This window comes from uncultured Leifsonia sp., assembly GCF_945957465.1.
GTDB lineage: Bacteria > Actinomycetota > Actinomycetes > Actinomycetales > Microbacteriaceae > Leifsonia.
In genome coordinates this window covers 1-55,732 of the sequence record NZ_CAMFLC010000009.1, presented here as the reverse complement: position 1 = coordinate 55,732, position 55,732 = coordinate 1, and the positions used below count along the sequence as shown (strand labels likewise).

General features: G+C 66.9%; 55 protein-coding genes, 1 tRNA gene and 2 pseudogenes (1 of these 58 cut by a window edge). 36 read left to right on the top strand and 22 right to left on the bottom strand.

Annotated features, from left to right (window positions below; translation table 11 throughout):
* On the bottom strand, window positions 1-243 hold the beginning of the coding sequence (locus Q0Q23_RS06755) for an ImmA/IrrE family metallo-endopeptidase (RefSeq protein ID WP_286264142.1). It extends 309 nt beyond the left edge of the window; only the first 243 of its 552 coding nucleotides appear in the window; the start codon lies at window positions 241-243; the stop codon falls past the left edge of the window.
* The gene (locus tag Q0Q23_RS06750) at window positions 240-740 is read right to left on the bottom strand and encodes a helix-turn-helix domain-containing protein (RefSeq protein WP_295121260.1); all 501 of its coding nucleotides are present in this window, start codon (window positions 738-740) and stop codon (window positions 240-242) included. The genes Q0Q23_RS06755 and Q0Q23_RS06750 overlap by 4 nt, the downstream gene beginning before the upstream one ends.
* 396 nt (window positions 741-1,136) lie before the next feature.
* Here Q0Q23_RS06750 and Q0Q23_RS06745 point away from each other — a divergent pair, with 396 nt between their 5' ends.
* Genes Q0Q23_RS06745 through Q0Q23_RS06725 form a run of 5 tightly spaced genes read left to right on the top strand, consistent with a single transcriptional unit; the run spans window position 1,137 to window position 5,853 of the window.
* Window positions 1,137-2,102 carry a nucleotidyltransferase domain-containing protein gene (locus Q0Q23_RS06745; RefSeq protein ID WP_295121256.1) on the top strand — a complete coding sequence of 322 codons (966 nt, stop codon included), beginning with the start codon at window positions 1,137-1,139 and terminating at the stop codon, window positions 2,100-2,102.
* Window positions 2,099-2,713 carry a hypothetical protein gene (locus tag Q0Q23_RS06740; RefSeq protein ID WP_295121253.1) on the top strand — a complete coding sequence of 205 codons (615 nt, stop codon included), beginning with the start codon at window positions 2,099-2,101 and terminating at the stop codon, window positions 2,711-2,713. Before Q0Q23_RS06745 ends, Q0Q23_RS06740 begins: the two co-directional genes overlap by 4 nt.
* Window positions 2,700-3,998: a ThiF family adenylyltransferase gene (locus Q0Q23_RS06735; RefSeq protein ID WP_295121250.1), complete on the top strand. Its 1,299-nt coding sequence runs from the start codon at window positions 2,700-2,702 to the stop codon at window positions 3,996-3,998. Before Q0Q23_RS06740 ends, Q0Q23_RS06735 begins: the two co-directional genes overlap by 14 nt.
* A 23-nt stretch (window positions 3,999-4,021) precedes the next feature.
* The gene (locus Q0Q23_RS06730) at window positions 4,022-4,552 is read left to right on the top strand and encodes a Mov34/MPN/PAD-1 family protein (RefSeq protein ID WP_295121247.1); all 531 of its coding nucleotides are present in this window, start codon (window positions 4,022-4,024) and stop codon (window positions 4,550-4,552) included.
* A complete protein-coding gene (locus tag Q0Q23_RS06725; protein WP_295121244.1) occupies window positions 4,549-5,853 on the top strand; it encodes an SAVED domain-containing protein in 1,305 nt (434 codons plus the stop codon). Before Q0Q23_RS06730 ends, Q0Q23_RS06725 begins: the two co-directional genes overlap by 4 nt.
* 19 nt (window positions 5,854-5,872) lie before the next feature.
* Here Q0Q23_RS06725 and Q0Q23_RS06720 read toward each other — a convergent pair.
* Window positions 5,873-6,880 (bottom strand): annotated as a pseudogene (locus Q0Q23_RS06720) (helicase C-terminal domain-containing protein); the annotation flags it as partial.
* Window positions 6,881-7,128: 248 nt separating this feature from the next.
* On the opposite strand from Q0Q23_RS06720, the gene Q0Q23_RS06715 reads away from it, so the two are divergent.
* The gene (locus Q0Q23_RS06715) at window positions 7,129-7,254 is read left to right on the top strand and encodes a hypothetical protein (protein WP_295121241.1); all 126 of its coding nucleotides are present in this window, start codon (window positions 7,129-7,131) and stop codon (window positions 7,252-7,254) included.
* Between the two features lie 81 nt (window positions 7,255-7,335).
* Here Q0Q23_RS06715 and Q0Q23_RS06710 read toward each other — a convergent pair whose 3' ends face one another.
* The 3 genes from Q0Q23_RS06710 to mobF all read right to left on the bottom strand — a co-directional run bounded on the left by Q0Q23_RS06710 (window position 7,336) and on the right by mobF (window position 11,249).
* Entirely contained in the window at window positions 7,336-8,121 is a 786-nt protein-coding gene (locus tag Q0Q23_RS06710) for an APH(3')-II family aminoglycoside O-phosphotransferase (protein ID WP_257057461.1), read from the bottom strand.
* 85 nt (window positions 8,122-8,206) lie between these two features.
* On the bottom strand, window positions 8,207-8,581 hold the full coding sequence (locus Q0Q23_RS06705; RefSeq protein WP_295121235.1) for a recombinase family protein: 375 nt from the start codon (window positions 8,579-8,581) through the stop codon (window positions 8,207-8,209).
* A 55-nt stretch (window positions 8,582-8,636) separates the two neighbouring features.
* Complete coding sequence (mobF, locus tag Q0Q23_RS06700) at window positions 8,637-11,249, bottom strand: MobF family relaxase (RefSeq protein ID WP_295121232.1); 2,613 nt, start codon at window positions 11,247-11,249, stop codon at window positions 8,637-8,639.
* Between the two features lie 234 nt (window positions 11,250-11,483).
* On the opposite strand from mobF, the gene Q0Q23_RS06695 reads away from it, so the two are divergent.
* Entirely contained in the window at window positions 11,484-12,608 is a 1,125-nt protein-coding gene (locus tag Q0Q23_RS06695; protein WP_229745258.1) for a DNA cytosine methyltransferase, read from the top strand.
* 7 nt (window positions 12,609-12,615) lie between these two features.
* Here Q0Q23_RS06695 and Q0Q23_RS06690 read toward each other — a convergent pair whose 3' ends face one another.
* Window positions 12,616-12,951, bottom strand: coding sequence for a hypothetical protein (locus Q0Q23_RS06690; RefSeq protein WP_146048015.1), 336 nt, complete (start codon window positions 12,949-12,951; stop codon window positions 12,616-12,618).
* Between the two features lie 111 nt (window positions 12,952-13,062).
* On the opposite strand from Q0Q23_RS06690, the gene Q0Q23_RS06685 reads away from it, so the two are divergent.
* The 4 genes from Q0Q23_RS06685 (at window position 13,063) to Q0Q23_RS06670 (ending at window position 16,574) form a co-directional block, all read left to right on the top strand.
* Window positions 13,063-13,422, top strand: coding sequence for a helix-turn-helix transcriptional regulator (locus Q0Q23_RS06685; RefSeq protein ID WP_026926287.1), 360 nt, complete (start codon window positions 13,063-13,065; stop codon window positions 13,420-13,422).
* Window positions 13,419-15,323, top strand: a complete 1,905-nt coding sequence (locus tag Q0Q23_RS06680) for a cation-translocating P-type ATPase (protein ID WP_100810823.1) — start codon at window positions 13,419-13,421, stop codon at window positions 15,321-15,323. The genes Q0Q23_RS06685 and Q0Q23_RS06680 overlap by 4 nt, the downstream gene beginning before the upstream one ends.
* Before the next feature lie 47 nt (window positions 15,324-15,370).
* On the top strand, window positions 15,371-15,895 hold the full coding sequence (locus Q0Q23_RS06675) for a signal peptidase II (protein WP_236021811.1): 525 nt from the start codon (window positions 15,371-15,373) through the stop codon (window positions 15,893-15,895).
* Between the two features lie 76 nt (window positions 15,896-15,971).
* Window positions 15,972-16,574, top strand: coding sequence for a cadmium resistance transporter (locus Q0Q23_RS06670; protein ID WP_100810821.1), 603 nt, complete (start codon window positions 15,972-15,974; stop codon window positions 16,572-16,574).
* A gap of 222 nt (window positions 16,575-16,796) precedes the next feature.
* On the opposite strand, the gene merA is transcribed toward Q0Q23_RS06670, so the two are convergent.
* Window positions 16,797-18,176, bottom strand: a complete 1,380-nt coding sequence (merA, locus tag Q0Q23_RS06665) for a mercury(II) reductase (RefSeq protein WP_198519550.1) — start codon at window positions 18,174-18,176, stop codon at window positions 16,797-16,799.
* A 95-nt stretch (window positions 18,177-18,271) separates the two neighbouring features.
* On the opposite strand from merA, the gene Q0Q23_RS06660 reads away from it, so the two are divergent.
* Complete coding sequence (locus Q0Q23_RS06660; RefSeq protein WP_188551966.1) at window positions 18,272-18,661, top strand: heavy metal-responsive transcriptional regulator; 390 nt, start codon at window positions 18,272-18,274, stop codon at window positions 18,659-18,661.
* Window positions 18,662-18,950: 289 nt separating this feature from the next.
* On the opposite strand, the gene Q0Q23_RS06655 is transcribed toward Q0Q23_RS06660, so the two are convergent.
* From Q0Q23_RS06655 to Q0Q23_RS06620, 8 genes are all read right to left on the bottom strand, one after another.
* Window positions 18,951-21,533, bottom strand: coding sequence for a DEAD/DEAH box helicase family protein (locus tag Q0Q23_RS06655; protein WP_295121215.1), 2,583 nt, complete (start codon window positions 21,531-21,533; stop codon window positions 18,951-18,953).
* Entirely contained in the window at window positions 21,514-23,190 is a 1,677-nt protein-coding gene (locus Q0Q23_RS06650; protein WP_295121212.1) for an Eco57I restriction-modification methylase domain-containing protein, read from the bottom strand. Before Q0Q23_RS06650 ends, Q0Q23_RS06655 begins: the two co-directional genes overlap by 20 nt.
* Complete coding sequence (locus Q0Q23_RS06645) at window positions 23,187-23,831, bottom strand: N-6 DNA methylase (protein WP_013601291.1); 645 nt, start codon at window positions 23,829-23,831, stop codon at window positions 23,187-23,189. The genes Q0Q23_RS06650 and Q0Q23_RS06645 overlap by 4 nt, the downstream gene beginning before the upstream one ends.
* Entirely contained in the window at window positions 23,828-24,088 is a 261-nt protein-coding gene (locus tag Q0Q23_RS06640) for a helix-turn-helix domain-containing protein (RefSeq protein WP_013601292.1), read from the bottom strand. Before Q0Q23_RS06640 ends, Q0Q23_RS06645 begins: the two co-directional genes overlap by 4 nt.
* Window positions 24,089-24,223: 135 nt before the next feature.
* Window positions 24,224-25,360, bottom strand: a complete 1,137-nt coding sequence (locus Q0Q23_RS06635; protein ID WP_013601293.1) for an alpha/beta hydrolase — start codon at window positions 25,358-25,360, stop codon at window positions 24,224-24,226.
* Window positions 25,357-26,367, bottom strand: coding sequence for an MAB_1171c family putative transporter (locus Q0Q23_RS06630; RefSeq protein WP_026926277.1), 1,011 nt, complete (start codon window positions 26,365-26,367; stop codon window positions 25,357-25,359). The genes Q0Q23_RS06635 and Q0Q23_RS06630 overlap by 4 nt, the downstream gene beginning before the upstream one ends.
* Window positions 26,364-26,828: a hypothetical protein gene (locus Q0Q23_RS06625; protein WP_013601295.1), complete on the bottom strand. Its 465-nt coding sequence runs from the start codon at window positions 26,826-26,828 to the stop codon at window positions 26,364-26,366. The genes Q0Q23_RS06630 and Q0Q23_RS06625 overlap by 4 nt, the downstream gene beginning before the upstream one ends.
* Before the next feature lie 59 nt (window positions 26,829-26,887).
* Window positions 26,888-27,319, bottom strand: a complete 432-nt coding sequence (locus tag Q0Q23_RS06620; protein WP_013601296.1) for a hypothetical protein — start codon at window positions 27,317-27,319, stop codon at window positions 26,888-26,890.
* Between the two features lie 310 nt (window positions 27,320-27,629).
* Here Q0Q23_RS06620 and Q0Q23_RS06615 point away from each other — a divergent pair, with 310 nt between their 5' ends.
* The 11 genes from Q0Q23_RS06615 (at window position 27,630) to Q0Q23_RS06565 (ending at window position 38,369) form a co-directional block, all read left to right on the top strand.
* Complete coding sequence (locus Q0Q23_RS06615; RefSeq protein WP_251201716.1) at window positions 27,630-28,709, top strand: ImmA/IrrE family metallo-endopeptidase; 1,080 nt, start codon at window positions 27,630-27,632, stop codon at window positions 28,707-28,709.
* Window positions 28,709-29,641, top strand: a complete 933-nt coding sequence (locus Q0Q23_RS06610; protein ID WP_251201715.1) for a bifunctional DNA primase/polymerase — start codon at window positions 28,709-28,711, stop codon at window positions 29,639-29,641. The genes Q0Q23_RS06615 and Q0Q23_RS06610 overlap by 1 nt, the downstream gene beginning before the upstream one ends.
* Window positions 29,642-29,673: 32 nt before the next feature.
* Window positions 29,674-30,321, top strand: a complete 648-nt coding sequence (locus tag Q0Q23_RS06605) for a DUF2637 domain-containing protein (protein ID WP_013601299.1) — start codon at window positions 29,674-29,676, stop codon at window positions 30,319-30,321.
* On the top strand, window positions 30,318-30,722 hold the full coding sequence (locus tag Q0Q23_RS06600) for a hypothetical protein (RefSeq protein ID WP_295121193.1): 405 nt from the start codon (window positions 30,318-30,320) through the stop codon (window positions 30,720-30,722). The genes Q0Q23_RS06605 and Q0Q23_RS06600 overlap by 4 nt, the downstream gene beginning before the upstream one ends.
* Window positions 30,723-30,815: 93 nt before the next feature.
* A complete protein-coding gene (locus tag Q0Q23_RS06595; protein WP_013601301.1) occupies window positions 30,816-31,703 on the top strand; it encodes a hypothetical protein in 888 nt (295 codons plus the stop codon).
* Window positions 31,700-32,701, top strand: a complete 1,002-nt coding sequence (locus Q0Q23_RS06590; protein ID WP_295121189.1) for a ParB N-terminal domain-containing protein — start codon at window positions 31,700-31,702, stop codon at window positions 32,699-32,701. The genes Q0Q23_RS06595 and Q0Q23_RS06590 overlap by 4 nt, the downstream gene beginning before the upstream one ends.
* Window positions 32,702-32,737: 36 nt before the next feature.
* The gene (locus Q0Q23_RS06585; RefSeq protein WP_034717461.1) at window positions 32,738-33,430 is read left to right on the top strand and encodes a hypothetical protein; all 693 of its coding nucleotides are present in this window, start codon (window positions 32,738-32,740) and stop codon (window positions 33,428-33,430) included.
* A 13-nt stretch (window positions 33,431-33,443) separates the two neighbouring features.
* Window positions 33,444-35,054, top strand: coding sequence for a M23 family metallopeptidase (locus Q0Q23_RS06580; protein WP_275703895.1), 1,611 nt, complete (start codon window positions 33,444-33,446; stop codon window positions 35,052-35,054).
* A 172-nt stretch (window positions 35,055-35,226) separates the two neighbouring features.
* Window positions 35,227-36,354, top strand: a complete 1,128-nt coding sequence (locus Q0Q23_RS06575) for a site-specific integrase (RefSeq protein ID WP_272027568.1) — start codon at window positions 35,227-35,229, stop codon at window positions 36,352-36,354.
* Window positions 36,354-36,695, top strand: coding sequence for a helix-turn-helix transcriptional regulator (locus tag Q0Q23_RS06570; protein ID WP_026529664.1), 342 nt, complete (start codon window positions 36,354-36,356; stop codon window positions 36,693-36,695). The genes Q0Q23_RS06575 and Q0Q23_RS06570 overlap by 1 nt, the downstream gene beginning before the upstream one ends.
* 375 nt (window positions 36,696-37,070) lie before the next feature.
* Complete coding sequence (locus Q0Q23_RS06565; protein WP_272027569.1) at window positions 37,071-38,369, top strand: hypothetical protein; 1,299 nt, start codon at window positions 37,071-37,073, stop codon at window positions 38,367-38,369.
* Between the two features lie 9 nt (window positions 38,370-38,378).
* Here the strand turns inward: Q0Q23_RS06565 and Q0Q23_RS06560 are convergent, their stop codons facing one another.
* Window positions 38,379-38,825: a protein-tyrosine phosphatase family protein gene (locus Q0Q23_RS06560; RefSeq protein WP_026529666.1), complete on the bottom strand. Its 447-nt coding sequence runs from the start codon at window positions 38,823-38,825 to the stop codon at window positions 38,379-38,381.
* A gap of 599 nt (window positions 38,826-39,424) precedes the next feature.
* On the opposite strand from Q0Q23_RS06560, the gene Q0Q23_RS06555 reads away from it, so the two are divergent.
* Window positions 39,425-40,072, top strand: coding sequence for an NAD(P)-dependent oxidoreductase (locus tag Q0Q23_RS06555; protein WP_275702509.1), 648 nt, complete (start codon window positions 39,425-39,427; stop codon window positions 40,070-40,072).
* A gap of 113 nt (window positions 40,073-40,185) precedes the next feature.
* On the opposite strand, the gene Q0Q23_RS06550 is transcribed toward Q0Q23_RS06555, so the two are convergent.
* The 3 genes from Q0Q23_RS06550 to Q0Q23_RS06540 are packed head-to-tail and all read right to left on the bottom strand — an operon-like array spanning window position 40,186 to window position 42,969.
* Window positions 40,186-40,851 (bottom strand): GAP family protein, encoded by a 666-nt coding sequence (locus Q0Q23_RS06550; protein WP_272027573.1) that lies wholly within the window; start codon window positions 40,849-40,851, stop codon window positions 40,186-40,188.
* Window positions 40,848-41,441 carry a TetR/AcrR family transcriptional regulator gene (locus Q0Q23_RS06545; RefSeq protein WP_295121168.1) on the bottom strand — a complete coding sequence of 198 codons (594 nt, stop codon included), beginning with the start codon at window positions 41,439-41,441 and terminating at the stop codon, window positions 40,848-40,850. Before Q0Q23_RS06545 ends, Q0Q23_RS06550 begins: the two co-directional genes overlap by 4 nt.
* 25 nt (window positions 41,442-41,466) lie before the next feature.
* On the bottom strand, window positions 41,467-42,969 hold the full coding sequence (locus Q0Q23_RS06540; RefSeq protein WP_295121165.1) for an MFS transporter: 1,503 nt from the start codon (window positions 42,967-42,969) through the stop codon (window positions 41,467-41,469).
* A 318-nt stretch (window positions 42,970-43,287) separates the two neighbouring features.
* Between Q0Q23_RS06540 and Q0Q23_RS06535 the strand changes: the two genes are divergently transcribed.
* From Q0Q23_RS06535 to Q0Q23_RS06520, 4 genes are all read left to right on the top strand, one after another.
* Complete coding sequence (locus Q0Q23_RS06535; protein WP_295121161.1) at window positions 43,288-43,554, top strand: DUF6112 family protein; 267 nt, start codon at window positions 43,288-43,290, stop codon at window positions 43,552-43,554.
* 147 nt (window positions 43,555-43,701) lie between these two features.
* Window positions 43,702-44,022, top strand: coding sequence for a DUF6112 family protein (locus tag Q0Q23_RS06530; RefSeq protein WP_013601306.1), 321 nt, complete (start codon window positions 43,702-43,704; stop codon window positions 44,020-44,022).
* A gap of 31 nt (window positions 44,023-44,053) precedes the next feature.
* Window positions 44,054-45,433 carry a hypothetical protein gene (locus Q0Q23_RS06525; RefSeq protein WP_013601307.1) on the top strand — a complete coding sequence of 460 codons (1,380 nt, stop codon included), beginning with the start codon at window positions 44,054-44,056 and terminating at the stop codon, window positions 45,431-45,433.
* Between the two features lie 3 nt (window positions 45,434-45,436).
* Window positions 45,437-46,906 carry a PrgI family protein gene (locus Q0Q23_RS06520; RefSeq protein WP_013601308.1) on the top strand — a complete coding sequence of 490 codons (1,470 nt, stop codon included), beginning with the start codon at window positions 45,437-45,439 and terminating at the stop codon, window positions 46,904-46,906.
* A gap of 42 nt (window positions 46,907-46,948) precedes the next feature.
* Here the strand turns inward: Q0Q23_RS06520 and Q0Q23_RS06515 are convergent, their stop codons facing one another.
* A complete protein-coding gene (locus tag Q0Q23_RS06515) occupies window positions 46,949-47,710 on the bottom strand; it encodes a hypothetical protein (RefSeq protein ID WP_013601309.1) in 762 nt (253 codons plus the stop codon).
* A gap of 149 nt (window positions 47,711-47,859) precedes the next feature.
* On the opposite strand from Q0Q23_RS06515, the gene Q0Q23_RS06510 reads away from it, so the two are divergent.
* The 8 genes and pseudogenes from Q0Q23_RS06510 to Q0Q23_RS06475 all read left to right on the top strand — a co-directional run.
* Window positions 47,860-48,690, top strand: a complete 831-nt coding sequence (locus tag Q0Q23_RS06510; protein WP_041652872.1) for a hypothetical protein — start codon at window positions 47,860-47,862, stop codon at window positions 48,688-48,690.
* Window positions 48,687-50,171: an ATP-binding protein gene (locus Q0Q23_RS06505; protein ID WP_188550603.1), complete on the top strand. Its 1,485-nt coding sequence runs from the start codon at window positions 48,687-48,689 to the stop codon at window positions 50,169-50,171. Before Q0Q23_RS06510 ends, Q0Q23_RS06505 begins: the two co-directional genes overlap by 4 nt.
* Window positions 50,168-50,719, top strand: coding sequence for a hypothetical protein (locus Q0Q23_RS06500; RefSeq protein WP_251201713.1), 552 nt, complete (start codon window positions 50,168-50,170; stop codon window positions 50,717-50,719). Before Q0Q23_RS06505 ends, Q0Q23_RS06500 begins: the two co-directional genes overlap by 4 nt.
* Window positions 50,716-52,494: a type IV secretory system conjugative DNA transfer family protein gene (locus tag Q0Q23_RS06495; protein WP_295121140.1), complete on the top strand. Its 1,779-nt coding sequence runs from the start codon at window positions 50,716-50,718 to the stop codon at window positions 52,492-52,494. Before Q0Q23_RS06500 ends, Q0Q23_RS06495 begins: the two co-directional genes overlap by 4 nt.
* A gap of 80 nt (window positions 52,495-52,574) precedes the next feature.
* Entirely contained in the window at window positions 52,575-53,015 is a 441-nt protein-coding gene (locus tag Q0Q23_RS06490) for a single-stranded DNA-binding protein (protein ID WP_295121137.1), read from the top strand.
* 37 nt (window positions 53,016-53,052) lie between these two features.
* Window positions 53,053-53,592: a hypothetical protein gene (locus tag Q0Q23_RS06485; RefSeq protein WP_295121389.1), complete on the top strand. Its 540-nt coding sequence runs from the start codon at window positions 53,053-53,055 to the stop codon at window positions 53,590-53,592.
* Window positions 53,593-53,596: 4 nt separating this feature from the next.
* Window positions 53,597-53,824 (top strand): hypothetical protein, encoded by a 228-nt coding sequence (locus Q0Q23_RS06480; RefSeq protein WP_295121134.1) that lies wholly within the window; start codon window positions 53,597-53,599, stop codon window positions 53,822-53,824.
* A 181-nt stretch (window positions 53,825-54,005) separates the two neighbouring features.
* Window positions 54,006-55,046 (top strand): annotated as a pseudogene (locus Q0Q23_RS06475) (recombinase family protein); the annotation flags it as partial.
* Between the two features lie 613 nt (window positions 55,047-55,659).
* On the opposite strand, the gene Q0Q23_RS06470 reads toward Q0Q23_RS06475, so the two are convergent.
* Window positions 55,660-55,732: transfer RNA gene (locus Q0Q23_RS06470), tRNA-Ala, on the bottom strand.

The following is a 55,732-nucleotide window of genomic DNA, read 5'->3' as shown; positions in this document are numbered from 1 at the left end:
AACGACAACGATCCGGCGATCCTCGATCTCGAAGGTCGCGGCGGAGAAGGCGAACGCTTGCAGTCGCTCCAGCTCTTCAAGCTCGCTGATGTCCACCAAGTCTGCGGCATCAACGATCGACACATTCAGGTGTTTGGCGAGATCGCGCGGATCAAGGCGATCGTGCGAGGCGAGTCCAAGTTCCTTCCGAACCCGCGCGGCCTCGCGTTCGGCCTCTGCCTTGAACCCGCGACGTAGCGTCACAGCTCCCCAGCCGAAACGCGCGCGGCCAACTTGCTGTGCATCTCACCCAAGAGTGAGTTGAGCCGTTCGGGCACCCCGGGCCGGAGCATCGAAGCGGCGCGGAGGTGGCAAGCAACCACCTGGCGCTGCACCGGCGCCTTGGCCAGGACGTCGTACATGCTGCGCAGCATTTCCGCGATCTTGGATGCAGCATCCGGTTCAAGGCGCGGATCGGAAGCAAGATGCGCGATCGCCTCATCGATTGGCGCCACCTCGCGCAACGCCGTCGACATGAAGAACTGCCCGGGCGACACGCCGAGCCACGCGCACAGAAGGGTGAACGAGGTCAGGTCCGGCTGAGCGCCTGCCTCGATGCGAGTGAAGGTGCTAAAGCTGACGCCAGCCTCGGCAGCCGCTTGACGAAGCGACAGCTTCCCGCGACGTTCGCGAAGCATCGCACCTAATTGTGTGAGGTCGAGCCGCTCCATGCCCGGGGCGGTGTCGGAGGTCCCTGTCATGCTGGACTCGCCGTGCTAGCCGCCACTGTCCGTCTCCGTTCCATGAGGGCAAGCCTAGCGCGTCATTGACTCGTTGCTGATACGACACGGCGTGTCTCAACACGCCTGATGCCGCTTTGCTGATACAGTCGTGACGTGCTCCAACCTGGAGACACGCCATCGAGCGCGAACTACAGAGGAGGTGAGGAACATGGCAGGCAAGCGAGGACGCAGCGCGGTCACGGGCCGGTTCGTGAAGCAGTCCACGGTGAAGCGTCACCCGAAGACCACGACTAACGAGAGCACCGGCAGGGGCAGTACGAAGAAGTAGGCACCGTGCCGCGCTCCGCACCGCACAGCAATGTCGGTGGCAGTGGCTACGGTGATCGACCAGACGAACCAATCAGGAGAACGACTATGAGCGTGACTGACGCCTTCAAGACCTTTCAGGACGTCGTGAACGCCGACATCACGCAAGTCCGCGAAGCCCGCACTCGACGCGATCTCTTCAAGGGTGCCTTCAGGGCCGAGGTCGACGTGAAGGAAGTCATCGCGTCCGGATCGCTCGCGCGAGGGACACACAAGGACCCGATCCATGACGTCGATGTGATCGTCGTCTTCGATCAGGAGGAGCATCCTGAGTGGGGAACTCCGGGAAGTTCCGCCGCGGATGCTCTCGATTACACGCGCGGGCGTGTCAACGCGCTGCTCGGGGCGACGAACGGCACCTACGACCACGCCGTCCGGCTGGCCCGGTGGCGCAACCATGCCGTCAAGTGCTTCCTGGATGACCCCGACGATCCTGACGCGTTCACGGTTGATGCCATGCCTGCACTGCGCCGCGATGGGCGGCTCCTTATTCCGGAAGCACTTTCGGAAGACTGGGTCGCTTGTGACCCAGAGTTCCTGATCGCCGAAGTGGCGGATCGACACGCGCAGTGGAACAACTTCGCCGGCACTGTTCGGATGCTCAAGTGGTGGGCTGCCGCGCAAGACACCAAGATCAAGTCTCTCGTCATGGAGGTCCTCGCGCTCGACTTCCTGCCGACGGACGTCAACCAGCCCGCTGCGATCAAGCAGTTCTTCGTCAGTGCCTGCTACCACATCGAGGGCGGGAACGAAGTCGCCGATCCCGCTGGACTCTGCGGACCGATTCAGCCCGACATCGACTACGACGCGTTCGCCGACGCCCTACGGTCCGCCCGAGACAACGCCATCAAGGCGTTCCAGGCGCAGGCGAACAACGACTCTGCGGCTGCGATCAAGCACTGGGGCGAGGTCTTTGGGGATGATTTCCCGAAGCCTCCTGCCTCCACTGGCATCCCGGCGCCTGCGGTCGTGCCCGCGGCGCCCCGGCCGGTGAAGGACACTCCGCAGGGATGACTCGCGCAACAGGACCGGATCACGACGCGGGCACCACGGCGCTCAGCCCCGTGCTCTGGACTGAGTGCGAACCCGCGCGGCTGGCGCGCGACCAAGATGAGGTCCTGGCTTTCGCGCCGTTGCTCGAATTCCAGAGGCCCGCGGATGACGGCTTGACGCACGGCGGATGGATCGGTGTCCTCCCCCGCTGGCCCTTCGAGCGGCCGAGGCCCGAAGCTCTCGATGAGCTGCTTGGCAACCAGGAACTGAGGGTGCTCGTCGTCTACTCCGCAGCGCACCCGATGGTTCCGCCGACGATCTACTCCATCGACCCGGAGCCGTCGATCTGGGAGCAGACACAGTCCGCATGGCATGTAGCTCCGGGAGGCTCGCTCTGCCTGCTTCAGAGTGATGGCGGCTGGCAGCCCGAGGCCAGTCTCACCGAGCTCCTGGCGAAGGCATCGGGGTGGCGAATCGAGTACGCCCTCATGAAGGCTGGGATCATCGATGCAATGTCGGTCAATGGAATCGTCTCTGACCCATCGCACGACCACCTGATTGATCGAGCGATTCAGCGAGTAGCTGAAACACCGGACCCGGACGAGGTTGGGGGCGCGGATGTCTCCCCGTAATCCCTACATCGTGATGCCCCGAGACGCGGTCACCAAGATCGCAGGCTCCGACCTCTCGCGCGGATCGCTGGTGCTCCGCCGCGTTCCCGCAGACGATATGTACGTCGTCCAGACCGTGGAAACCGGCAAAGACATCCGTCTTCCAGCCGAAGTTCCGCGCGAGTACGCCGCGCTTCGTTCGGGCGACGCCCAGCATGCAGCTCAGTGGATCAGAGTGGTCTCTAACGACGCCCATCTTCACCATCTCTTCTTGTCCAGACGCCCCGATATCTCTATCGGGTTCAAGGATTTTCGGAAGTTGGTGCCAGGCGTCTCCGACCCCGGCAACAACCTTGGCGTGGTTGTCACTCACGACCCCGACCTTCCACCAGAGCTGGTGGAGGCCGGGGCTCCGGAGTTTGCGGGATGGGCTGTCCGACGCGACGGTGTGGAACCGCTCCCTATCGAGATCGAGCCACACGTTGTTGGCCTGGCGCAGTTGACCGGCAAGTGGCCGATCGAGCAGCTCGCCGCCAATAGCGTCATGGTTGTGGGCTGCGGCAGCATCGGGAGCGCAGCAGCAGAGGCGCTCGCAGGATACGGAGTCGGACGTGTGGAGCTTGTCGACCCGGACCGATTCCTCTGGCACAACATGCTCCGCCACGCTCTCGGACCCGAAAGCGTCGGGCGATTCAAGGTAGCGGCTATGAAGGACCACCTCGCCCAGCACTGGCCGCAGCAGACAGTGGTGGCTCACAGGCGTGACGTGGTTACCGAGGCGCATTACATCCGGCCCATCGTCGACCGCGTCGATCTGGTGCTCTGTGCCGCAGACGGTATTGCTCCCAGACGCGTCGTCAGCCACCTCTCCAGGCGCGCGCGAAAGGCGGCGATCTTGGCGTGCGTGCTCGACAATGGCTCGATTGGAGAGGTCATCCGGCTGCGTCCCACTCCCCGGTTCGGATGTCTCCTCTGTCTACGGCAGCAGCTTGCAGACCAGGGTGCGATGGACGCCGAGGCGGATCAGGAGTTGGATTACGGCACCGGGCGCGTCCATCAGCCAATGACAGCTGTGCCGCCTGATCTCCGATACGTCGGCACGTTCGCTGCGAAAGTAGCCATCGCGACGTTGCTGGAATCGCTTCACGGTGACCACACCCAGCAGGTTCCCGGCGAACACGCCATCATTGGTCTCCGACCAGCAGGTGACCTCGCAGCCCCGTTCGACCTCAGCCAAGCCGGCGACGTTCGGTGGTCGTCCATCCCCAGACCCCGCACGTCGTGCCCGACCTGCTCGCCAGGATGACCGGTCGAAGAGATGTACCTCCGGTGACGATCACTGACGTCGCGCTCAGCTCAATCGCGCGCGAAGCTTCGCGATCCATCGATGGGTTCGAGACTGGCGGCATCCTGCTCGGATACGACGCGACTGATGGGATCGGCATCCGACACGCCGGCGGACCCGGACCCAACGCCACCCGCGGCGAACGCACCTTTATGCGAGACCTCGACCACGCCCGGCATCTCGCGGACTCAGCCTGGTTGGAGGACCATAGCCAGTGGATAGGCGAATGGCATACCCACCCGACCGGAACACTCTTCCCGAGCGAGGTCGATCTCCAGTCCTACATGCGCCATCTGCGCGACCCCGACCTGGGGTTTGATCGGTTCGTCGCCATAGTCGCTGGGTTCGATTCATCGGCACGAGTGCTCGCTGCAACCTGGCTCATCCAACGGGACCGAATCTGGGCGGTGGTACCCGAGAGGCTGCCTCCTGCGCCTGCTAGAGACAGCCCCTATGCCAGTGACGCGGCGAAGCGCGCCGCCTCCATACCCGACGAACACAAGGAGACGCCATGACATCCGATTCCGCCACTCCTGATCCCGCAGACCCTATCTTCATCTCCTACCGCCAGAACGATGGCACGGATGTTGCTGCGGAACTCGCCTGGCTCTTCCGCGCCGCCGGCATCCCTGTCTGGCGGGACCGAGACGATCTGCCACCAGGCGATACCGAGGCGCGACTCAAGCAAGCGATAGCGGCCGGCATCTCCGGCGGCGTTCTCGTGACAACACCAGACGTGGTGAACAGCAGAGTTGTGAAGACGCTGGAAGCACCCCAACTCCTCGACCTACATGCCGACCACGAAGTGTTTGCACTCGGCATCACCAACTCGGTGAAGACAGAAGACGGCGGAACAGATTACAACGCTCCCGACCGTCTTCTGGAACTTCGTCCCGGCACCTTGAGCGGTGTAGATCAGCAGCCCGCTGAACGCAACGGTCTGCTCGCATTGATCCGTGGTTTCGTCTGGCACCGAATCGCGTCTCTTCGCGAGCGAATCGAGGTAACCGACCAAACGTTCCATCTGAGCCTCCAGACTCGAAACACGCCACAGGTCTATGACCGGACCGGCGACGAACTGGACATCCGGCTCCGACCCTCTGTTCATGAGCGGCTTCCGAGCGTCGGCGGACTCCAAGACCTCAAGGACACCATCGGTCTCCTCCCCGATGCAGTGACCCGTTCTGGGGCACATCGCCTACGTGTCGCTGGAGGGGCTCATCTCTCCGTGGCCTTCGCAGTCGGGGCTGCCCTGCCATCGTCTCGTATCGGACACATGGACGTGATTGACCAACAGGGCGCCACTTGGGCGAGCGATGGTGAAGCGCGGTTCATCGCCCAACCACAAGTACAAGTCGCAGGAGAGGGGCGAAGTCCTTCGGCGATCACAGCCGGCCGGCCCTCCGTAGCCGTCTATGTCGATCTCCTGCCGCAACGCAGCGACACCGCCTTCGTTCGGTACATCGAAGCCCACGAACCGTTTCTCGCGGCTTGGCGTCATCTCACAAGTGCGAGCGGCACGCTACTCGACCCCTCTGATGCAGGCCTGATCGCCGCCGACGTTGCCGCGCACATTCGTGCCCTGTCGAACGACAACTCCAACGCCGAGGTGCACCTCCTGCTACGGTGCCCGTTCCCACTTGCGCTGCTCATCGGGAGGCTCACCAATACCCTGCGCGTGGTCGTCCACGAGTGGGATGACTCCGATCCCATCACTGGTGAAGATCACCGCGCAAGGTACGTGCCTACCCTTCGTGTACGTACGTCTGCAAGCGCAGGGGTGATCGAAGAGGTGCTTCTCCCGGATGCGTGTTGACTACGGCAGTCGGCGCGCTTCAGAGTGAGCGCTCGGCGCCATAGCGTCCCTGTGAATGCTGCGGTACTTCGCTCACCTCAGCGATGAAGCCACGAACTCGATCGAGGGCAGTTCGTGCTCGGGCGGCGTCGATCTTCTGCGCGGCGGACTCGGGCGGGGTGCCGAGGGGTGCGTCGTCGGTGACGCGGTAGCGGTCGCGGTATGCGGCGATCACGCGTGCGGCCTTGCGCCACGCTGTGGCTCGTCGTCGGTCGGCGGGAGGCGCTCCAAGGGCGTTCGTCCACGGTGCACTCTCGGTCAGCGCAGCTTCGAGTACGGCGTCGGCACGGGCCTCGATCAGCGCTTCTCGCTCGTCAAGGGCTGCTCGCATCTCGGCGTCGATGATGCCATGCGCCTGCGGGATGAGGCCGGCGATGAGTCGCGCTGGCTTGCGTGTCCTGCCGGAGCCTGCGGGACGCGCGGTCGCCCGCTCGACCCGGTAGTGGAGAACGGCGGCGATGTCGTCGGCGTCGCCGAATCCGCGCGCGGCCACGAGGCGCGGGAGGAGCGCATCGACATTGTGATGGTTGGCTTCGGCACGGCGGAGTTCAGCCGCGAGCGGGCCGAACGCATCGGACTCGACGGCGCTCTCGGCCTGTTCCGCGGTAAGCCCGGAGCCGCGGACGAGAGCGGCCCAACGGTCGTGCTGGGCAGCGGCGACGATGGTCTCGTACTCGGCGGCGAGCTGCGCGATGGAGCCCCACTGCTCCTGCTCGGCCACGATGGTCTCGTGCGCCGAGAGTTCGGCCGCTCTGTGCTGCAGAATGCCGTAGAGCACGCTTCGCGCAGTGGCATGCGGGTCGTCGCCGGGGTGTGGCTGCGCGTGGTCGTCGGCGCGGTCGAGAGTCACGTAGGCGTGGTTCGAGTGCCGGCCTCGGGTCATCGCGACGTAGAAGGTCTCCCTCGTCGAGGTCGGTTCGACCAGCACGTGCGCGGTGTCGGTCGTGACGCCTTGGGCGCGGTAGGCGGTGACTGCGTAGCCGAGGTTCGGTAAACGCACTCACCTGTGAATGTTGGCCTGTGCGCAGTTCCAGCCTACTGATGTCACCGGATACGCGGGGCGTAGATTGTGGGCGAGACCAGCGGCGGGGGGCGGCGTCCCCGCCTCCGCGTAGCAGCACGCCAGAGCAGTCGACAACGACCTGTCATCGTCGACGGCCGCGACGATGGGCAGTAGGTACTTGTACCCGTCGCGTGCGCTCAAGATCTTCCGCAATGACGGCAAAGCAGCGCGCGATGTTCGCTCACCTACTGCGCATGACGGTCTCGATGCGGATGATGAGCGCCGGCGACGGCTACAAGTACCTTCTGTACTCGTTCGCGGCCGCAGACGCCGACCGCGCTGGCTCTCGACGCCGCTGATCCACTACTACGCGAAGTAAGGTGCCCCGTGCGCGAGCAGAAGTAGCCGCGTCTGGATCGGCTTGTTTTTGCAGCGAACCCTCAGAAGAACTCGTCCATGAGCCGGTAGAACCGTGTCCGTGCCGGGTCGAGGTCCTCGATCCCATACTGGTCGAGGAATAAGGGCACCCATGATTGGCCGAGTTGCTCGGCTATGTCCCGCGTTGCTAGCGCGAGGTCCTGGTGACGGTCGGCAACTCCCAACCGCCCGCAGTCGATGAAGCCAGAGAAGCGGTCCTCGTCCACAATCAAGTTGGACAGGCATGCATCCCCATGCGTAACAACGAGATCTTCATGAACGGGACGAAGCCCTTGAAGCATCGCGAGCAGTTCGCTTGGGTCGCGGTCACGGTGTTCATCGTCGAAATCATTAGTGTCGACTAGGCCCGCCTCCCAACGGGCACGGGCCTGCTCGATGCGGTGAGAGACACGGTGGTCGAAAGGGCAGCTGTCCGTCATCAGAGTGTGCAGCCGGCGCAACGCCTTAGCCGCGATCCGGGCCTTTGCCGCAGGTTCAATCGGAGCGGAGGACAGGTCGTTGCCGGGAACGTCGTCGAGCAACAACCAATGCCGCCCTGTAGAAGTGATTTCGTCGAGCACGCGGGCACAGGGCACTCCCGTTGTCGTCAGCCATCTCAGGCGCGCCGCCTCACCCGGGAGTTCGCCCAAACATCTGACTGGTTCCGTCTTAACAAAGAGGACGTCTCCGTCTGGAGACGTCAACCGAAAAACGGCTGCGTCCGATCCACCGGTTGTCTGCAACTCCCATGAGTAGCCGGTCAGTTCCTGTTCCCACGTGATTGGGAACGCAGGGCGGACTGGGGACATCTGGCTCCTAACAAGACTGCGGGTTCTGGCCAAGTATAAGTCGTTCTGAATCGATCCGACGTGCTCGACCACGAGCGGCATCGGGTCAGCTGCGGCTGTACAAATCATCGACGTAGGTTGTCTCGCAGCAGCTCGGTTTCACCAATGGAACGCATCCCGGGAGTGCACCTGACTTGGCACTATGGTGTCGATGCGGATCCATCGCGCGGAACTGCGGGCGGACCACCCGCCGCACCCGCTCACCAGACGGCAACGTAATCGTGCGCTGCTTGAACGCCGACGTGTCATTCTCGCGGAACACCGCGCTGACCTCCCACCCGTGAGCGGCAGCGTAAGCGCGACAGTCCGCCTCTTGCCGATCCACACCCCGCTCCGTACCCTCGGGGTCGTCACTGATCCTCACGTACACCACCGCCCGCAACGGCTCCGTGGCCTGTCTCTGCTGCTCGTTGTGACCCATGTTCCGGCCCACCTTCCTACTCGTGTGAGAGGTAGGTGCGTTTACAGAACCTCGGCTAGCCGAGATCGACATGCTCAGCCACATACGCAGCGGGGAGGACGATGCCGCCGCCGAACCTGCGCGCGCGCCTGCCAGCCCTGATGGTTCCGTCGTCGCGGATCGAGGTGCCGGTCCCGTAGTCGCGTGCGATGGTGATGGTCCCGTCGTCACCGACGGCGGTTACGGTCCAGATGTCGCCGTTGCGCACCCAGTCCCGCCCGGCCAGGGTGCGCAGGCTCCGGTTGTTGAGTCGCGTGATGATGGTGTCGCCGACGCCTGCGGCGGTGCCGTCGCGCAGTTCGACTTCGCGGTCGGGGTTCAGCGTCTTGTTGAGGATCAGGTCGGCGCGGGCGCGCCGGTTCAGTGCGGTCACGTCTTCATGGGTCTCGGCGATCATCACAGACACCAGTCCCGCGTCGCGGTCGGCGCGCCAGGCGTTGTAGGCGGCCTCTGTCATGGCCTCGCCGTCGCCATCTGTGATGCGCTCATGGACGAGGTAGGTGTCGATGGCTTGGGTTCGTCCCTGGCGTAGTTCGAGTGAGGCGGTCTTCTCCCAGGCGTGGGTGAAGCGGTGAACGTCGACAAGTTCGGGGGTGTCGGCTCTGTCTCTGGCGATCATCGCGAACGCGCCGCCGGCGTCTACGGATTGCAGTTGGGCGTAGTCGCCGACCAGGAGTACCTTCGCGCCCGCGTTCTGGGCGAGGTGGGTGATGCGGTCCAGGGACAGGGTGCCGGCGAGGGAGGCTTCGTCGATGATGACGAGTTGGCCCGCCTCGAAGGTGGTGCCGTGGAGGAGGTGGTTCTGCCACCACTTCGCCGTGTTCTCCGTCGCGATCCCGAGATCGTCGGCGAGGACCTGGGCTGCGACCGCTGACGGCGCCAGCCCGACGACGGACCCGGAGCCATGCTCGGCCTCCCAGGCGCGGCGGAGTGCGTTCATGGCGGTGGTCTTGCCCGCCCCGGCGGGGCCGACGAGAACATCGAGGAGGCGTCCTGATACCGCGATGCGGGTCAGGGCGTCGGCTTGGTCGTCGCCGAGCATCCGGCCGTCTGCGTCAGGACTGCGCGTGATCGTCTCAACGGTTGCGAGAGGCACTGTCGGACCGGCCAAGTTCGCCGCTCGTTCGAGGAGTCTGTCCTCGGCCGCGAGCTGGGTCTCGGAGGTGAACACGGTCGAGCTCTTCGGTCGGAACACCGAGCTGCCGTCGGGCCGGCGGAACACGACCGGAGAGGCTGCGAGTTCAGGCGGAGTCAGCCGGAGCGAGACGAGTTCGGCGGCGTCGGCGGTCATCGCGACGATGGCTTCCCGGTCTTGCATGGTGGCGAAGCGCCAGCCCATCGTCTGCCGGGATGCCTCGGCCATGAGATTCCATCGCCGCCAGGTCGAGCGCTTCTCACCGACCACCTCGACGACCGAACGCCCCAACTCGCCAATCACGTCGAGCGGCACGTCATCGGCGCGCAGCAGGAGCGGCTTGTCGTTGTCGGTGACCTCGCGTGCCCACGTCGTCGCGTCCCGGCCGAGCGTCTTCGTGGCGCGGTCCCGCCACTCGGCGGTCAGGTCAGCCAAGGATCGGACCTGCTTCTCTGGGCGGGTCGCGAGTGTGGCTTGGGCTCGCAGTTTGAGGATTGTTGCGTTCGATGGTTGGCGTCCGTGTTGAGCGACGTACTCGTCGATGAGCCGGTTCTTCTCGGCGTCGATGTGGCGGGCGCGGGTAGAGAACTCTGTGACCAGTTCTTCTGGGACTCCCGTGATCGCCCATGCTGGGTTCCGGTCACGGCCCATCTCGCGCGCTTCCCAGGAGAGGCCGAAGGTGCGCGTCATGTGGTCGGCGAACACGGCTTCGTGTAGTTCGGAGAGCGCCACGACGGCGGCGTGCATCGGTCTGCCGTCAAGCGAGCGCCACTTCCCGTCGAGGACGGTCTTGGCCTTGTTGCTGATGACGACGTGCGTGTGGAGGTGGGGGTCGCCGGCGCGGGAGTCGAAGTGATCGAATGCGGTCGCGATGAGTCCGGTGACATCGACCTGCGCAACCGCGCCATCTCCGGCGGTTGCGCCCGTGCGGGTGGCTGCAACCTCGCGTTCCATGAACGCAGCCACCTCCGCAACCGCTCGATGATGCGCCTCCGCGATCAGCGCTTGGACCCCGGCGTCTGCGACCGCCCACAACACTGACGCGGACTTCGGGATCGAGAAGGTGAAGTCGAAGCCAGCTACCGCGCGTCGTGTGCTCCGGGCAGTCTCCTCGGCAACGATCTGCGCGACGGCCTCGCCCTTGGCGCCAGGCGTCATCGTCGGTTCGAGGTCGGCGATGCGCGCCTCGATCCGCTCCGCCTGGCTCCTGTAGGTCGGGAAGGAACGACCGAGCGGCTGGTCGGTGATCGGATCATGGCCAGTCCCCATCAGTAGCTGGAGTTGGTGTTCTGATACTCGGTCGCCCAACTGAATCTCGCCCTTGCCGAGGGCCGCTACGCCCGCGCCGACCCAGCGGCCGGGCGGGGTGCCTACTTCCATGTAGTAGCGAGTGAGTGGCGTCGAGAGCGGCCTGTTGCCGTCGGCTGCCGCGACGGTCTTGAGCAGGTACTTATAGCCGTCACCTGCCGACATCACGCGCATCGAAACCGTCATGCTCACCTCCGCTCCTGCCGGGCAGGTGAGCACCCTCACCCGGTGACCTCTGCCGCGGTAATGCCCGGCTACCTCGATCTGCAAGACGCGTGTGACCTCGGATGGCGGTCAGAGCGAAGGCCGGAGATGGGGGCGTCGGGCGGTGTCGCTCGCGTGGCTCGACGAGCTGCGGGCGTGCCGGAGTTGTGCACCTGACAGTTGGCCAGCTCGGCATCAGTGCTCAACGAGGCACGGATGCCGGGGACGACCTTCACCGGAGCAGACTTTATGCACGACCTCGACATCAGCGGCGAACCACGACTCAGGATCGGGTCGCTGTTCAGCGGCTACGGCGGCCTCGACCTCGCCGTCGAGCACGTATTCAACGCCACGACCGTGTGGTTCTCCGAACTCAACGCGCCCGTCGCCCGCGTCTTCTCGCACCACTGGCCCGAAGCTCCGAATCTTGGCGACATCACGGCCATCGACTGGAGTCAGGTCGAGCCCGTGGACATCCTCATCGGCGGATTCCCGTGCCAAGACGTTTCCACGGTAGGCAAGCGCGCCGGCCTTGCTCCGGGTACGCGCTCGGGTCTCTGGGCGCACATGGCCGTAGCCATCGACGCGCTCCAGCCCGAATGGGTCGTCATCGAGAACGTCCGCGGGCTGCTGTCCTCACCCGCGACGCGGCCATCCGCAGAAGGAGATAACCATGACCGACGCAACCCAGGCGATGCATCCCCCGACGGCGCAACCCTTCGCAACGTGGAACCCGACCCGTGGCATCTGGGAGACTACGCAACTCGACCTCTTCGGGCTCTCGGCGCCGTTCTCGGCGATCTGGCCGACTTGCGGCTGGATGCAGGATGGATCGGCTTACCGGCTTCCCTTGTCGGCGCTCCTCACCAACGCTTCCGCATCTTCGCCCTCGCCCGGCGCACTGTTCCGCACCCCGCTGGCGACGGACTCATCGCGCGGTGGAGAGACTCTCGACCAGGTGCGAGCGAGACGAGGGACGATTGCGCTGTCGCACCAGATCATCGACTTCGCCCTCCACGGACCGGGTGGCTCATCGAACAGGAGAGCCGAATCGGAGACGCTGTGGTCGCTGATCGACGGACTGTTCAGCGATGGGGACGCTACGCCGACGCCATCACTCGTTGGGAACACATCACCGGGCGACCCGCGCAAGCGCCAGCCCTCCTGAACGACGCCGACGGCCCCCGCCCAGCACCGGCATTCGTCGAATGGCTCATGGGCCTGCCGACTGGATGGGTCACCGATAGCGGCGACCTGACGCAGAATCAACAGATCACCGCCCTCGGCAACGGAGTGCTACCCCTCCAGGCTGTGTCCGCGCTGTCACTGCTCGCCGCGTGAACGTGGGCTACGCGAGAGCGGCGTCCTCCGGTGCTCCCGGTGTCGTTCCCAGAGCGGCGAGCAGGCGGACCCGGACTCGCTGCTTGCGCTGCTCGAAGAACGAGGTGAAGTCGGCCAAGTCGAGCGGAAGGCCGTCGAGGTCGTCCTCGGCAAGGTACGTAGCTCGCTTGTTCTCGCTCGGGAAGGCGGTGTCCATCCACTCCGCAGGCAGTCCATCCTGCTTCTCGATGTTGGCGGCCCCACCCAGCAACTGAAGGTTCGGCAGCAGGCATGCGGCGGCCAAGTAGTCGTCGACCTTAATCGAGCGGGACGCCGGCACCGAGGAACGGGACATATTCTCCACGACGGATCTTCGAGCACTTCGCCACGCTCGCTGGTAGGGAGCTGTCAACTGACTCGCCGCTCGTGAGGACACCTGGCGCCGAATATACATCGTACAGTGTATAGTCATCGTATGCTGACTATTTCCGATCGACTCGACGTGATGAACCGGCTCGGCCGAGCTATGGCCGACCCGACCCGCTCCCGCATTCTGCTGACCCTGCTGGCCGGGCCGAGCTACCCGGCGGTGCTGTCCCGCGAGCTGGGGTTGTCGCGCTCGAACGTGTCGAACCATCTGACATGCCTGCGCGGGTGCGGGATCGTGGTGGCCGAGCCCGAGGGCCGACAGACCCGCTACGAGGTGGCAGACCCGCACCTGGCCCGCGCGCTGACGGCGCTGGTGGATGTCACGCTTGCGGTCGACGAGAGCGTGCCGTGCATGGACCCGGACTGCGGGGTCGAGGGTTGCCAGGCGGGGGAGGTGCGGGCGTGAGCGCGGTCACAGGTTCGCAGGTCGAGCACGTCGACCTCGACGACCACGATGATGACGATGACCGGCCGTGGTATCGGAGCCCGAGCGTTCTGATCCCGATCGCCTCCGGCGTCGCGTTCGCCGCCGGCCTGGTGTGCGAGTGGACCGGCGCGGAGACCGCGGGCCTGGTGCTGTTCTGGATCGGCCTGCTGCTGGGCGCTTACACGTTCGTGCCGGGCGCGCTGCGCAAGCTGTTCACCAAGGGCAAGTTCGGCATCGGGCTGCTGATGACGATCAGCGCGACCGGCGCGGTGATCCTCGGCTACGTCGAGGAGGCCGCCGCGCTGGCATTCCTGTACTCCATTGCGGAGGCGCTGGAGGACAAGGCGATGGACCGCGCCCGCGCAGGGTTGCGGGCGCTGTTGAAGCTCGTGCCCGACACCGCACTCGTCAAGCGCGGCGACGCCACCGCCGAGGTCGAGGCGAAGGAGCTGCGCGTCGGGGATGTCCTGGTGGTCCGGCCGGGCGAACGGATCGCCACCGACGGCACCGTGCGGGCCGGGCGAAGCAGCCTGGACACGTCCGCGATCACGGGTGAATCGATCCCGGTCGAGGTCGAACCGGGCACCGACGTCTCGGCCGGGTCAATCAACACCACCGGCGTGCTCGAGGTCGAGGCCACCGCCGCCGGCACCGACAACTCGCTCACCACCATCGTGGAGCTGGTCGAGCAGGCGCAGGCCGAGAAGGGCGACCGTGCCCGCCTGGCCGACCGGATCGCCCGCCCGCTGGTGCCCGGCGTGATGATCCTCGCCGTGCTGGTCGGCGTGCTTGGGTCGCTGTTGAGCGGCGACCCTGAGCTGTGGATCACCCGCGCTCTGGTGGTGCTGGTCGCAGCCTCGCCGTGCGCGCTGGCGATCGCCGTCCCGGTCACCGTTGTTTCCGCGATCGGCGCGGCGTCGAAGTTCGGTGTGGTCGTGAAGTCCGGGGCCGCGTTCGAGCGGTTCGGCGGCATCCGCCACCTCGCCGTCGACAAGACCGGCACGCTGACCCGCAACGAGCCCACGGTGACCCGCGTCGTCACCACCGGCGCGACCGAGAATGAGGTGCTGGCGTGGGCGGCGAGCCTGGAAGGTCACAGCACGCACCCGCTGGCCGCCGCGATCACGAAGGCCGTCCCCGACGCCCCGACCGCGCACGACGTCACCGAGACCGCCGGGCGCGGCATCACCGGCACGCTCGGTAGTGCCCGTCTCGCCGTCGGTAGCCCCCGCTGGCTGGATGCCGGATCACTGGCCGACCAGGTGCGGGCGATGGAGTCCGAGGGGATGACCGTCGTCATCGTGCACCGAGGCGACCAGCCGGCCGGGGCGATCGGGGTGCGTGACGAACTGCGCCCAGAGGTTCCCGAGGTCATCGCCACGCTGAACCGCCGCGGGATCGGGGTGACGATGCTCACCGGCGACAACGCCCGCACCGCCGCAGCGCTGGCCGACCAGGCCGGCATCAGGGACGTGCGCGCCGAGCTGCGCCCCGAGGACAAGGCCACCGCCGTCGCGAAGTTGTCGAAGTCTCAGCCCACTGCCATGATCGGGGACGGCATCAACGACGCTCCCGCGCTGGCGGCCGCGGATGTGGGGATCGCTATGGGAGCCAAGGGCGCCGATGCTGCGATCGAGTCGGCCGACGTCGCGTTCACCGGCCACGACCTGCGCCTCATCCCACAGGCCCTCGCCCACGCCCGCCGCGGCCGCAACATCATCAACCAGAACGTCGTGTTGTCGATCGCGATCATCGTGGCGCTGCTGCCGCTCGCGATCACCGGAGTCCTCGGGCTCGCCGCGGTCGTGCTTGTACACGAGGTCGCTGAAGTCGTCGTCATCCTCAACGGGCTCCGCGCGGCGCGGCGCACGAAGGCATGACCGATCCCCTTGACGGCTCCGCTCCCTCCCCGGGAAAAGCGGATGCCGTGGAAGCGAGTTCTGCCGGCCCGGCGGCGGCGCGCGTCCGGCTCCGCTGGTTCCTGCTCGCGTGCGCCGTCGCCGCCGGCGCGGTGCTGATCGACCAAGGCAGCAAGGCACTCGCCCTCGCTCAGCTCAGCTCAGCGAGGATGACCGCAATCCCGCTCTTGGGAGACTGGCTCGGCTTACAGCTCGCGTTCAACCCCGGCACCGTCATGTCCTTAGGGTCCGATTCAACGTGGCTGCTCACCGTCATCGCGACCGCGGCGTCCATCGCCCTGCTCATCGCCGCCGCGCGCGCTCCATCGGCCGGGTGGGCGGTCGCGATCGGCCTGGTGTGGGGCGGCGCAGTCGGCAACCTCCTGGACCGGCTGTTCGCCCCTCCCGGATTCGGCCGCGGTCATGTCACCGACTTCCTCGCCTACGGCAACCTGTTCATCGGCAACCTTGCCGACGTCATCCTCGGTTTCGGCGTCGCCCTGGGCGTACTGCTTTACCTCCGAGGCCCAAACCACACCAGGAACGGACAATGATGGTCGCAGAGTATCAACGGCACGCGGCTGCCGGAACCGCTGGGTCGCCAGGCGGCTGTAACGCGGCGGTGGGCGCATGATCCTGTCCTCCGTCCTGCAGGCGATCGGCCTATTCATCGCCACGAACATCGATGACATCATCGTGCTCTCCTTGTTCTTCGCCCGAGGCGCGGGCCGGCGCGGGACCACCGCCCGAATCCTGGTCGGACAGTACCTCGGGTTCGCTGGCATCCTGGGCGCTTCCGTGCTGGTGACGCTCGGGGCGGGAGCGTTCCTGCCGCCGGAGGTCATCCCCTACTTCGGACTCATTCCGCTGGGGTTGGGACTTTGGGCTGCGTGGCAAGCCTGGCGCAACCGCGGTGCCGACGATGACGATGAGGCAAAGGTCGAGGGCAAGAAGGTTGGGGTGTGGACGGTGGCCGGGGTGACCTTCGCCAACGGCGGGGACAACATCGGCGTCTACGTCCCGGTCTTCCTCAGCGTGGGCCCAGCGGCCGTGGTGGCGTACTGCATCGTGTTCCTCGCCCTGGTCGCCGCCCTCGTCGGCCTGGGCAAGTTCGTCGCCACCCGCCGACCGATCGCCGAACTCCTGGAACGCTGGGAACACATCCTGTTCCCGATCGTGCTCATCGGCCTGGGCATCTTCATCCTCGTCAGTGGTGGTGCCTTCGGCCTCTGAACTCGTAGCCGACTGCGTAGATGGCAGCGTGCTGTGGTTGCTACCTGGCGGCTGAGTGTCCCGGTGCGCTCCGCGTGTGAGCGGCCCAGACGACGTGCTCGGCGCCGCTGCCTCAACTGAGCCCACGCTGACCGCGTAGGCGTCGATCACGCGGTCGGTGCCGGTGTTGAAGGCGTCGCGGATATCACTTGGATCACCACATCGCTGGGCCCGGCTCTTGTGTCAGGCGCAGCAGGAGGTGGGGAGTTCGTTGCGGAAGAGGTTCGCGGTGAGGCGGATGCCTTCGGCCATGGTGAGGTAGGGGGCCCAGGTGTCGGCGAGTTGGGTGACGGTGAATCCGGCGGTGATGGCGTAGGTTGCGGCGAGCATCATCTCCCCAGCGGTGTCGGCGAGGGCGTGGATACCGAGGACTTTGCCGGTGTCGGCGTCGGCGACGACCTTGATGCCGCCGCGTGTGTCGTGGTTGGCGATGGCCCTGGGCACGTCGGAAAGTCGTAGGAATCGGCAGGCGCACCGGTATCCGGCGGCGATGGCGCTGGCTTCGGTGATCCCGGCGGAGGCCAGTTGGGGTGAGGTGAACAGCACAGACGGCAACCCGGTGTAGTCGACTCGCTCGTCGTGACCCAGGGCGTTGTGCGCGGCGATCTTCCCAGTCCTCGCGGCGACGTACACGTACTGGGGCACGTCAGTGACGTCACCGGCGGCGAACACAGCCGGGTTCGTGGTCCGCTGCTGCTCGTCTACGATGACGAAGCCGCGCTCGTCGGTCGCGATACCCGCAGCAGGAAGGTTGAGCCCTTCGGTGCGCGGGGTGCGACCGGTGGCAACGAGGACACGTTCACCGGTCGCGTCCTTCCCGTTGCGGGTCGTCACCTGGACCAGGCCCTCGTGCTGGGTGATCGTGGCTGCGCGGTCGCCGATGACGCTGATCCCCTCGGCCAGGAAGGCCTTGCGGAGCTCGGATGACAGTTCCGGTTCGGCGTGCGGGGCGAGCCGACCGATGACGGTGACCTCTACTCCGAGCCGGGCGAACAGCTGCGCCTGTTCCAGGCCGACGAAGCCACCGCCGATCACCACGAGCGACGCGGGCAGTTCCGTCAGTTCCATCGCTGTGGTCGACGTGAGGTAATCAACCTGCTCAAGCCCAGGGATTGCCGGCACGTGCGGCTCGGCGCCGGTGGCGACGAGATACGACTTCGCGCGCACCGGTCGTCCATCCACGAGCAGGGTTCCCGCGTCTGTGAACGTTGCAGTGCCCGGGAGGATGTCAAACCCGTAGGCAGCGGCGATGTCGGCGTACTTGGTCTGGCGGAGCATCCCAACCAGATCATCCTTCTGCTCGATGAGCGCGCTGAGATCGACCATCCCAGCAGAGCTGGGGGCGCCTGAGAACGGGTTCGTGAGGGCGGAGTGCCGGGTGTGCGCGGCCGCGAGAAGCGTCTTGGACGGCACACAACCCACGTTCACGCAGGTACCGCCGAGGGTTCCCGATTCGATAGCGACCACGCTGGCCCCCTCGAGGCGCGCGTGGATCGCTGCGGACATCGCCGCCCCGCCCGTCCCGATCACCACGAGATCAACCTCTGTGTGCTGTGTCACGATGCCTCCTCAAGTTCGAACCGGCCACTCATGCGGCCACTCCTGAAAGAATGGACCTTAAAGTATGCTTGAAGGTCAAGTCGGTGGCGGAGGTGACGATGCGGATCGGAGAACTCGCGGGGAAGGCGAAGACGAGGGCGTCCACGCTGCGGTATTACGAGGAGCGCGGGCTGCTCCAACCTCCGGAGCGTACCCCGGCCGGGTACCGCAACTACGGCGACGAGGCGGTGCAGCGGCTCGAGTTCATCGACCGGGCCCGCGCAGCAGGGCTCACCCTCGCGCAAACCGCCGAGATCCTCGAAGTACGTGACGCGGGCGGGTCGCCGTGCGGTCATGTTCGAGACCTCCTCGACCGGCGACTGGTCGAGATCGACGAGCAGCTTGAGCATCTCCGCCTGCTCCGTACCAGCGTCGCCGAGCTCCGCGCGAACGCAGCACAGACGTCGCCGGAGGCCTGCACACCCGAGTCGATCTGCCGGTACCTCTGACCAATCGGCTGAAGGGTCTTGCTGCCCGGAGGGAACCGTTGTCTTGTCCGCGTAAGGTTGTCGCGCTCGTGGTAGTTCGTCAGGAACTCGTAGAACGTGTACGACTGCGCGGTCTCGGGCTTGAAGTTCCAGAGCAGGAAGGAGCCGACAGGGTATCCGTGCTTCAGACAAATTCACGATGGATAGCTGGCATCAGATACTCGCGCTTGTGGATGGCGGTGAGCATCTCCTCGATGCTGCGCCGGGTCTGGAAGGACATGCGGCTCTCTCGATACGGGCTGACGGGTGGTCAGACTACGGTCTCGTCGTTGACGGCGACGACGGTGTCGTAGAGGCCGTAGCGACGCAGGCCCTTGTGGGACTCGATGCCGGTGTAGGACAAGGAGGAGTCCTCGTAGCGGCGGAAGGCGAAGACGGCCTGGTTCATATGGGTGGCGTTAAAGACGCCGAGATTCACGAGGAGGTGGAAGTCCTCGACGGTCAGTCCGGTGACGGTGCGGAACAGGCCGGGTTCGAGCTTGGTGATGACGTCGGTAAGAGTGTTCTCACGGAAGTCGGTCAGGTACATGAATGCAGGGATGCGGGTGGCGAACTTGACCAGCTTCTCCTGAATCTGCTTCCGCTTGGACTTGTACTCCTTCTCCTCCGCCGTCAGCTCCTTCTTCTCCGCCGGAGTGATGTCCTCGCCCTTCTCCTTCTTCACCTTCTTCACGGCGTCACTCTTGTTCACGACGGTCTCGAAGATGTCGTTGCCGAGTGCACGGAAACCCTCGATGTTCATGACGGCGTTGAGGGCGTCGGGGCTGTTCATGATCTTGCGCAGGGTTTCGTTGTCGACGTTGACGAGGATCGCGGACTCCCACTTGCGGGCCAGGAGGGTCGCGGAGGTGCCCGACATGGCGATATCGAGGATGCCGCCGGCATCGACCTGGGTCATGTTCGACCCGTCGTAGGCCAACACGGGCAGGAACTTCACGAGTTCCTCTACGGCTTGCTCGGGGTTCGGCGTCTCCGGTGAGAGGCCCGCGCCGTAGTCGGCGATCTGACGCAGCGCGCGGGTCGGCGCGAAGTCGAACACGAAGCACACCGGCTTGAGGACGGCTTCGGCGCTTGGGTTGTCGCCGTCGGGGTTCTTGATCGACCACGGTGACTGCACACGGAAGGCTGCCTGGAAGTAGGTCTCGGGTGAGTTGAGGTTGCGCAACATCAGGATCGAGGACCACTGCTTGACGGTGACGCCCGTGGTGAGCTTGCCGCACGACAGGGTGATCGTCTTCGTGTCGTGGCCGTCGCCGATCGCCGCCCGCACTGGCGGGAGAGCATCCAGCCCGATGCCCGCGCCGGGACCCGCGACGACGAGGACCTTGTAGTCGTGCCAGAACACGTTCTGCTTCTCCGCGAGCAGGTTCGACATTGCCTCGCAGGCAGCAACGTTGGGCAGGAACCAGAACGAGTGCTGAAGGTACGGCAGGAGTCGGACATCGGAGTACGGGAATGGCGGGCGGGTGCCCATTCGCATCGCGTCGACCTGGGTGGGCAGGTGAGCGCCGCGGACGAGATCGAGCCACTTCTGCACGTCGGTCTTGCGGGTGAACTCGGCGTCCTTGCCGGCGCCCTTTGCCTCGAAGAACTCGTTGAGGTCGAACTCGTCGAACTCTCCCTGATTCGCAACGGCAATCAACTCGTCAGGCATCTGGTACGTGAACAGACGCATCTCCGGGAGTGCCCCGTACGGGTTCCAGGCGTCCGGTTGCGCGACGGCGTACTCGGCCTTGGCGCGCTGCTCATCGGTGTAGGTCCAGTTGAAGATTTGCTCCTCGATAAACTCACCGGTTGCCAGCGCCTTGAATGGCGTGCCCGACAGGTACAGGTAGGCGCGGGTGGTGATCGGCAGGAAGTCGTCCTCGTCGTTGCCGAGTTCGTCAAGCTCCTCGTCGAAAGCCACGAGGCCGTCGTTGTACTCCGCGGCCAGTTCCTTCTGCTTGACTTTCTCGTCCTCGCCCTCGAACAGCTCCTTGGCGGACTCTCGCCACGCACCGAAGTGGTATTCATCGAAGATGACGAGGTCCCAGTTGGTGGTGTGGACCCACTCGTTCTTCGCCTTGATGAGGCCGGTCTTCCGATCTCGCCCGAGTAGGTCCTGGAACGAACCGAAGTAGACCAGTGGCCGAGTCTTGTCCGCCTCATCTGGGTTGCCCCCGGTGGCCGAGGAGAGGTACTGCCAGCCGTCGAAGTCGGCGTGAGACTCCAGGTCGGTCTGCCAGGCGTCCTCCACTGCGGGCTTGAAGGTGACCACGAGGATGCGTTTGGCGCCGAGCCGCTTCGCGAGTTGGTAGGAGGCGAAGGTCTTCCCGAAGCGCATCTTGGCGTTCCACAGGAACCGTGGCACCGCGTGAGAGTCCTCGGCCCAGATGGACTCGTAGTAGCCCTCGGCCTTGTCCACGGCGCTGGCTTGCTCCGGGCGCATCGGAAACTTCTCATGATGGGTTCCACTGAGCTTCACGCCTGTGCGAAGCTCAGTGATCGCCGTGCGCACATCGTCTGGGGTGCACCGCATCCACTCTCGCGCTGAGCCGAAGATCGGGTTCTCGAAGCCCTTGTCGATCAGCCGTTGGCGCACATCTGAGTCGCGAAACACCGTCCCGTCGCCTCGTTCGGCGAGCTCATCAACGTGCAGCGTGTATGCCTGTTGCATCTGCCCCTGAGACTCGCGGATGCGCGCGTTCACATCCGCCTTCGTCGTCTGTCCCACCTTGAGAAGGCCCGCGTAGCCGACTGGTGGATCGTTCGGCGACCACGCATAGATACGCAGTCGTGCCTCGGGCTTCTCCGGGAGAAGCTGATCGATGTCTCTACTCATCGCCGTCCTCATCGGAACCAGGCACGTCGTTGCTCGGACGCTCGGCGATCAACGACTCTATGAATGAAACCTGCTCACTATCGATGTCGTAGCGCTCATAGAGGTCACGATCAGTCCAGACTCGATCCATCGAGAGCCTTGGGACAAACAGGTAGGAGTCGCGAGTGATGTTCTGGGTGATCTTGCGAAGCGAGACGAGGAATCGAACGAAGCGCGTCCGCATGTAGATGGCCAGATTCCGAGCCTCTGTTTCGGAGTCCACAACCCCGATCACGAGGTAGGTCTCGGTACACGCGGTACCTGGGCCGGCCACGACCGGTTCGCCCAGAATCGTAACGTCATCGCGGCCACTCGTTCCGTGGGCCTTGACCAATAAGACCTTCCACTTGTCGACCCATTCGACGTTGCTCGTAATCGCAGATCGCTCCATGTACGACTCAGTCTGGTTTCCATACACCAGGACTGGATCATTCAACCCGACCGGAGTCGCCTTGCCCCTTTGGTTCGTCAGCCCAAATGGCTTCCTGGCAGACACCACATCGCCGAGGAGAGGCTCCGACTCTCCGTCAACTCTGTTCGCCCTCACCTTGTCCAGAATCCGCACGCCCTCGTTGCGACGCACGAGCACGTCATAGGCGTCAAGCATCCGAAGTGCGGGTTCGCCGATAGCCTCGTCTCCGATCTTGGTGGTGACCTCGCACGGTCCCTCATGGTCTCGACTCCACAACCAGTACGACACGCCGCCTCGAATCTTCACGCCAGGAAAGACGTCGTACAGCTGCGGATGGTCGATGAGTTTCGCAAAGCGGTGGTCGGCGAGCATCCGAGCCCGGAAATCGTCCAGACCCTTCCCGCCCGAGAACCATCGCGACGGGGTGATCATCACGGCATAGCGAGGGTCGAGCGCGAGTGCCTTCTCGACGAAGAGATTGTAGATGGGCGTGGCCGACGCGCCGCCACCACCGCCTCCATCCCCCAACTGATAGGGCGGGTTGCCGATGATGACGTCGAACTGCATGTTGTCTCCGAACAGCTCGGCGATCCGAGCTCTGATGTCGTCGGTATGGATGAATGCGTAGGCGTGAGTTTCCAAGTCGTCACCGCGTGCGTAGCTGCCTTCGCTAGCACCGCAGTAGGTGCACTTGCGGTTGGTATAGACGGCGATCTCTTCGCGCGTAAGCGGATCAACCCGAAACTCGCGTTTGCCACCGCCCCAGGCGTGGTCCGTGCGATCGAACCAGATGTTGCCGTCCTCGGTCGTGAACGACCTGGCGATCGAGTGCGGGCCGTTGGCGAACTTCGAGCAATAGACACTCCGGCGAGCCAGCAGTGCAGTGAGCTGTGTGATCCCGATGCCGAAAACCTGACGGGTGAGGATGTGATCGACGCGCTGGGCGAGGTCAGGGAACGTCAGGATCAGTCCGTCGGTGAGGCGGCGAGTGATCTCGCGAAGGAAGACCCCCGACTTGGTGAAAGGATCGAGGAACGTGACATCGGGGTTGGTCCAGATGTCGGCGCCGTCGTTGGCGTCTGCCCACGCGGCGGCAAGCGTGTCGAGCATCTGGTTCGCGAACTCCGGCGGGGTGAAGACCTCATCGTTGGAGAGGTTCGCGATGCACGTCAACACATCCGGGTTGTGCCCTCGGAGGGTGAAAGGTGCAAGGGTCACGCGGCGGCCTCGGCGATCTGACTGACGGTCATCGTCGGGTAAGTCTGCGCGGGGACGAACAGGTCCTCGTCATCGAGCTCGCCGAATAGGGTTCCCTCGTACGAGGCGCGCTGAGTGAGGTCGTCGTAGCGAAAGTCGCGCCTCTGGAACTTGCCTTTGCCGAGGTAGCCCCACTCAGGAAAGGTGATCGGCTGGCCGCTTGGCACGGTCATGGTCAAGGCATCGCCCTGGACGATGTTCACGGCGAGAACCGCGCGGGCCGCTCGCGCCCACTGGTCATCGTTGCCGATACCCAAGAATGTGTTGAACACCTCGGCGAGATTGTGGCGGCACTCTTCGGCGTTGTCTGCGAGAAGTTCGATACCGTAGGTGCACATGAGCGCGAACAATGCGTAGTGGCGCTTCTCGAACTCGCTCTTGCCGTGCCGAAGCTCGACCGTGGCGAGCTTGCGAGCCAGGACGGGGATGAGGAAGTTGCCCGAGCCGCAGGCGGGTTCGAGTACGCGGGAGTCGATCCGCTCAGACTCGTGCTTAACGAGGTCGAGCATGTCCTCGACCATCCACGCCGGCGTGAACACCTCGCCGTGGTCCGCAACGCGTTGCTTGGACTTCACCAAGCGCTGGGCGTCTTTCAGGTTCATCTTCCCCCCTCCCCGTGCTCGTCGTTGTCATGAGCGTAGGAGCGTCCACCGACACCGGGATGGGCTACGTGGAGCTCTTGGTCACTGGCCGCCGCACCCGCGCGCACCCAGTCGTCTATCTCGCTGGCTTGGAACTTCCAGAGGCGTCCGACCTTGTGGGCGGGCATGGCCTTCTCGGCGATCCAGGTGTAGACGGTGTCTTTGGTGACCCCGAGGTGGGCGGCGATGTCGTCTGCGGACAGCCACGGCTCAGCCACGTTGGTCCTCCCTCGCTCAATGGCCCAGGCAGGCCAACACCCACGATGATACCGGCTGAGGTACGGCTTGAGTTGGGTTTCTCCGGGCGTGGCCGAACGAGACGGGTTTCGAGAGTGGCCGCTGCGTTCTGCCGATCAGCGTGGGATGCGCACCTTGAGCCAGGCGGTCACCGTGTTCCGCCAGCGGTCCAGATCGCTGTTCCAGCAGAGGGTGTGGCCGGCATCGAAGGTCTCAAGCTCAACGAGGTCCGGGCGAGCGTCTCGGAGTGCTTGTGAGAGCCGGATCGGCACGGAGTCGTCTCGGGTGCCGTGGAGGATCAGGGTCGGCGTGTTGAGCTCTACGGCTCGGGATGTCCAGTCGAAGGTGGGAAGTGGGATGCGTCCTGGCAGGCCGACTGTGCGTGCCAGTGGGTCGAGGGTGAGCCACGGGATCGCGAGGTGCCCGGCTGCTGCAGGCCATCCGCTGCGGGCGCAGTTGGACTTGATGACTTCGGTCCAGTTGAGGACTGGGGAGTCGAGTACGAGCGCGGCGATCAGTCCCGGATGTCGCGGGTGGTCGGCGAGCTGGAGAGCGACAGCGGCACCCATCGACCAGCCGAAGATCACGACCTGTTCGGCTCCTCGTCGGACGGCGTACCCGATGGCCTCGTCAACGTCGCTCGTCTCTGCGTAGCCGAAGGTCGTCCGGCCGGTGCCAACTCGCGGCCCTTCTGCTGTGTTGCGGTAGCTGACGACGAGGGAGGTGTAGCCGAGTTCGGTTGCGGCGAGGACGCCGCGGAGGGTGCCGGCGCGGGTGCTGCCGAGGCCGTGGATGTGGATGGCCCAGGTCGCGAGGTCGCCGTCGATGCGCCAGGCCGGGCATGGTCCTGCGGGGGTCGTGATGGTGATGTCGCGTGTGTGGAGTCCGGCGTCGGCTGGGGTGGCGTAGTAGATGCCGCTCCAGGAGGCGCAATCGCCGGTCTTCGGAGTGAAACCCGATGTGGTGCCCGTGATCCTGCGAGCGACGCGGGTGGGTCCTCGATCGACGGTATCTGTGGCGAGCTGCGCCCAGCCGCCGTGCTCGAACCAGAGATTGTAGATGCCTGGCGCGGCGGCCTGGTCGGTGCGGTCGAGCACGATCAGGTCGCCGTCGTCGGTGTACTCGACGCCTCGAACGGTGAGGTCGAACATTCGTGGGCCGACGGGTGCGGTGAGCCGCCGCGCGATGGCCCACCCGACCCCGGCAACCGCTGCCGCCGCGGCCCCAGCGCCGAGAGCGATGCGGCCTATCACGACTCCCGCTCCTCGACGTAGGGAACGGGCGAGGTCGTCGCGAGGGCACTGTCGCTTCCGACGAGGTGGCTCTCGGCGCGTTCGAGCAGGTCGCGGTCGTCGGTGCTGATGTCGAAGGTGATGCGAGGGTCGATCATCGCGTCGCGGATTTCGACGATCACTCGGTGGAGGTGCCCTTCGGGGTCTTCGCTACTGGCGGCGAGGGGGTCGGCCTGGCTCAGCCCGGGCCGTGCGCGCGTCGCCTGGTGCCAAAGCGACTCCAGCTGCGCTGTGAGGGCGACGGTCTGCCTCTGCCGGGCGCGGTGCTGAGCGCGACGGACGGCAGGCTGGATCGCGAACCCGGCACAGAGGAACACGAAGGTCAGGACGGAGAGCGGATCGTAGGCGGACTGGATAGTGTGCATGAGGTCGAGGTGGCCCGTGGCGTGGGCAACGTCCATGACGATCACGGCGAGGCAGAGCGCGACGCCGAACGCCGACCCCAGGCTCAACAGTGCCGCGGGGAGGTGCTGGATGCCGGTGTTGTGCCGGTACTGCCTTATGGCGAGGACGAGCATCGCCACGACAATGACGAGGCAGTAGGTGAAGTTGATGATCGAGTAGACCGCCGCCGCTGGCTGTGCGCCGAGGTCGATCATAAATCGTGTGGTAGTGGTGCCGCGGTCGATGAGCAGGAACGATGCGGTGATCGCGAGCAGCGCGACGAGCAGGACGGGGATGCTGACGGCGGCTCGGACGAGCCTGGGCCGGTACTCGCCGGTCTTCATGACGCCGCGGCCGAGGAAGAACAGCCCGGTCATCAGGAGCGCGTCCGCGATCAGGGTGGCGAGGTTGGTGCCACCGAGCAGTCGATCGACGGCGCTGTAGGCGGCATCCACGTTGAGCGTCATCGCGATGGCGATGGTGAGGGCGGCGTAGGTGATGCTTCGGTCGGTGCGTTTGCGTCGGAAGATGAGCAGGCTCGCCACGAGCGCCCACATGAGCGTTGCGACGAGCGTCTGGATCATCCGAATATCTCCGAGTATCTGGACTCTGCGAACACCGACCCTCGGATGCCGGCGGCGAGCCGGTCGGCGAGGGACTCGGCGGCGATCTCGGTTTCGCTGTCGAGGTCTTGCCGCCTGAGCAGGCGACCTCTGGTGTACGGCGGGATGTTGGGCAGCAGTACCTCCCCGACTGCACAGCCGTCGCCTTCGCCGTGGCCAAGGATCATGTGGGCGAGCTCGTGGAGCACGAACTGCTGGCGATGCAGCGCGGAGTCGCTGCGGGCGTGAAGCACGACGTCTTCGGCATCGGTGGAGAGCCAGAGCGCGCAGAGGCCGTCGTGGGTGTCGAGGTCTGCGAGTTCGACGACGCGGAGCCTACGGTGCCGCCGGTCTTGGACGGTGTGGAGGAGATCGTCAAGGGCGAAGGTATTGCCGAGCTCAAGGCCCGCGACGGCCGCCGATACGGTCTGTTCGATCTTCACGGTTCGCCCCTTCTCTGTAGGGAGCAGGGACCGGTGGCGGCTCCATCGTGCGGTACCGGTCAGTGCTCGGGCATGTGTGTCATTTCCTCGTCCAGGAACTTGGTGATGGCGTGGAGTGCTTTCGGCGAGATATCGCCGAGGGTGCGGGCAGCGTAGGACTTCACCTTCGCGGCACGCATGGACCGAACCAGGTCGAGCTGCGCAGAGACCTTCTCGGGAGTGGCAGCACCGTCCTCGCCGAGCAGGAACGCGGCGTCCACGTCGAAGAACTCCGCGAGCCCTTCGAAGACGGCGGGGTCTTGGACGTAGCGGTGGCCGTTGACCATGTACGTCCAGCGCGACCGCGACAGGTTGGTGCCTCGTTCTTGGAGGTAGCCGGCGATCTGCGAGTAGGTCGGCTCCGTGCCGGACTCGGCGACGGCGACATCCATCAGGAGCCGCAGACGTTTGGCGAGGTCTTCGGCCGCAGCCTGGCTCTCGTCTTCGGTCATGACGGTGACCCCCTTCCCTTCGCAACGGGCAAGGCATCGATGTAGTCCACCCAGAAGGTGGTTGTGCATGCTCAACCGTACTCGTTGAGCATGCACAAATCAAGGCTTGCGCATGCTCAACGGTCAGTGTTAGAACAGGACTCCGGGGCATTTTGAGCATGCTCAATGTTGCGTCCCGGTCTCGGCTCGGGCTGCCTCAAGGAGGTGAACGATGTCCAGCTCACGGTCTGGGCGCGGGTGTTCGCGCCTACCTGCCAGGTGTACCGCCGCGCGCAGCCGCGTCGCGGCCCGCCGAAGAGGAGGCCGGAGCATGGCATCGAACGAGGACGCCCGCGCGGCGCGAGAGGCGAAGCTCGACGAGCTGCACGAGAAGCTGACCGGCGCGGTCGAGTCGCTGGTCTCGGGTGACGACTGGCGCCAGGCGCTCGCCTTCGCGGCGCGGTTCCGGTCGCGGTCGTTCAACAACACGATGCTGATCTGGGTGCAGCACGAAGCCGCGTTCGAGGCAGGCCGCGTGCCCGAACCCTTCCCCACCCTGGTTGCCGGGTACCGGCAGTGGCAGGGGCTCGGTCGGCAGGTGATGAAGGGCCAGCCGGGCTACATGATCTTCGCGCCCGTGACGGGCCGGTTCGCCACCGCGACCCCTGCCGATGCGGGCTCGTGGCGGCGGCTCGGGCCGAGGGAGACGCCGAAGGCCGGCGAGGTGGTGCGCTCGCGGATGGTCGGAGCCCGGCCGGCCTACGTGTGGGATGCCTCCCAGACCGACGGAGAACCATTGCCAGTTCCGCCCGCTCCGACGCTGCTGGAAGGCGAAGCACCCTCGGGGCTGTGGGACGGGCTGGCCGGGCAGATTCGCGGCGCGGGGTTCGAGGTGCTGCGGGTGCCACACGAGGGGATGATCTCCGGCGCGAACGGCATGACCGACTATGAGGAGCGCACGGTAGCGGTGCGGGAGAACATGGACCCTGCTGCGCAGGTCAAGACGCTCGCGCACGAGCTGGCGCACGTGCTGATGCACGATCCCGACGACGAGGAAGCACGTCAGCATCGCGGCATCCGCGAGGTCGAAGCCGAGTCCGTCGCGCTGATGATCGGTGCCGCGCACGGCATGGACACCACCGGGTACACGATCCCGTACGTCTCGACCTGGGCCGCCCGCGTGGACGGCCAAGAGCCCGTCCAGGTGGTGCAGTCCACCGGCGAGCGGGTGCGGAAGACCGCGCTGGCGATCCTCGACCAGCTCGACACGCTCCAGGTCGGCGACGGCACCCCGCCCGGACTCGAACGCGACGCTCCCAGTCCGCGCACCTCCCGTACGGCTGCGAACTCGGTGGAGACCGATCGTCCGCGTGCTGCGTCGGCGCCAGCGCTGGCAGTGCGGAGGCTGTGATGCCCGAAGCATTCGATGTCCTGGCGGCGCTCATTCGCGTGGATCGTTCACCGAGCCTGGGGCTCGCGGCGCGGAGCCTCGCGGCGGCTGGCGTGCCCGTGTTTCCGTGCGTCGTCGAGGGGAAGCGTCCGCTGACCCGCCGTGGGTTCCTCGATGCGAGCAGCGACCCGGAACAGGTTGCCGCGTGGTGGTCGCGCACACCGAACGCGAACATCGGCATCCCGACCGGCGCTCCATCCGGCGTTGTCGTCGTCGATGTCGATGTCCACGGCCCCCACGACGGCCGCGCGGCGTTCCAGCGCGCCACCGACGCGGGGCTCGTCGATGGCGCGGGTCTGCTCGTGCGCACACCCACCGGAGGCGCGCACGTGTACTTCCCGGCGACCCCGGGCCGCGAGCAGCGGTCGTGGCAGGCAGCCACCGCGGGCGTCGACTTCCGGGGCGACGGCGGCTACATCATCGCTCCTCCCTCCCGGCGAATCATCGACGGCAGTGTGTGCCGCTACGAGGTCGCGGACATCGCCGCGCACTCGGTCGGTCATGTGGACGCGGCCCGTCTGCGGGACTTCCTCGACCCGCGCCCCGTCGCTCCACTACGCGCCAGCAGCGGCTCGATGGATGAGGATGCTGAGCGGTTGGCGACGTGGGTCGCTGGGCGGGGTGAGGGCGAGCGGAACCGAGGCCTGTTCTGGGCTGCCTGCCGCCTCGCAGAGAACGGCGTCTCGCCCGCCGAGGCGCTCGATGCGCTGGGTGCTGCGGCACAGTCGGCGGGTCTGGGTGATCGCGAGATCACCCAGACCGTGCGCTCCGCCTACCGAGCCACCCAGCCCGCATCCGAAGTGACGCCCGGCGGCCGGAGCCAGAGCGCGGGTCGGTGGTTCGGTCGCTCGGCGAGCCCACCGTCCGCAGCCTTGGGGAGGGCTGGGCTGTGAGGCGTGAATCGGGAGGGCGGCGCTGGGCCGCGATGACGGCGGTCGCGGGGACGGTGTTCATCGCCGCCGGGGCGTTCTGGCTGTCGTTCACGTCGTTGGCCGATCTGGCTGCTCGCTCCGGGATCGGGGCTGGGCAGGCGTGGGCGTGGCCGCTGATCGTGGACGGCATCATCGTCGTCGCCACGGTTGCCGTCGTCGCGCTCGCCGGGCAGCGCTCGGCCTGGTATCCGTGGGCGCTGCTGGTAGGCGGCGCGCTCGTGTCGGTGACGGCGAACGCCATTCATGCTGTCGTCGCCGCGGACGCCGACGTGCCAAGGATGCTCGCGGCCTCGGTCGCCGCGGTGCCGCCCGTCGTGCTGCTGGCCATCACGCACCTGACCGTGATTCTCACCCGCACCACCGACCCCCATGCGGAACCCGCCACTGCCGACTCGTTCTCGACGAACACCGCGGATTCGATGCCTGCGCTGCCGCCTGGCGAGATGGAGGCCAACCGTCGCGATGAGGGTGTGGCGGATCGGCGGGCGCTGGGGTGGGAGCTGCGCGAGGCGGGCTGGTCGAACAAGCGGATCGCCCGCGAACTCGGGGTGCATCCGTCGACGGTGGGCCGCTGGTTCGCCGTCGCGCACCTCACTGACACCACTGACACCGCCGACGAGCGGGAGGAGACGATCCCATGAACACCACTGAGAACCCCCAGCGCAACGATTCCGCGAGGCCCGATCCCGCACGGCTGGTGCCCGAGGAGCCGCGGGAGCGCCCCGAGTCGGTCGAAGTGATGAGTACGCCGGAGGCGGTGCGGGCCGCGCCGGTCGCCCGCGACGACAAGCGGCACGCGCTCGTTCGTGGGCGAGGCGTGGAGTGGGTGCGCCCCACTGACTTGATCGCCCGGCACTCGGCGCACGCGGCCGGGCGGGGTCTCGACTTCCAGGCCGAGCTGGCAAGCCGCACCCGCACCCCGCTCGGTGCAGGTGTTCGTCGTCTCGGGGATCGCGCCCGGCGGTTGCCGCCGATCTCGGCGTTCGGGTGCAGCACCGCACCTGCCTCGCAGGTGTCCCGCTCCGGGGTCTCGATGAGTTGACGGTGGTGACAGGTCATGGCTGCGACGGCATCGGCATGCAGGACGCGCTCGTGGGAGCGAGTGCGCACCTGCCTGCCAGGAGGTGCCGACACCATGACCAGACCAACCAGCACCAGCACCGAGCAGACGGCCGACGGGGCTGAGGACTTCACCACCGGCGAGGGCCTGCGTGCCCTGCTCAATCGCCTCGCCGAGGGCGGCGAGGATGCCTGGGTTCACGACCCGGTGGCCCGCGACCTGATGGAGTTCGCCGCCGACAAGTACCGCGCGCTCGCGAGGAAACACAGGCTCGACACCTGGGAAGCGGTGACGGCGGCGTTCGACGCGATGCAGTACCGCTCGACCCGTGAAGCCAACGATCCGTGGGCGATCATCACCCACGCCGTGCGGATCACCTGCGTCTACGAGGAACGCGCTCAAGGTCTGCTCTGCTCGGTGCACCAGGCCCGCCGCGCCCACGTCTCGGCGTTCCACGACCCTGAACGATTCTCCGAACGCGACACCGCGCTGGCCGACTACCATCCCGCGTTCCACACCACCGACCTTCGTCCCAGCGACCTCGAACCGGAACCGCGCGACAGTCTCGGGTCAGCGCAAGCGTGCATGTCCGCTGGATCGGCGGCCGAGGACGCCATCGCGATGCTGTGCCTGCTCGACTGGCCGACCGACACGGCGCGTGCCGCTGTCGAGCACGTCTGCGGGGCGTTGATGAAGGCTGGCACCCGCCAGTCCGCCTACGAGGCACTGCGCCGCGATCGGCACGCGCGGGCACTGCTCGACCTGCCGCGCCGCTCCTGGGCCGCGCTGCTGAAGGCGCTGCTCGGGAACCCGCACCCGGCTTACGTGGCCACCAGCAGCGGTCGCGGCATCCTGCTCCGGCTGCTGCTGGGCGAAACGCTCGACCTGCTGCTCCGCGACGACGATCTGATCCTTGCGCTCGCACTGGCCGCTCCGAGTGGTGGAGGCGGTGAGTCGTCGTGATCGAGCCACAGATCGGCAGCATCCAGCTCGACCGCACCGTCGAGTCGATCCTCGTCGGCACCCGGCACCGCGCCGACCTCGGCGACATCGACGCCTTGGCCGCGTCCATCGAGCGCGACGGGCTGCTGCAACCTCTCACGATCACCATCGATGGCGTGCTGGTGTGCGGGGCACGACGGCTCGCCGCGATCAAGATGCTCGGCTGGCGCACCGTCAACGTGTGGGTTCGCAGCGGTCTGTCTGACCGGCTCGGGCAGCTCCTCGCCGAGCAGGACGATAACATGCTGCACAAGCCCTACACACAGCTCGAAGCCGCCGGCCTGTACCGCGAGATCAAGCAGGTCATGGCCGAAGACGCCGCCCGCCGGAAGTCCGCCACGCAGTTCAGCAGCGAGAACCAGCCGGGGAACGACGGTGGTGCAAACTTTGCACCACCGTCGAGCGGGCCACTCGGGAAGACCCGGGAGCAAGCGGCGGCGATGATTCCCGGCGGTGCGTCACACACGACGCTGGAGAAGATCGGCTACCTCGAAGACATCGCCAACAACCCCGCTCAGCCCGAGACGTTGCGCGCCGAGGCCGCCGCCGGACTGGAAAGGATCGAGGCCGGTGACCCGGTGCATCCGATCTACCAAACGATCCGCGACGCCGATACCACCGCGCGGGAGCGGCGCGAGGCCGAGCTGCACGCCCGCGCCGAAGCAGCCGTGGCCCAGGCGAAGTCGATCAAGAAGGGCAAGCGCACCCCACCTCGGTCCCTTCCGGTCGTCACCGACGAAGGGCAGCCCGTCCGCTACCCGGTCCGGGCGTTCATCCAGACCTGGGGCGAGCTGACGAACTGGTGGACCCACTACGACACCGACACCCTCGCCGCCGAACTGACCGACGAGCAGTTCGAGAACTTCCTCGCCACCACCGACGGCACCGTCCGGTTCGCCGACGCACTCCGCGTCGCCCGCGAAGGCACGGCGGAGCCGCCACGCCTCCGCGCGATCTGACCGCCGGCGTGGGTGCGGGGTGCGCACCTGCTCGGCATGAGCCCTGCATCCACTGACACCCGGAACCGCCGCCGACTCGTCACCCTCATCGCCGCCGGTATCGTCCTGCTGCTCCTCACGGGGGTCGGCGTCTACGGACTCCTGACTGGCCCACGCAACAGCACCAGCACCGATCCCGACCCGGAGCCCGGCCCGGTCACCACGGCACCGCCGACCGTGGAACCGAGCACGCCGCGACCGCCGGGGGTTCCTGCGGTTCCGCGCTCAGCCGATCCCGAGGCATTCGCTCGGGGCGTCGCGTCAACGCTGTTCGCCTGGGACACGGCTTCGGGGCTGTGGCCGCTGGACTACACCTCGGCGATCCTCACGGTCGGTGACCCCAGCGGAGACGAACAGGCCGGGCTGGCCTCCGACGTGGCCGCGTACCTGCCGACCCGCGACGCCTGGATCGAGCTGCGGCAGTATGCCACCCGCCAGCACCTCACCATCGACACCGCGTACGTCCCCGCCGCCTGGGCCGACGCGGTAGCGCAGGCCCAGCCGGGGCAGCTCGCGGCAGGGACGACGGCCGTAACGATCGAGGGCACCCGCCACCGTGCCGGAGTCTGGAACGGCCAACCGGTCACCAGCGAGCATCCGGTCGCGTTCACCGTGTTCGTCGTCTGCGCACCGACCTACCCGACCTGCCACCTGCTGCGGCTGTCTCAACTCGACAACCCGCTGCGCTGAAGAGGTTGGCGTCGTGTTCCGCAAAGCCGCCATCGCAGCCCTGGCGCTGCTGCTCTTCGCCCCCGCCGCCGCACTCCTCGGCATCGGGGTGCTGATGAACCCCGCTGCCGCCTACTGCGCCACCCCTGCCGGTACCGCGAACCTCGGCCCGATCCCGGACTCGCTCACCGTGACCACCACGAACGGCGAGACCTTCACCCTGAATCGTCAACAGCTCACGCACGCGGCAACGATCATCACCGTCGGCAACGGCATCACCGACGTGGGCCGCCCGGGAATCAAGATCGCGCTGATGGCCGCGCTCACCGAGTCCACACTGCGGATGCTCACCAACACCGGCGCATACCCTGAGTCGGCGAACTACCCGAACGACGGCAACGGCGGCGACCACGACTCCCTCGGCCTGTTCCAGATGCGCCCCCAATCAGGATGGGGCACCGTCGCAGAGTTGATGGACCCGCAGTACCAGGCCCGAGCGTTCTTCGGCGGGCCGACCGGACCGAACTACCCCTCGCCACGCGGCCTGCTCGACATCCCCGGCTGGCAACAGATGGACCCCGGCGAAGCCGCCCAAGCCGTCGAGGTCTCCGCCTACCCCGACCGCTACCGCAACTACGCGCCCGTCGCCGACAGCATCCTCGCCGCCCTCACCAACGGCGGCAGCACTCCGGTTGGCGTGGGTGGCCCGGCGGTCTCGTCGTCGCGGGTGGTATTCCCACTGCCCGAGGGCACCTGGGTGCTGTCCTCGCCGTTCGGGATGCGGGTGCACCCGATCACGGGCGAACGAAAGATACACACCGGCACCGACTTCGCCGCACCCGACGGCACGCCGATCCTCGCCGCCGCGGACGGCACCGTCACCATCGCCGAGTTCTCCGGCGGGTACGGCGGCCTCATCGTCATCGAGCACACCATCGCCGGCAAGACCGTCGCGACCGCTTACGCACACATGTGGCAAAGCGGCATCCACGTCCGTCCCGGCGATCGGGTGAGCGCCGGGCAGCACATCGGCGATGTCGGCTCCTCGGGCATGAGCACCGGCGCACATCTGCACTTCGAGGTCCGGCCCGGCGGCACGAACGGTGAGGCAATCGACGCCGCCGCCTGGCTCAACGAGCACGGTGCCGCGAACCTGCCGACGGCGACCAGCGGATCACCCGCTGCCTGCAACAACGCCACTGCGGGGACGCCGGTCGGTGTCGATGGAGACCCCGACCGGCTCGTCGACGATCCCACCAGCTCGGGCAAGATCACCGCCCGCCTGCTCCACCTCTACCAGCAGACCCTCGCCACGTTCCCCGACACCGGCTGGGGCTGCTACTCACCGCGCCCCGGCACCAAGTCCGAGCATCCCCTCGGCAGGGCGTGCGACATCACCTTCGGCAACCGCATCGGCCAGCGACCCAACCCAGAACAGCTCGACGCCGGCTGGAAGGTCACCAACTGGATGAAGGACAACGCCGACGTGCTCGGCGTCGAGTACCTGATCTGGCAAGGCCAAATCTGGTCCCTCGCCCGCGACTCCGACGGCTGGCGACCGTACAACGGCGGAGGCATGCACGACCCCGCCTCCATCACCGGAGGCCACTACGACCACCTCCACGTCACAGTCAAGGTGAACTAGCAATTATTACGTTAGATGTAATCCGCGACGGCCGGAATCGTGCGTATTCGCTGGTCAGGCAAGGGTACCAGGGGTCACTGATCTGAGCCTTGAACCCGGCTCTTGACCAGGGGAAACGCACCAAGTCTTACGTTAGATGTACTTTTCATACATTAGATGTAAGACTGTTGGAGTGGACTTCGAGGACGGGAACCGCGCCGGATCGGTGACGGCGTTGCGGGCGGGCAACGTGGCGTTGCTGCGTCCGGCGGAGCAGGTCTTCGATGACATGCTCACGGGCTGGTCGGCGCAGCAGGTCTCACGGATGCTGAACCCCAAGACGATCGGGGCGCGCTTGTCGCAGGTGCGCCGGTTCGCCGTGTTCTGCGGGAGCTTGCCGTGGGAGTGGTCGCCCGCCGATGTCGAGGAGTGGACGACCGAGCTGGTCTCCGGCGACAAGCCGTGCTCGCACGGCACGATCCGCTCGTATCAGAACGCGGTCGCGTTGTTCTGCGACTACCTGACCGACCGCCGCTACGGCTGGATCGAGCGATGCGAGGAACTGTTCGGCACTCATCCGGTGCAGGTCTGCCATGAGTGGAACACCGCGATCCACACCAGCGATCACGAGGCACGCCCGGCGGTCCGGCCACTGTCGCGGGAAGAGGTACAAGCCTTCTTCGACTACGCCGACGATCGCGCCGACCATGCTCGCACGCGCGGAAAGAAGGGCTGGAAGTCGGTGTTCCGCGACGCGACCCTGTTCAAGATGATCTACGCCTTCGGGCTGCGCCGCCGCGAGGTCGGGATGCTGGACCTGCATGACTTCACCCGCAACCCGACCGCGACCGAGTTCGGCCGGTACGGGGTCTGCAACGTCCGCTGGGGCAAGGCCAGCAAAGGCTCCCCGCCCCGTCGGCGGGCGGTGCTGGCGGTGTTCGACTGGACCCGCCCAGTGATCGAGGAATACGTCACCGACGTGCTGCCGCTGTTCGACACGGCAGGCGCCGGGATGCTGTGGCCGACCGAACGACAATCCAGGATCACGGGCAGCTACGTCGGGATGAGGTTCGCCGAGTACCGCGACGACCTCGGCTTCGACGCCGCGCTGCACCCGCACTGTCTGCGGCACTCGTATGTGACCCATCTGATCGAGGACGGCTTCGACCCGCTGTTCGTGCAGCAGCAGGTCGGGCACCGGTGGGGATCGACCACAGCCCTCTACACCGGCGTCTCGGGCGACTACCGCAACCGCACCCTGCGCCGCGCCCTGGACGCCGCGTTCACCCCACCGACCGCAACCGAGGAAGGATCACGCTGATGACGAAGACCGTCGCCTACCACTGGCACCTGCGCAAGATCATGAACGAGCACGGCATGAACGCCACCACCGAACTGGTGCCGCTGCTGGCCGACCGGGGCGTGGTGATGACCTCGACCCAGGTCTACCGGATCGTCACCGGCGAGCCGGAGCGGTTGAACATGCGGCTGCTCGCCGCGCTCTGCGACATCCTCGACGTCACCCCCAACGACCTGATCGAGCCCTACGTCGCCACCAGCTCGCGGCGCGGACGCAAGACCGGCACCACCGGCACCAGCACGCAGTCCAAGCCCAGCCGGAACCGTCCAACTCGCGCAGTCATCAAGCCTGCTGGGGACTGACCGGACCAGATGGCGAGCACGATCGTCCCCGGTGAGTGTTTCCGCTGCGGACGGGTGAGGAACCTGCGCTGGAACCACACACTCAACCGGGGTGAGTGTCGGGCTTGCCGCGCCCGCCGCTCACCCCAGGAGACCTGCACCGGCTGCGGCAGGCAGCGGCGAGTCAACGCCCGCACCAGCGACGGCGGCGCTATCTGCACCACCTGCTACGCCCGAAACCGCGCCGGTGAGGATGCTTGCGAGGGATGCGGCACTATCGGCCCGCTCGCCACCCGAGCTGGCGGGAAGTCCGATGGATCGCGGAATCTCTGCGTTCGCTGCTACCGGCACCCGCGTCGGTCCTGCGGCGTCTGCGGCCGGCTCAAGCGAGTCGCGTTGAAAGCGACCGCCGCGAGCCCGGACGTCTGCCCGACCTGCTACCAAGCGCCGGTCATCGACTGCTCCATCTGCGGCCAGCGGTCGCTCGGCCGGCGAACCACCAACCACGGCCGGCCCCGTTGCTTCGCCTGCCAAGCCACCCAGCAGATCGACGCCGCGCTCACCGGCCCGGACGGCACGATCCGACCCGAGCTGAAACCCGTCCGCGATGCCCTGACCGAGCTACGCCAACCCCGCTCGCTGCTGAACAACTGGCACGACTTGCCGAGCCTGCACCTGCTCACCGACATCGCTCAAGGCCGGCTCGACCTGTCACACGATGCTCTCGATGCCCGCCCGCAAGTGTTCTCGGTGACCTACCTGCGCGCGATGCTCGTCGCCTCCGGCGCGTTGCCGCCCCGGGACGAGAACGCCGCCCGGCTACACCGCCACGCCGCCGAAGCCGGCGCCGACATCACCGATCCCGAGCTGCGCGGCGTGCTGTCCCGCTATGCCCGCTGGCACGTCGTCGGCCGCGCCAAGACCAACCGCCACGGCCACCTCACCGCTCATGTCGCCGCACGCTGCCGCAGCGACATTCACACCGCCCACGCCTTTCTCGACGACCTGACCGCGGGCGGTCACACCCTCGACGACTGCCCGCAAGCCTGCGTGGACGCCTGGCTCAGCACGAGCCGCAGCACCCGCCTGGGGTTCGTCCGCTGGCTCACACGAGGCGGCTACCTACCCCGAGTCACGTTGCCCGAACCCGTCGCGGCGAAAGACCCCGCCCATCAGGTTGACGCCGAAGATCAGCTGGCCCTTGCCCGCCGACTCCTGCACGACTCCACCGTCGCCAGCATCGAGGATCGCGCCGCCGCCTGCCTGATCCTGCTCTATGCCCAGCCCGTCGCGAAGATCGCCGCCCTCACCACCGACGACATCGAGGTCCGCGACACGGGAACCTATCTGCGGCTCGGCCGCGAACCGCTGCTGCTGATCCCGCCTCTGGACGGGCTGGTCACCGCGCTACCGGTCGTCAAGCCGTTCGGCACTGCGAGCATCCTGGCTGATGCCCGGTGGCTGTTCACTGGCAAGAACGCGGGCACCCATCTTCATCCCGCTTCACTCATGCGGCGGATGAACCAGCTCGGCATCTTCACCCGCGCCAGCCGGAGCACCGCGCTACTGCACCTGGCCTCCACGACCCCGCCCGCCGTGTTCGCCTCGCTCATCGGCATCCACATCACCACCGCGACCCGCTGGGCTGAACTCACCGGCTCAGCCTGGAACACCTACGCCGCCGCCCGACGCTGACGACCAAGGTCACTCCCGCTCCGTCTGAAGCAAGGTCGCGGTCTGCTCTACCCAGCGTCGTTGCCTGCCCGTCTCGACAGCTCGCCGGTGATAGTGGGAACGGACCCACGCCACCGCGTCTTCTGGCGCGACACCGCTCATCGTTGCCAGCAGCGCCAAAGCCGTCCCGGTCCGCCCGATGCCGCCGCCACACCCGATCTCGACTCGCTCCTCACCGGCACGTTCCCACGCCTCACGCAGCGCCGTCGTCGCGTCGTCGGTCGAGTCCGGTAGCCGGAAGTCTCGCCACCGCACCCAGCGATGAGGCCAAGGACCAGGCGCTGGGTCACGGCCAAGTAGATAGACCGCGAAATCGGGGGCAGGCACATCGCCGCGCGGCCGGCGCACGCCGACGCCGCGGATGCGTCGCCCGTCGGGCAACACCACCACACCCGGCTCGTCAGTCCATGCGTCCACACTTCAACGCTAGCCCGACGGCGGCGGTCCTGCCTGCGCACCTCGCCAGCATGGATTTCGAACGCTTCGAATACTTGCGATCCCCGGTTGGTCAGTAATGACCACGCGACAAGTAGTGGTTAGTTGTCTGGATAACGCCGATTCGCCTGACTAGGCGAGGGTAGCGGCAGGCCGAGAAGCGGGTCCCGGAAGCGGCTGCTGGTGAGGAAGATGGGGACGTGGACTTCGGGGACGGGAAGCAGACCTGGATCGGTGGCGGCGGCGAAGCAAGTCTCGACGATATGCTCACTGGGTGGTCTGGGAGCGGTCCGGGTGCACGGTGTCGGTGCGGGGACAGGTGGCTCGCCGCCAGCTGTTCGACAGTGACACGGACGAAGGGGCACCGCGGCACCGATTGCCGCATATGGTCGAGCCGGTCGTGCGCGGTAAACTGGATGAGGACCTGGCCATCACCAGTTGGCCGAGTCAGCCAGCTCCGAGTCCAGGCCACAGCTGAGCAGACACCTCGAAGCCGATCCGGGTGTTCTGGCCCATACGGCTAGTTTTGCGGAGATCCTGCCGCGGGGGTTCCTTGTCCTGAGGAAGAGAGAGCACGAGTCATGGCGCGTCTTGCTGTTCTGGGTGGCACCGGCTATACCGGAGGCCACATTGTCGCCAAGGCGGTGCGGGCGGGGCACCACGTCACGTCCTACAGCCGCACGGCCCCGTCCGAACCGGTCGATGAGGTCACGTACCGGACGGGGTCGTTGACGGACGCGGCGATCCGCGAGCACGCAGTGGCCGGGGCGGATGTCGTGATCGGTGCCCTCGCCCCGCGGGGTGAGCTGGAGGACTCCCTGGCAGGGGTGTACCGGGAGGTGGCCGGCCTGGCCGCGGCCGGTGGGGTGCGGTTCGGGGTGGTGGGCGGGTTCAGTGCGCTACGGCCGGCGGAGGGGGCTCCGCGGTTCTATGAGTCCGGGGAGCTGCCGCCGGAGTTCGCCGCTGAGGCCCGGACGATGGGCGCGGTGCTGGACTGGTTGCTCAGCGACGCTCCGCAGGGACTGGATTGGTTCTATGTGAGCCCGGCAGCGAACTACGGCTCCTATGTGCCTGGTGAGGAGTTGGGCCGGTACCGGATCGGCGGGGAGGTCGCTCTGTTCGATGCTGAGGGGAAGTCGGCGATCAGCGGACCGGACTTCGCCGCGGCGATCGTCGCTGAGATCGACACGCCCACCCACCGGCGGGCTCAGTTCTCCGTCGCCTACTGAGTTCCTGGGCTCTCGCGGGCTCAGCCGCATGACCGCGCCGGCCCGGCGATCGTTACCGGGCGGGCACGCTCAGGAGGCCGGGCCTGCCGCACCGTCAGGCACGAGCGCGTGGGTCATCGGACGAGAAAGATGAGGATGGCCAGGCTCGCGGCGGCTGCGGTGAAGTACAGCGCGGCGATCTTGCCGCTGGGCTTGGTGTGACCGGTGGCGTAGCGGTTGTAGAGGGTTTGCAGCCGGGCTCGGAGGCGGTCTTGGTAGAGCAGGCCGATGATCAGGACCGCGAGGGTCGGCAGGGCGTAGATCGCGGTGTAGCCGATCAGCACGGGCACCGCGGTCTCGGGGCCGATGCCGGTGTCGATGAGGCGTTCGACGGCCAGGAACATCGGGAACGCGTTAGGGATGTCGCTGATCGTGGCGACCAGACCGAGCGGAAGCGCGGTCCAGGCGTTCACCCAGGACGGCAGCCCGTACCCGCGCCGGGGGCGCGCGGTGAACCGGCGGACGCCGAGAACGATGAAGACCACCGTGATGATCGTGAACAGGATGCGACGCAGCCACAGCGTCAACCCGTCCAGCCAGGTCTCGGCGGCGTTGAGCCCGAAGTAGAGCAGCAGCGTGAAGGTCCCGAACGTCACGAACGCCCCGACCGCGTACGCCCACCCGGTGGCCGCGGGCCGCTTGGCGGCCAGCAGGATCACCACGACGATCCAGATCGTGGAGACGTTGACCGAGTCCAGCAACGCCAAGCCCACCAGGGTGAGCAGCAGCCCCACAGTCACCACGGATCATGTGCGCCGCCCCCGCCGGATGTGCCGGGTGCACTGGGGGTCTCGGTCGTGTAGGCGAGGGTGGTGAGGTGGTTCGCGATCCTGGCCCGCATAGAGGGGTGCAGGGGTGTGGTGAGGGACTCGATGAGCCAGAGCCCGTCGGCGGCCAGGCGGGCGATGAGCTGGCTCAACTCACCCGGGGAGATGTCTGCATGCTCGGGCAGTGGCGGGGTCCACCGGGCCAGGACCCCGTTCCAGGGGGCGTGCATGGCGGGGTCGTTGACGGTTTCGAGCATCAGCAACAACTCGGCCCGGGTCGCGCTGCGGGTCGCGACCTGGGCGTAGGCGGCCAGACGCTCAGCATCACTGGCCCGTTCGGCGGGTTTGCCCGCGGCCTCGGTGAGAGCGGTCTCCCACTGTTCGGCGAGGTGCTCGTGCAGCGCCTGCAGCATGACCTCGCGGGTGCCGAAGTGATACAGCAGCCCGCCTTTGGTCATGCCCGCGGCCTCGGCCACGGCCTCGAAGGTCACCGCGGTGACCCCGCCGGCCTCGATCACCCCCAGGGCCGCATCGAGGATCTCGGTCCGCTTGCTGGGACGCATAGCCTCTGCCTCCACTCCCGCCCGGTCAGTGGTTGCCCGAGAAGGCCTGCGACTGAGTCCCCGGCCCGTGGTGGCGCAGCAACCGTCCGGTGACCGCGGCCCCGACCGCCAGGACCACGGCGAGGATGATCATCGTGACCAAGAACCCGGTGCCGAAGGCACTGCTCGCCGCCTCGATGATCGCCCGGTCCCCGCCCGCTGTCGCCAGCGCATCCGACAGGCTCTCGTGCGCACCCTCCGGCGCGCCGGCCGGGAGCCGCACGGTGGTGGTGTAAACGAAGGTGAGCAGGCTGCCCAACAACGCGACAGCGGTCAGGGACCCGAACTCATACGACACCTCCTCGACCGAGGACGCCATCCCGGCACGGCGGGCGGGCACATTGCCCACAATCGCGGTCGAGGCCACCGACATCGCCCCACCCAGCCCGGCGCCGGTAACCAGCAGCCCGGCAACCAACACACCGAACACGTCGGCCTGCACACCGATGATCACCACGACCACCCCGAGCGAGGCGACCGCAAGGCCCCCGGCGATCAACGGCAGCAGGCCGATCCTGTGCAGGAACGCCCCGCCCAACAGCGCGGTGGGCAGCGACCCGATCGCGACCGCCGCGACCAGCAGCCCGGCCTCCAGGGGGGTGAAACCCTCCACAAGCTGATACCGCTGGGTCGTGACCAGCTGGGACCCGCCGATCGCGAACATCGAGAACGCCGCCGCCAGCACCCCGGCGCTGAACGCGGGATTGCGGAAGATCGAGAACTCCAGCAGCGGCTGCTCCAAGCCCCGCTGACGGCGGACGAACAGCACCGACCCGACCACCGCGGCCACCAAGCCCGCACCAACGATCACCCAGTTCTGCGGGGAATGCGCGAGCTCCTTGATGAAGAACACCGCACCCACCAGCGCGACCATCGCCTGCAACGACGACACCAGGTCCCACCTCTTGGACGGGTCGGGGTCGTTGGGCGGTGCGATCAGCACCGCCGCGATCAACGCGGCGATCACCACGGGCACGTTGATCAGGAACACCGAGCCCCACCAGAAGTGCTCCAGCAGCACCCCGCCCACGATCGGGCCCAGCGCCGCACCCACCACCGCAAGGCTCCCCCACACCGCGATCGCGAAATTGCGCTCACGCTCAACCTCGAACGAGACCCGGATCAGCGCCAGCGTGGCCGGCATCATCGCCGCCGCGCCCACCGCCAGCACCGCACGCGCCGCGATCAGCAGACCCGCCGACGGCGCGAACGCCGCCCCCAACGACGCCACCCCGAACACCACCAGACCGATCAAAAACATCCGCCGGTGCCCGATCCGGTCCCCCAGCGTGCCCGAGCCCAGCAACAGGCCCGCCATCACCACCGGATAGGCGTTGATGATCCACAAGCTCTGCGACCCCGACGCCCCCAACTCCTCGGTCAACGTCGGCAACGCCGTATACAGGATCGAGTTGTCCAGAGTGATCAACAGCAGCCCCGCCGCCACCGTCACCAGCAGACCCCACCGCTGCCGCTTGCTCAAACTCACGTCATCACACCTTTCCGGAACCGAACTATCACCACCCGTAACTATACCATACGTACGGTACAGTTACGACTGGTGATAGGTGGCCGGGCTCCACACCAGCCTTGAACGCACAACCCGGACCCTCAGAAAGACACCGAAGCGGACAGCGCGCACGTGCAGCAGTCCCAACAGAGCCTCCCGAGAACCGGCACACCACCCGTCGCAACAGCCGCACCAACGACCCCACCCAGCTGACGCCCCCTGCACCCCGATGCACACCTGAACAGCATGGATTACGAACGCTTCGAATACTTGCTTACGCCGGTTGGGTGATCGGCGATGGGTGTCTTCCCCGACTTCGACGGGCTCGGCGGTATCGGAGACCTCCGCGCCGTGGTCGGCGCGCTCCTGACGTTCGTCCTGATCGTCGCCGTCCTCATGCTGATCGTCTCGGCGATCGTCTGGGCCATCGCAACGGCCCACGGCAACTACGCCACCGCCAGCAAGGGACGAACCGGAGTCCTCGTCGCCGTCGGTGCCGCCGTCCTCGCCGGAGGCGGCGTCGCCTGGATGAACTGGCTCCTCAACCTCGGCCAACAGCTCTGACACCGAACACCTCTGAGCCCGTTGATGCCCACGTCCTCACCGGCGTGGGCATTGCTATTCCGTCGCCGAGGGGTCACGGGTGCACCTGTGGCGTGTACCCCGTCTGCGAGTTCGTGGGCGGGCCGCCCGTCGCTAAGGAGTCCTACCGTGTTCGATCTGCTCGCCAACGTCATGTCCGCGCCGTTGCTGGTGCCGATGGACATCAACATTGACCCCAACACCGACGGCCTGCCGGGGATCAACCAGTTGCGAACCATCGTCGGCGCGGTGATGACCATCGGCCTGATCCTGTCCGTGCTCGCGCTGATTGTGTCCGCGATCGTGTGGGGCTTCGGCGCGAACTCGTCGAACCCGCACCTCGCCTCGCGCGGGAAGATCGGCGTCCTCGTCTCCTGCGGTGCTGCGGTGATTTGCGGCGCGAGCGTGACGCTCATCAACTTCTTCTGGAACGTCGGCCAGTCCGTCTGACCCGCCCCGTCGTCGAGAGCTGGTGTTCGTGATGGGCGTATGCGACGTTCCCGTGATCTCCTCGGTCTGCGATGCCGTCGGCGAAGGAGCTGCGTCTCTGGTCGCGGCCCCGTTCGACTGGCTCGCCCAGGCGATGGGTGCCGCCGCGGGGTGGCTGTTCGAGGCGGTCTGGTCGGTCTTCGACACCACGACGCTGGTGGATGTCACCAAGCCCGGTTACATCGCCGTCTACAACCTGTTGTTCGGTATCGCGGTCTTCGTGATGCTGATCTTCTTCTGCCTCCAACTCATTACCGGGCTGATCCGACGCGACCCCACCGCCCTCACCCGCGCCGCCCTGGGTCTGGCGAAGTCCGTCCTCGGGTCGTTCGTGGTCATCACGCTGACGGCGCTGCTGCTGGAGGTCGTTGATCAGCTGTGCATCGGGATCGTGCAGGCCGCCGGGGAAACGACCGAGTCGATGGGCGACAAGATCGCCCTGCTCGCTGCGGGGCTGGTCGGGATCAATATCGCCGCTCCCGGCGTGGGCGCGATCATCACGATCTTCATGGCCGGGCTCGCGATCACTGCCGCCGCGATCGTGTGGCTGTCCCTGCTCGTCAGGAAGGCGCTGCTGTTGGTGGCGGTCGTGTTCGCGCCGCTCGCGTTTAGCGGCGCGTCGTGGGATGCCTCGCGGGGGTGGATCGGGAAGTGGGCGATGTTCGTGGTCGCGCTGATCTGCTCCAAGCTCGTGCTCGTCGTGATGTTCCTCGTCGCGATCACCCAAGTCTCCGCACCGATCGACGCCGACCTCGCCTCGGTCAGCGACCCCATCGCGGGAATCGTGCTGATGGCGATGGCCGCATTCGCCCCGTATCTCACGTACAAGTTCATCGCGTTCGTCGGGTTCGACATGTACCACGCGATCGGCTCCGAGCAGGATGCCAAGAGCGCCCTCAACCGTCCGATCCCCGTCCCGACCAAGCCGCAAGGCGGCGGCGACCCGAAGAAGGTGCTCGACGGAGCCAGCAGTGGCGGCGGGAACGCGGGCGGAGGTTCTGGTGGAGGAAGCAGCGCCCCGCCACCGCCGAAGACCCCGGCACCGGCACACGCCGCGAGCGGCGGAGGTGCCGCCGCTGGTGGAGGGGCCGCAGCCGGCGGGGGCGGCGCAGCCGCGGCCGGTCCCGTCGCGGCAGGCGTCGTGGTCGGGGCGAGTGTCGCCAAGGGTGCCGCGACCGCCGGGCCGAAAGCCGGAACCGCGCTGGGAGCCCAGGGCGAGCACGCCGCCGACGCCGCCGCGCAGACACCGCCACCTCCCGCAGCCTCGCCTGCGGCACCGCCGTCGAGCCCGGCACCACGACCGCCGAGCACCGACCCGTCACCGCCACCGAAGCAGCCCCCGCCGCCCGCGCCACGCCCACCGAAGGAGTAGACGATGAGCAGCACGAACCACGACCGTCCCACCGCGGGCGAACTCGTGCCGGTGAAGTTCTCCCGCCTCACCCGCCGCGGTGTCCTCCTCGGTCTGTCGCTGACCCAGCTCATCACGCTCGCCATCGGCGGAGCCACACTCATCGGCGCGTTCTACGCCGGCGGCGGGATGCTGCTCGCCTACACCGCCCCCATCTGGGTACTCGCCGCCGCACTGACCTGGATACCCATCGCGGGCCGGCCCATCGTGGAATGGCTACCCATCGCCTGCTGGTGGCTGTGGCGCACCACCGGCGGGCAACTGCTCTACCGACACAGGATCGTCGTCCCACGCCCCGTCGGAACCCTCGCCCTGCCCGGCGACATGGCGCGACTGCGCGAATACACCGACCCCGACACCAGCGCCGGAATGATCCACGACCCCCACGCCGCAACCTTGACCGTGGTGTGCGAGGTCACCCATCCCGCGTTCGTGCTCCTCGACCCCGGCGAACAGGAACGCCGCGTCAGCTCCTGGGGTCGCGTCCTGGCCACCGTCTGCCGCTCCGGGCGGATCGCGACGCTACAAGTCCTCGAACGCACCCTCCCAGACTCCGGCACCGGACTCGCCGAATGGTGGGCCACCCACGGCACCCCGGACGGCTCGTGGGCGGCCGACACCTACGCAGAACTCATCGACCGCGCCGGCCCAGCCGGCGAACGGCACGCCACCACACTCTCGCTATCACTGGACATGAAGACCAGTGCGCGGCAGATCAGGACCGCGGGCGGCGGGATTCGTGGTGCTGCCGCCGTGCTGCGGCAGGAGATGAACACGCTCGTCGCCGCGCTCCGCTCCGCCGACCTCTCGCCGTCGGGATGGCTGACGCCGGGGCAGATCGCGGTGATGCTGCGCTCCGCCTACGACCCCGCTATCGCCGCCACGCTGGAACGCCACGGCAGGCTCGGCCAATCCCTTGCGACCGCAGGGCCGGTCGCGGTCACCGAGACTTGGGGCAAGCTCCGCACCGACTCCGCCCACCACGCAGTGCTCTGGGTCAGCGAGTGGCCCAGGTCGCTCGTCTATCCGGGATTCCTGTCGCCGGTGCTGCTGTCCACCGGCATCCAGCGGTCGTTCTCGCTGATCTGCACCCCCATGCGTTCCGACGCCGCTGCTCGCGACATCCGCAAGAAGAAGGTCGAGCACATCTCCGACCAGGCCCAGCGCGCGAAGATCGGCCAGATCGAAGACGCCTCACAGACCGCCGAGTACCACGACGTGCTCCAGCAAGAAGCCGACCTCACCGCCGGACACGGCATCCTCCGCTACACCGGCCTCATCGCCGTCTCCGCACCCACCGTCGAAGAACTCGACGCCGCCGTCGCCGCCATCGAGCAAGCCGCGATCCAGGCATCTTGTGAGACCCGGCTGCTCGTCGGCCAGCAAGCCGCCGCCTTCACCGCCGCTGCGCTCCCGCTCTGCCGGAGGGTCTGACGGGTCTTACGTGCCTCGCAGTGTGAAGCCCGTACCAAACGACTACGCGCTGTCCCTCGTGCGGTCGGCGATTGACCTTGGAGCGTCGACCTGCCGCGGACGAACGAGAACATACTCGCCGTCAGGGGTCATGCTCTCGCGCAGCAGCTCAACGACGCGCACGAGCGTCGCATCGTCAATCGTCGGTCCGTCCAGAGCGGCGCGGACCGCGTCTTCCAACTCGCTTGGAAGCACCTCGTCGTCGATGCGGACATTGGCGAGCATTGATCGCGCGCGAGCTGCGTATTGGTCCGCCAGCAACGCTGAAAGAAGAATCGCCTGGTACTGCTCCGCCGTCATGCTCTGTGGGCTGCGCGCCAGCTCTTCCGACGGTGGCTCATTATGCTCGGCGAGCGGACCTTCAAGGTACGCAGTAGGAACCTCATCTACCTTGCCGACTTCGACAGAGAACGTCTGCCGTGGCGGTCGAGTTGTGGCCCACTTCCACAGTCTTGAGACACCGAGGACCGCGGCGTCCACCGCAACATCAACTCCACGTTCAATGTAGGGCGCTAACGCCTCCATGATTGCGTCGCCGACTTGGTACCGGAACTCCTGACCGGGCGAAGGGCGCGCTGGTACCAAGGGTCCGCGCGACCGCACGATCTCGTCGATGTCGGCTGGGCGAGACTCAGTAGGACCGAGCAGGTTCTTGGTGTCGTCGTCACGGAGCAGGTCCCGTTCATACCCACGGGTCGCCCGCGACTCGGAACGGTGGGTTCCCTCGCGACGCCGCACCCAACGCAGCTCTTCGTCGTCGTTCATGCCTCACCTCCTCGGTGGTCGAAGTTTACCGGCGTCGAGCGCGGTGGGCTGGAGGAATGAGAAGCCCCTTGCTGCTGAATGCCTCAAATGATCTGCGGGTGCACGGGGGCGCACCTCGTGGGTGACATGACCTACCGATGGAGGCCACCATGCCCACGTTCTTCGATTCGACCGCGGATGCAGCGGAGGCATCCGAAGCCTTGCGCGGACTCGCGCACCCGAGCCGGGGGTTCGATCAGCCCGCCGAGATGTACGGGGTGATCGGTGATCTGTCCTCGGGGATGCGCTCGCTGCGGCAGGCACTCGATCAGATCGCCGATGTTCACGAGCGCAAGGTCGCGCACGCCTTCAATGACGCCGGAAGCCACGAGGCAGGAGTGCGTGACGCCCTCGCTGCTGCGGAGGAACTGCGTCAGGCGGCGAACCTCGTCGACCGGGCGTATGACCGGCTCGCGGAAGGGTTCATCGCCGCCGGGCGGATCGCCTGGCACCCTGAGCCCGCCGTCGAGGAGGCCGCGCCGTCTCGGTGGGTCAGTGTGGTGTTCCTTCAGGGCGAGGAGGCGGACCGGCCGTTGCGCATCCTCGGCGAGCTGGGGCATGTCGATGCGGTGGACTTCCTCGCGCAGTGGGACTACGGCGACGAGACCACGCAGGCCGCGCTGGAGAACGGGTACGTCTACGACGAGCCCGGCGAGGGCACCAACGACCAGGTGGCGCTCTCGGGCGACTACGCGCTGGTCGTCAACCCGCACGTCGGCTACGTCTCGCTCCTGCGCCGCTACACCGAACCGGAAGCAGAGCCCCAGGACGCCGAACCAGTCGGAACCCCTCCGGTGCAGGCTGGGCCGGAGTTGCTGGTGTCGTACTCGTCGCCGGGTGCCACGGAGCGGGCCGATGTGCCGACGGCGAAGCGGGATGGGTCGTGGTTCGAGCCGGCCAAGATCACGGCTGTCAAGCAGGCGCGAGGGCTGGTGCTGTGACCGAGGATCGCGCGCGGCTGCACACCGCAGTTCTGGTAGCGCCGTCGAAGGAGCGGCGGAAGCTCCGGAAGCAGCGCCGCAAGGCAGAGGCCCGGCTCCACGCCGAGCAGCGTCGGGCCGCGCTCGCCGCGGCGAAGGCGAAGGCCGAGGAGGAGCGTGCCGAGCGGCGCGCCACGGTCTACCTGCCGAAGTCTGGCGAACCGGGTGCCGCGAGGCTGCGCACTCCGGGTCGGTTCCATCTGACGCGGCATCAGGACACGTCGGCGACGCTGGCGGGTGCGTATCCGTTCGTCGCCGAGGGTGGGCTCGGTGCCGATGGTGTGTTCGTCGGCCAAGACCTGTACTCGGGCGGGAGTTTCGTCTACGACCCGTGGGTGCTCTACGCGCGCGGGATCATCACCGCGCCGAACGTGGTGCTGGCCGGGATCGTCGGCTCAGGCAAGTCCTCGCTAGCCAAGTCGCTCTACACGCGGTCGCTGCCGTTCGGGCGGCGCGTGTACGTGCCCGGCGACCCGAAAGGCGAACACACCGCCGTCGCGAACGCCGTCGGCGGACGCGCCATCGTCCTCGGGCACGGGCTCAACACTCGCCTGAACCCGCTCGACGAAGGTCACCGGCCCAGCGGACTGTCGGACGCGCAGTGGGCCTCGACCGTCGCGGCGCGGCGTCGTGACCTGATCGGCGCGCTCGCGGAGACCGTGCTCGCGCGAGGCTTGTCGCCGTTGGAGCACACCGCGATCGACATCGCCCTGACCCAGACCGTGTGGGAGAACGACGTGCCGATCCTGCCGATGGTCGTCGATCACATCCTCGCCCCCAGCAAGGATGCCGACGGCAGGCTGGCCGAGGACGGCAGGCTCGTCGGCCACGCGCTACGCCGCCTCGTCGCAGGCGACCTGGCCGGGCTGTTCGACGGCCCCTCCACGGTCGCGTTTGATCCGTCATTGCCGATGATCTCCCTCGACCTCTCGCGGGTCACCGAGAACTCGACCCTCATCTCAGTCCTGATGACGTGCTCGTCAGCGTGGATGGAATCCGCACTGCTCGACCCGAACGGTGGGCAGCGGTGGGTGATCTACGACGAGGCATGGCGGCTCATGTCCCACCCGGCGCTGTTGCGGCGGATGGATGCGCACTGGCGACTCGCCAGGCACTACGGGATCGCGAACATGCTGATCTTCCACAAGCTCACCGACCTCGACAACGTGGGCGACCAAGGCTCCGCCATGCGCTCCCTGGCCAACTCGCTGCTCGCGAACGCGGAGACGCGGATCGTGTACCGGCAGGAATCCGACCAGCTCGGACCGACCGCGACCGCCCTCGGTCTGACCGGCACTGAGCAGCAACTCTTGCCGAACCTCGGCGTCGGCCAAGGCCTGTGGCGGATCAAGGCGAGGAGCTTCGTCTGCCAGCACCAGCTCCACCCCGACGAACTCGCCCTGTTCGACACCAGCAGCCGCGCCGCGGGAGGTCACCGATGAACCTCACGGGCCCGCGCCGATCCACCACGACCGACGACGATGCCACGGCTCCCGTCGAGCTGCCGCACGTCCTCGTCACCGTCGCCGACGACGGAAGCCTCGCCGCGACGGTCGATGGAACACCACTTCCGTCACCGGACGCGGGCGCGTGGACGCGAGCGACGTTCGGGCCGCTTATGGACGCCATCACCAAGGACCGCACCGTCGCCGTCCGGGTCGAAGTTCGCGAGACCGATGGAAGTGTCTTCACCGATATCCTCCGCACACGCAAGACCCGACGCGCCGTGGCCCCGCCCGAGACCCCTGTGCCAGAGACTCGTCGGAGTCGCCAGGCCCGACGAGTGCCGCGCCTGGCTGAGGTCACCGCCGAGGGGTTCGTACCCGGCGAGGATGTCGCCGTCGCGACGATCGTCTCCCACACCGACGCCACCGGAACCGGCGAGGCCCACGCACTCATCGACCTCGACGACCTGCCCGACGCAAGCGCGCCCGAGGTGATCCTCCTTGGGCGCATCTCCGGCACCCTCGCGGTGCGGCGGCTGACATGAACCAGCGGCAAGCCGGGAGCATGGGCGACGAACTCACCAACGCCGCCCTCATCGGCCTGATCGGCATGTTCGGGATCGCTCTCGTCCTCCGCGCGGCCGGCAGCGTCGCCGCGCTCCTCACCAGCACGCCCCAGCCCGACGCCGGCGCAGCGGCGGGGCTCGCCGTGCTGTTCAACCCCGGCGACCCCGCGACCGCGCTCGGTGCCGACGGACTCAACCCGCTCGTCTACTGGCTCGTCAGCACGACACTGCTCGGCGGACTCGCAGCCGGGATCGTCTGGGTCTGGATCGTGCTGCGTCGACACACGCGGAAGACCGAGACCGACCCGCACCAACTCGCGGGGATCGCGACCAGCCATGAAGTCAAGACCGCAGCATCCGCGAAGGCACTGCTTCACCGTGCGGCCACGCTGCGGCCCTCCTTGGAGTCGCCGGCACCGCAGGATGTCGGCTACCTCCTGGGGGCCAGTCGTGGCACGAAAGTCTGGGCATCGGTCGAGGACTCGATCCTGCTGATCGGCCCGCCCCGCTCCGGCAAGGGATTGCACGTCGTCATCAACGCGATCCTTGACGCCCCCGGTGCGGTCGTCACCACCAGCACGAGGCCCGACAACCTCACCGCGACCCTTCGCGCTCGACGCCGCAAAGGCGGGCCGGTCGCCGTGTTCGACCCCCAACACCTCGCCGAAGGCATCCCCGCCGGACTCCGCTGGTCACCCATTCGCGGCTGCGACGATCCGCTCACCGCGATGATCCGCGCCAACGGACTCGCCGCCGCCACCGGCCTCAGCGCCGGAGGCGTCGAGTCGGGTGGGTTCTGGGAGGGAAAGACCCGCACCGCACTCCAGAGCCTGCTGCACGCCGCCGAACTCGACGGCCGCCCACCGGCCGAGCTGTTCAGGTGGACCCTCGACCCCAGCGCAGCGACCGAGGCCGTCGCCATCCTCAACTCCCACCCGAACGCGGCGATGGGTTGGGACGACTCCCTTGGTGCGATGATCGACGCCGACCCCAAGACCCGCGACAGCATCTGGCAAGGCGTCTCCCTCGCACTCGCCGCCCTCGCCGACCCGCGCGTGCTCGATGCCGTCACGCCCGGCCCGCACGAGCACTTCGACCCCGAGACCTTCCTCACCGAACAAGGCACCCTCTACCTACTCGCCACCGGGGCGGGAGCAGGAGCCTCCGCATCGCTGGTCGCGGCATTCGTCGAAGACCTCATCGAAACCGCCCGCAGGCTTGCCGCCCGCTCACCCGGAGCACGGCTCGACCCGCCGCTATTGCTCGCGCTCGATGAGATCGGGAACCTCGCACCGCTGCCATCCCTGCCGACGCTCATGGCCGAAGGCGGCGGCACCGGAATCACGACCATGCCGGTCTTGCAGTCCCTCGCCCAAGCACGCGACAGGTGGAGTGAACACCAGGCCGGCGCGATCTGGGACGCCAGCATCGTCAAGATCATCCTCGGCGGCGCATCCAACAGCCGCGATCTCCAAGACCTCTCCACCCTCATCGGTGAGCGTGACGAGTACACCGACAGCGTGACCCTTGGCGACCACGGCACCCGCTCCAACCAGCGTTCGGTCCGCCGTGTGCCGATTCTGCCGCCAGACCGCATCCGCACCCTGCCGTTCGGCACCGGCATCACGATGCTGCGCTCCGCACCGCCCATCGTCACCGATCTGCGCGCCTGGCCGACCCGGCCCGACGCCGCGCAGCTCCGCAGCGACCGCAACGAACTCGAAGCATTGCTGCGCCACCGCCCCGCGTCCTGACGACGCTTGGAAGGGCCAGCGCACCTGCCTGACAGAGCGACCACACGCAGTTGGTCGCCCGAGTTCAGGAGGAGGCCATCATGGCCATTCACACCCAGGAATCGTTGTCGGGCTTCATCGCTTCGGAGCCGTTGCTCACTGAGACGGCCAAGGGAGACGCTAGGTTCTTCGCCCGTATCGGCAAGGAGCACTTCCGCCGCGAGGACGATGGTTCGTTCACGCAGACCGAGACGACCTATCACCACCTGGTGATGTTCGGGCGTTCCGCTGAGCACGCGCACGCGAACTTCGCCCAGGGCGACAACTTCGTCGCCGAGGGCTACACGCGACCGGTCAACTACGAGCGCAACGGTCAGGCGATCGAGGGCGAGGAGTTCGTTGCCAAGAAGATCGGCCATGACGCCGCGCGAACCCGCTACGAGGTGGATCGCACGCCGCGCAATGGAGTCGGGCGGGACGCGGCGGCGTACGAGCCGACGCAGCGGGCGGCGACCGCGGCGCACGCCCCGGTCAGCATGTGAGTTCGGGAGCTACAGCACTATGAACGATCAGCATGAGATGGATGAGCCGGACGTCTTCGACGGCCCGCCCCGAGTCACCAACTCGGACATGCCCGAGCCGCCTCACCCCGTGAACTGGAACTTGCTGACGGCGCACGAGCTGGAGCAGGAATGGCTCGCGCTGAACCGATGGGTTGACTGGCTGCGCCGCACCTACGGCCTCACCGTCGCGGTAGTGCCACCGTTCTGGCACCACCACCCGGAGATGGTCTGGGAGCTGTCGGCTCTGCACCTGCACTGGCTCGCGGCGTACGACCCCGAGCAGAACGCATCCGCGCCACTCGGCTGGCACCGCGACTTCGCCGACGCACGAGAGCGCCTCCGCTACTGGGTCACCGCCTGCGGCACTCGTGGCGACCGCGACCGCCCGACCCGGCAAGCTGCGTGGCCCGGTGAGGACCCAGCGCCCACCATCCAGGACTTCACCTTCACCGACCGCGACACCGAGTTCGTCGAGTTCGTCATCGCCCAAGTCCGCAAGCGCCAGGAGGCCGAAGACGACTTCTACGCCAGCCTGGACGCCGGCGAAGCGCAGTAGACCGATGAGCCGCTACGCCAAGAAGACCGACCGTCGCCCCTACGAGGAGCGGTCGTTCTCCGTCCGGGCCGTCCACCGCGAACGCGCCGACCTGCACAAGCTCGCCGAGGTTCTCATCCGGCTGACATTGCAGGAGACCGGCGAGAGCCGCGCGGCCCGCGCGGCCGTGCGGGTGCCCGACACCTACCGGGCGGCACCGGATGGCCTGGCCGCCTCTGAAGCCGCCCGGTAGAATGAACCGTGCAAGCCTCGCGATGCGGGGTGTTGTGGCCTAAACCTCGCCTCTCGGCGGGCAACACGCACCGAGACCATCGGGTCTCGCCCTACAGCCTTCACCGGCTGCTCTCACGATCAACACCCCTCCCACGAACAGTGGGAGCGCGAGGGTCGAACAGCGTGAGAGTGAGCCCCCGATGACCACCATTGCCGACGATCCGGCAGCCAGCCTCATCGACCCGCCCAAGACAATGGCCGCCGCCGTGTCCTACCTGCGGGTCTCGACCCGCGAGCAGGCCGAGAAGGGCGGCACGGACGAAGGCTTCTCGATCCCAGCCCAACGCGAAGCGACCCGGCGCAAGGCCGAACAGCTCGGCGCCGGCATCGTCGAGGAGTTCGTCGATGCAGGAGCCTCGGCCAAGTCGTCCGACCGGCCCGAACTGATGCGGATGATCCAGTACGTCAAGGCCAACAAAGTCGCGTACTGCATCGTTCACAAGGTCGACCGGCTCGCCCGCAACCGTGCCGACGACGTGAGCATCCACCTCGCACTCCAACAGTGCGGGGTCATGCTCGTGTCCGCGTCGGAGAACATCGACGAGACTCCCTCCGGGATGCTCCTGCACGGCATCATGTCCACCATCGCCGAGTTCTACTCCCGCAACCTCGCCACCGAGGTCGCCAAGGGCATGACCCAGAAGGCCATCGGCGGCGGCACGAACGGGCGCGCCCCCATCGGCTACCTGAACGTCCGCAAGCGCGATGAGCTTGGACGCGAAGTCCGCACCATCGAGCTCGATCCTGAGCGAGCACCGATGATCGAGTGGGCGTTCAAGGCGTACGCTTCGGGCAACTGGAGCGTCAGCCAGCTCCACGACGAACTCACCTCGCGCGGGCTGCGGAGCCTGCCCACGCCGAAGAGGCCGGCGAAGCCGCTGGCCGTGTCCACCATCCATCGACTCCTGACCAACCCGTACTACAAGGGCGATGTCATCTATCGAGGCACCCGCTACAAGGGCAACCACCCGGCACTCGTGCCTGCCGAGGTCTGGTACCAGGTCCAGTCCGTGCTCACCGCGCACCAGTGCGCCGTCGAGGCAACCCAAGTCCACGGCCACTACCTCAAAGGCACCATCCACTGCGGCCAGTGCGGCTCCCGACTCATCGTCTCCAACGCGAAGAACCGCCACGGCAACGTCTACTGCTACTTCGTATGCTCTGGGCGGCACTCCAAGCGCACCGACTGCACGCGCCAGGCGATGCTCATCGAAGATGTCGAGAAGCTCGTCGAGGACTACTACACGCGCGTCCAGATCACGCCCGCCCAGCAGGATGCGCTCGCGGGCATGCTCCACCACGAGTTCGATCGGCTCATGGCTGCCGAGACCGAGGAGCTGGAACGCCTCACCACCAACCGCGACCGGCTCGAAAGCGAGCAGGACCGGCTCATGCAGGCGCACTACGCCGACGCGATCCCGCTCTCAGTGCTCAAGCGCGAACAAGACCGCATCGTCGCCGAACTCGACCAGGTGACCCGCCGCATCGACGCCCACTTCGGCGATTACGCCGAGGCCCGCGCCCGCCTCGATGACGCCCTCGGACTGCTCGCCAACTGCGCCGACATCTACACCCGCTGCGACGACACCAACCGGCGGCTGTGCAACCAGGCGTTCTTCACCAAGGTCTTCATCGACGAGGACAACGAGCTGCGGGTCGAGCACAACCGGCCCTTCGAGATGCTCCTTGATCCGCAAGTCAACGCGAATGCCCTGACCTGGGCCGCAGACGCCAACAAGGCCCGAACCTCGGCCAGCGTTTCCGTTGGCAAGGGTTCGAGCCTTGTGCGTGGGGTGGATCTGAGGGGACTCGAACCCCTGACCCCCTGCATGCCATGCAGGTGCGCTACCAGCTGCGCCACAGACCC

What these genes read in the sequence shown, in the direction of transcription:
- Q0Q23_RS06750 (WP_295121260.1), bottom strand. Translation starts at nt 740, where the DNA reads ATGACAGGGACCTCCGACACCGCCCCGGGCATGGAGCGGCTCGACCTC.
- Q0Q23_RS06745 (WP_295121256.1), top strand. Translation starts at nt 1,137, where the DNA reads ATGAGCGTGACTGACGCCTTCAAGACCTTTCAGGACGTCGTGAACGCC.
- Q0Q23_RS06740 (WP_295121253.1), top strand. Translation starts at nt 2,099, where the DNA reads ATGACTCGCGCAACAGGACCGGATCACGACGCGGGCACCACGGCGCTC.
- Q0Q23_RS06735 (WP_295121250.1), top strand. Translation starts at nt 2,700, where the DNA reads ATGTCTCCCCGTAATCCCTACATCGTGATGCCCCGAGACGCGGTCACC.
- Q0Q23_RS06725 (WP_295121244.1), top strand. Translation starts at nt 4,549, where the DNA reads ATGACATCCGATTCCGCCACTCCTGATCCCGCAGACCCTATCTTCATC.
- Q0Q23_RS06715 (WP_295121241.1), top strand. Translation starts at nt 7,129, where the DNA reads ATGTTCGCTCACCTACTGCGCATGACGGTCTCGATGCGGATGATGAGC.
- Q0Q23_RS06710 (WP_257057461.1), bottom strand. Translation starts at nt 8,121, where the DNA reads ATGTCCCCAGTCCGCCCTGCGTTCCCAATCACGTGGGAACAGGAACTG.
- Q0Q23_RS06705 (WP_295121235.1), bottom strand. Translation starts at nt 8,581, where the DNA reads ATGGGTCACAACGAGCAGCAGAGACAGGCCACGGAGCCGTTGCGGGCG.
- mobF (WP_295121232.1), bottom strand. Translation starts at nt 11,249, where the DNA reads ATGACGGTTTCGATGCGCGTGATGTCGGCAGGTGACGGCTATAAGTAC.
- Q0Q23_RS06695 (WP_229745258.1), top strand. Translation starts at nt 11,484, where the DNA reads ATGCCGGGGACGACCTTCACCGGAGCAGACTTTATGCACGACCTCGAC.
- Q0Q23_RS06685 (WP_026926287.1), top strand. Translation starts at nt 13,063, where the DNA reads ATGCTGACTATTTCCGATCGACTCGACGTGATGAACCGGCTCGGCCGA.
- Q0Q23_RS06670 (WP_100810821.1), top strand. Translation starts at nt 15,972, where the DNA reads ATGATCCTGTCCTCCGTCCTGCAGGCGATCGGCCTATTCATCGCCACG.
- Q0Q23_RS06660 (WP_188551966.1), top strand. Translation starts at nt 18,272, where the DNA reads ATGCGGATCGGAGAACTCGCGGGGAAGGCGAAGACGAGGGCGTCCACG.
- Q0Q23_RS06655 (WP_295121215.1), bottom strand. Translation starts at nt 21,533, where the DNA reads ATGAGGACGGCGATGAGTAGAGACATCGATCAGCTTCTCCCGGAGAAG.
- Q0Q23_RS06645 (WP_013601291.1), bottom strand. Translation starts at nt 23,831, where the DNA reads ATGAACCTGAAAGACGCCCAGCGCTTGGTGAAGTCCAAGCAACGCGTT.
- Q0Q23_RS06630 (WP_026926277.1), bottom strand. Translation starts at nt 26,367, where the DNA reads ATGATCCAGACGCTCGTCGCAACGCTCATGTGGGCGCTCGTGGCGAGC.
- Q0Q23_RS06620 (WP_013601296.1), bottom strand. Translation starts at nt 27,319, where the DNA reads ATGACCGAAGACGAGAGCCAGGCTGCGGCCGAAGACCTCGCCAAACGT.
- Q0Q23_RS06615 (WP_251201716.1), top strand. Translation starts at nt 27,630, where the DNA reads ATGGCATCGAACGAGGACGCCCGCGCGGCGCGAGAGGCGAAGCTCGAC.
- Q0Q23_RS06610 (WP_251201715.1), top strand. Translation starts at nt 28,709, where the DNA reads ATGCCCGAAGCATTCGATGTCCTGGCGGCGCTCATTCGCGTGGATCGT.
- Q0Q23_RS06605 (WP_013601299.1), top strand. Translation starts at nt 29,674, where the DNA reads ATGACGGCGGTCGCGGGGACGGTGTTCATCGCCGCCGGGGCGTTCTGG.
- Q0Q23_RS06600 (WP_295121193.1), top strand. Translation starts at nt 30,318, where the DNA reads ATGAACACCACTGAGAACCCCCAGCGCAACGATTCCGCGAGGCCCGAT.
- Q0Q23_RS06595 (WP_013601301.1), top strand. Translation starts at nt 30,816, where the DNA reads ATGACCAGACCAACCAGCACCAGCACCGAGCAGACGGCCGACGGGGCT.
- Q0Q23_RS06585 (WP_034717461.1), top strand. Translation starts at nt 32,738, where the DNA reads ATGAGCCCTGCATCCACTGACACCCGGAACCGCCGCCGACTCGTCACC.
- Q0Q23_RS06570 (WP_026529664.1), top strand. Translation starts at nt 36,354, where the DNA reads ATGACGAAGACCGTCGCCTACCACTGGCACCTGCGCAAGATCATGAAC.
- Q0Q23_RS06555 (WP_275702509.1), top strand. Translation starts at nt 39,425, where the DNA reads ATGGCGCGTCTTGCTGTTCTGGGTGGCACCGGCTATACCGGAGGCCAC.
- Q0Q23_RS06545 (WP_295121168.1), bottom strand. Translation starts at nt 41,441, where the DNA reads ATGCGTCCCAGCAAGCGGACCGAGATCCTCGATGCGGCCCTGGGGGTG.
- Q0Q23_RS06535 (WP_295121161.1), top strand. Translation starts at nt 43,288, where the DNA reads ATGGGTGTCTTCCCCGACTTCGACGGGCTCGGCGGTATCGGAGACCTC.
- Q0Q23_RS06525 (WP_013601307.1), top strand. Translation starts at nt 44,054, where the DNA reads ATGGGCGTATGCGACGTTCCCGTGATCTCCTCGGTCTGCGATGCCGTC.
- Q0Q23_RS06520 (WP_013601308.1), top strand. Translation starts at nt 45,437, where the DNA reads ATGAGCAGCACGAACCACGACCGTCCCACCGCGGGCGAACTCGTGCCG.
- Q0Q23_RS06515 (WP_013601309.1), bottom strand. Translation starts at nt 47,710, where the DNA reads ATGAACGACGACGAAGAGCTGCGTTGGGTGCGGCGTCGCGAGGGAACC.
- Q0Q23_RS06510 (WP_041652872.1), top strand. Translation starts at nt 47,860, where the DNA reads ATGCCCACGTTCTTCGATTCGACCGCGGATGCAGCGGAGGCATCCGAA.
- Q0Q23_RS06500 (WP_251201713.1), top strand. Translation starts at nt 50,168, where the DNA reads ATGAACCTCACGGGCCCGCGCCGATCCACCACGACCGACGACGATGCC.
- Q0Q23_RS06495 (WP_295121140.1), top strand. Translation starts at nt 50,716, where the DNA reads ATGAACCAGCGGCAAGCCGGGAGCATGGGCGACGAACTCACCAACGCC.
- Q0Q23_RS06490 (WP_295121137.1), top strand. Translation starts at nt 52,575, where the DNA reads ATGGCCATTCACACCCAGGAATCGTTGTCGGGCTTCATCGCTTCGGAG.
- Q0Q23_RS06485 (WP_295121389.1), top strand. Translation starts at nt 53,053, where the DNA reads ATGGATGAGCCGGACGTCTTCGACGGCCCGCCCCGAGTCACCAACTCG.
- Q0Q23_RS06480 (WP_295121134.1), top strand. Translation starts at nt 53,597, where the DNA reads ATGAGCCGCTACGCCAAGAAGACCGACCGTCGCCCCTACGAGGAGCGG.